At 32.5% G+C, this 57,671-nt stretch carries 50 protein-coding genes and 4 pseudogenes; 34 read left to right on the forward strand and 20 right to left on the reverse strand.

Annotated features, from left to right (window positions below):
* The 3 genes from Q5794_RS28640 (at nt 1) to Q5794_RS28650 (ending at nt 4,220) form a co-directional block, all read left to right on the forward strand.
* Nucleotides 1-1,383, forward strand: a complete 1,383-nt coding sequence (locus tag Q5794_RS28640) for a replication initiation protein (protein WP_214986403.1) — start codon at nt 1-3, stop codon at nt 1,381-1,383.
* A gap of 184 nt (nt 1,384-1,567) precedes the next feature.
* Nucleotides 1,568-2,500: a tyrosine-type recombinase/integrase gene (locus tag Q5794_RS28645; RefSeq protein ID WP_214986401.1), complete on the forward strand. Its 933-nt coding sequence runs from the start codon at nt 1,568-1,570 to the stop codon at nt 2,498-2,500.
* 1,144 nt (nt 2,501-3,644) lie between these two features.
* Nucleotides 3,645-4,220, forward strand: a complete 576-nt coding sequence (locus tag Q5794_RS28650) for a MerR family transcriptional regulator (protein ID WP_374989431.1) — start codon at nt 3,645-3,647, stop codon at nt 4,218-4,220.
* 597 nt (nt 4,221-4,817) lie between these two features.
* Here Q5794_RS28650 and Q5794_RS28655 read toward each other — a convergent pair.
* The gene (locus Q5794_RS28655; RefSeq protein WP_214986421.1) at nt 4,818-5,102 is read right to left on the reverse strand and encodes a hypothetical protein; all 285 of its coding nucleotides are present in this window, start codon (nt 5,100-5,102) and stop codon (nt 4,818-4,820) included.
* 1,008 nt (nt 5,103-6,110) lie between these two features.
* On the opposite strand from Q5794_RS28655, the gene Q5794_RS28660 reads away from it, so the two are divergent.
* The 5 genes from Q5794_RS28660 (at nt 6,111) to Q5794_RS28680 (ending at nt 9,597) form a co-directional block, all read left to right on the forward strand.
* Nucleotides 6,111-6,329, forward strand: coding sequence for a hypothetical protein (locus Q5794_RS28660; protein ID WP_374989432.1), 219 nt, complete (start codon nt 6,111-6,113; stop codon nt 6,327-6,329).
* An 871-nt stretch (nt 6,330-7,200) separates the two neighbouring features.
* Complete coding sequence (locus tag Q5794_RS28665; protein WP_374989459.1) at nt 7,201-7,284, forward strand: hypothetical protein; 84 nt, start codon at nt 7,201-7,203, stop codon at nt 7,282-7,284.
* A 473-nt stretch (nt 7,285-7,757) separates the two neighbouring features.
* Nucleotides 7,758-8,057, forward strand: a complete 300-nt coding sequence (locus Q5794_RS28670; protein ID WP_374989433.1) for a hypothetical protein — start codon at nt 7,758-7,760, stop codon at nt 8,055-8,057.
* 674 nt (nt 8,058-8,731) lie between these two features.
* Complete coding sequence (locus tag Q5794_RS28675) at nt 8,732-9,061, forward strand: carboxypeptidase-like regulatory domain-containing protein (RefSeq protein ID WP_374989434.1); 330 nt, start codon at nt 8,732-8,734, stop codon at nt 9,059-9,061.
* 26 nt (nt 9,062-9,087) lie between these two features.
* Nucleotides 9,088-9,597, forward strand: a complete 510-nt coding sequence (locus Q5794_RS28680) for a spore coat protein (RefSeq protein WP_374989435.1) — start codon at nt 9,088-9,090, stop codon at nt 9,595-9,597.
* A gap of 238 nt (nt 9,598-9,835) precedes the next feature.
* Here the strand turns inward: Q5794_RS28680 and Q5794_RS28685 are convergent, their stop codons facing one another.
* From Q5794_RS28685 to Q5794_RS28700, 4 genes and pseudogenes are all read right to left on the reverse strand, one after another.
* On the reverse strand, nt 9,836-10,699 hold the full coding sequence (locus tag Q5794_RS28685) for a sulfite exporter TauE/SafE family protein (protein WP_374989436.1): 864 nt from the start codon (nt 10,697-10,699) through the stop codon (nt 9,836-9,838).
* Nucleotides 10,700-11,020: 321 nt separating this feature from the next.
* A pseudogene (gene cysC / locus Q5794_RS28690) lies at nt 11,021-11,581 on the reverse strand (adenylyl-sulfate kinase).
* Nucleotides 11,582-11,626: 45 nt separating this feature from the next.
* A pseudogene (gene sat, locus Q5794_RS28695) lies at nt 11,627-12,087 on the reverse strand (sulfate adenylyltransferase); the annotation flags it as partial.
* Nucleotides 12,078-12,794, reverse strand: coding sequence for a sulfotransferase family 2 domain-containing protein (locus Q5794_RS28700; protein ID WP_374989437.1), 717 nt, complete (start codon nt 12,792-12,794; stop codon nt 12,078-12,080). The pseudogene sat and the gene Q5794_RS28700, both read right to left, overlap by 10 nt.
* Nucleotides 12,795-13,022: 228 nt before the next feature.
* Between Q5794_RS28700 and Q5794_RS28705 the strand changes: the two genes are divergently transcribed.
* From Q5794_RS28705 to Q5794_RS28725, 5 genes are all read left to right on the forward strand, one after another.
* Nucleotides 13,023-13,703, forward strand: coding sequence for a DUF1796 family putative cysteine peptidase (locus Q5794_RS28705; protein WP_374989438.1), 681 nt, complete (start codon nt 13,023-13,025; stop codon nt 13,701-13,703).
* 256 nt (nt 13,704-13,959) lie between these two features.
* Nucleotides 13,960-14,646, forward strand: a complete 687-nt coding sequence (locus tag Q5794_RS28710; protein WP_374989439.1) for a DUF1796 family putative cysteine peptidase — start codon at nt 13,960-13,962, stop codon at nt 14,644-14,646.
* A 422-nt stretch (nt 14,647-15,068) separates the two neighbouring features.
* Complete coding sequence (gene wecB / locus Q5794_RS28715) at nt 15,069-16,160, forward strand: non-hydrolyzing UDP-N-acetylglucosamine 2-epimerase (RefSeq protein ID WP_268578189.1); 1,092 nt, start codon at nt 15,069-15,071, stop codon at nt 16,158-16,160.
* Nucleotides 16,153-17,139, forward strand: a complete 987-nt coding sequence (locus tag Q5794_RS28720) for a polysaccharide biosynthesis protein (RefSeq protein WP_207372624.1) — start codon at nt 16,153-16,155, stop codon at nt 17,137-17,139. Before wecB ends, Q5794_RS28720 begins: the two co-directional genes overlap by 8 nt.
* A complete protein-coding gene (locus tag Q5794_RS28725; RefSeq protein ID WP_374989440.1) occupies nt 17,140-17,964 on the forward strand; it encodes a dTDP-4-dehydrorhamnose reductase family protein in 825 nt (274 codons plus the stop codon).
* A gap of 239 nt (nt 17,965-18,203) precedes the next feature.
* On the opposite strand, the gene Q5794_RS28730 is transcribed toward Q5794_RS28725, so the two are convergent.
* The 4 genes from Q5794_RS28730 to Q5794_RS28745 all read right to left on the reverse strand — a co-directional run bounded on the left by Q5794_RS28730 (nt 18,204) and on the right by Q5794_RS28745 (nt 21,894).
* The gene (locus Q5794_RS28730; protein WP_374989441.1) at nt 18,204-18,401 is read right to left on the reverse strand and encodes a hypothetical protein; all 198 of its coding nucleotides are present in this window, start codon (nt 18,399-18,401) and stop codon (nt 18,204-18,206) included.
* A 407-nt stretch (nt 18,402-18,808) separates the two neighbouring features.
* Nucleotides 18,809-19,432 (reverse strand): DUF1796 family putative cysteine peptidase, encoded by a 624-nt coding sequence (locus Q5794_RS28735; RefSeq protein WP_374989442.1) that lies wholly within the window; start codon nt 19,430-19,432, stop codon nt 18,809-18,811.
* A 195-nt stretch (nt 19,433-19,627) separates the two neighbouring features.
* Entirely contained in the window at nt 19,628-20,545 is a 918-nt protein-coding gene (locus Q5794_RS28740) for an NAD-dependent epimerase/dehydratase family protein (RefSeq protein ID WP_374989443.1), read from the reverse strand.
* A 131-nt stretch (nt 20,546-20,676) separates the two neighbouring features.
* Complete coding sequence (locus Q5794_RS28745) at nt 20,677-21,894, reverse strand: glycosyltransferase family 4 protein (RefSeq protein WP_374989444.1); 1,218 nt, start codon at nt 21,892-21,894, stop codon at nt 20,677-20,679.
* A 228-nt stretch (nt 21,895-22,122) separates the two neighbouring features.
* Between Q5794_RS28745 and Q5794_RS28750 the strand changes: the two genes are divergently transcribed.
* The 3 genes from Q5794_RS28750 (at nt 22,123) to Q5794_RS28760 (ending at nt 25,997) form a co-directional block, all read left to right on the forward strand.
* Nucleotides 22,123-23,025, forward strand: a complete 903-nt coding sequence (locus tag Q5794_RS28750; RefSeq protein ID WP_374989445.1) for an NAD-dependent epimerase/dehydratase family protein — start codon at nt 22,123-22,125, stop codon at nt 23,023-23,025.
* Between the two features lie 388 nt (nt 23,026-23,413).
* Nucleotides 23,414-24,124, forward strand: a complete 711-nt coding sequence (locus Q5794_RS28755) for a glycosyltransferase (protein ID WP_374989446.1) — start codon at nt 23,414-23,416, stop codon at nt 24,122-24,124.
* Between the two features lie 631 nt (nt 24,125-24,755).
* Entirely contained in the window at nt 24,756-25,997 is a 1,242-nt protein-coding gene (locus tag Q5794_RS28760; RefSeq protein WP_374989447.1) for a glycosyltransferase family 4 protein, read from the forward strand.
* 46 nt (nt 25,998-26,043) lie between these two features.
* On the opposite strand, the gene Q5794_RS28765 is transcribed toward Q5794_RS28760, so the two are convergent.
* A complete protein-coding gene (locus Q5794_RS28765) occupies nt 26,044-27,114 on the reverse strand; it encodes a glycosyltransferase family 4 protein (protein ID WP_374989448.1) in 1,071 nt (356 codons plus the stop codon).
* A gap of 295 nt (nt 27,115-27,409) precedes the next feature.
* Here Q5794_RS28765 and Q5794_RS28770 point away from each other — a divergent pair, with 295 nt between their 5' ends.
* From Q5794_RS28770 to Q5794_RS28780, 3 genes are all read left to right on the forward strand, one after another.
* The gene (locus tag Q5794_RS28770) at nt 27,410-28,129 is read left to right on the forward strand and encodes a glycosyltransferase family A protein (protein ID WP_374989449.1); all 720 of its coding nucleotides are present in this window, start codon (nt 27,410-27,412) and stop codon (nt 28,127-28,129) included.
* Nucleotides 28,130-28,414: 285 nt separating this feature from the next.
* On the forward strand, nt 28,415-28,894 hold the full coding sequence (locus Q5794_RS28775; RefSeq protein WP_374989450.1) for a DUF2642 domain-containing protein: 480 nt from the start codon (nt 28,415-28,417) through the stop codon (nt 28,892-28,894).
* Between the two features lie 15 nt (nt 28,895-28,909).
* Nucleotides 28,910-29,128, forward strand: coding sequence for a hypothetical protein (locus tag Q5794_RS28780; RefSeq protein ID WP_214986369.1), 219 nt, complete (start codon nt 28,910-28,912; stop codon nt 29,126-29,128).
* On the opposite strand, the gene Q5794_RS28785 is transcribed toward Q5794_RS28780, so the two are convergent.
* Together Q5794_RS28785 and Q5794_RS28790 are read right to left on the reverse strand one after the other, a co-directional pair.
* Nucleotides 29,125-30,411, reverse strand: coding sequence for a glycosyltransferase family 2 protein (locus tag Q5794_RS28785; RefSeq protein ID WP_374989451.1), 1,287 nt, complete (start codon nt 30,409-30,411; stop codon nt 29,125-29,127). The two genes, Q5794_RS28780 and Q5794_RS28785, sit on opposite strands and share 4 nt — an antisense overlap.
* A gap of 393 nt (nt 30,412-30,804) precedes the next feature.
* A complete protein-coding gene (locus tag Q5794_RS28790) occupies nt 30,805-31,986 on the reverse strand; it encodes an IS256-like element ISBame1 family transposase (RefSeq protein WP_374989452.1) in 1,182 nt (393 codons plus the stop codon).
* Between the two features lie 161 nt (nt 31,987-32,147).
* Here Q5794_RS28790 and Q5794_RS28795 point away from each other — a divergent pair, with 161 nt between their 5' ends.
* The gene (locus Q5794_RS28795) at nt 32,148-32,582 is read left to right on the forward strand and encodes a hypothetical protein (protein WP_374989460.1); all 435 of its coding nucleotides are present in this window, start codon (nt 32,148-32,150) and stop codon (nt 32,580-32,582) included.
* Between the two features lie 141 nt (nt 32,583-32,723).
* Nucleotides 32,724-33,905: pseudogene (locus Q5794_RS28800) on the forward strand (IS256 family transposase).
* A gap of 411 nt (nt 33,906-34,316) precedes the next feature.
* On the opposite strand, the gene Q5794_RS28805 reads toward Q5794_RS28800, so the two are convergent.
* From Q5794_RS28805 to Q5794_RS28815, 3 genes are all read right to left on the reverse strand, one after another.
* On the reverse strand, nt 34,317-34,745 hold the full coding sequence (locus Q5794_RS28805) for a spore coat protein (protein WP_214986361.1): 429 nt from the start codon (nt 34,743-34,745) through the stop codon (nt 34,317-34,319).
* A gap of 37 nt (nt 34,746-34,782) precedes the next feature.
* Nucleotides 34,783-35,316 carry a spore coat protein gene (locus tag Q5794_RS28810; RefSeq protein WP_214986359.1) on the reverse strand — a complete coding sequence of 178 codons (534 nt, stop codon included), beginning with the start codon at nt 35,314-35,316 and terminating at the stop codon, nt 34,783-34,785.
* A 136-nt stretch (nt 35,317-35,452) separates the two neighbouring features.
* The gene (locus tag Q5794_RS28815) at nt 35,453-35,677 is read right to left on the reverse strand and encodes a hypothetical protein (protein WP_251034025.1); all 225 of its coding nucleotides are present in this window, start codon (nt 35,675-35,677) and stop codon (nt 35,453-35,455) included.
* A 292-nt stretch (nt 35,678-35,969) separates the two neighbouring features.
* Between Q5794_RS28815 and Q5794_RS28820 the strand changes: the two genes are divergently transcribed.
* From Q5794_RS28820 to Q5794_RS28850, 7 genes and pseudogenes are all read left to right on the forward strand, one after another.
* Nucleotides 35,970-36,788 carry a YncE family protein gene (locus tag Q5794_RS28820; RefSeq protein ID WP_268587753.1) on the forward strand — a complete coding sequence of 273 codons (819 nt, stop codon included), beginning with the start codon at nt 35,970-35,972 and terminating at the stop codon, nt 36,786-36,788.
* A 385-nt stretch (nt 36,789-37,173) separates the two neighbouring features.
* A protein-coding gene (locus Q5794_RS28825; protein WP_328261356.1) for an IS3 family transposase occupies nt 37,174-38,330 on the forward strand; the annotation gives its coding sequence in 2 pieces (ribosomal slippage) (nt 37,174-37,444 and nt 37,444-38,330; 1,158 coding nt in all).
* A gap of 373 nt (nt 38,331-38,703) precedes the next feature.
* Nucleotides 38,704-39,360, forward strand: coding sequence for a PIG-L deacetylase family protein (locus Q5794_RS28830; protein WP_268578206.1), 657 nt, complete (start codon nt 38,704-38,706; stop codon nt 39,358-39,360).
* The gene (locus Q5794_RS28835; RefSeq protein ID WP_374989453.1) at nt 39,357-40,643 is read left to right on the forward strand and encodes a glycosyltransferase family 4 protein; all 1,287 of its coding nucleotides are present in this window, start codon (nt 39,357-39,359) and stop codon (nt 40,641-40,643) included. Before Q5794_RS28830 ends, Q5794_RS28835 begins: the two co-directional genes overlap by 4 nt.
* A 15-nt stretch (nt 40,644-40,658) precedes the next feature.
* Complete coding sequence (locus Q5794_RS28840) at nt 40,659-41,834, forward strand: carbamoyl-phosphate synthase (RefSeq protein WP_374989454.1); 1,176 nt, start codon at nt 40,659-40,661, stop codon at nt 41,832-41,834.
* A gap of 5 nt (nt 41,835-41,839) precedes the next feature.
* Nucleotides 41,840-42,897: pseudogene (locus tag Q5794_RS28845) on the forward strand (phosphotransferase).
* Between the two features lie 173 nt (nt 42,898-43,070).
* Entirely contained in the window at nt 43,071-43,355 is a 285-nt protein-coding gene (locus Q5794_RS28850; protein WP_374989455.1) for a hypothetical protein, read from the forward strand.
* A 690-nt stretch (nt 43,356-44,045) separates the two neighbouring features.
* Here the strand turns inward: Q5794_RS28850 and Q5794_RS28855 are convergent.
* Nucleotides 44,046-44,177, reverse strand: a complete 132-nt coding sequence (locus Q5794_RS28855) for a hypothetical protein (RefSeq protein ID WP_374989456.1) — start codon at nt 44,175-44,177, stop codon at nt 44,046-44,048.
* A gap of 520 nt (nt 44,178-44,697) precedes the next feature.
* Here Q5794_RS28855 and Q5794_RS28860 point away from each other — a divergent pair.
* Nucleotides 44,698-45,267, forward strand: coding sequence for a kinase (locus Q5794_RS28860; protein WP_097812329.1), 570 nt, complete (start codon nt 44,698-44,700; stop codon nt 45,265-45,267).
* A gap of 94 nt (nt 45,268-45,361) precedes the next feature.
* Here Q5794_RS28860 and Q5794_RS28865 read toward each other — a convergent pair whose 3' ends face one another.
* The 3 genes from Q5794_RS28865 to Q5794_RS28875 form a co-directional block, all read right to left on the reverse strand.
* Entirely contained in the window at nt 45,362-45,859 is a 498-nt protein-coding gene (locus Q5794_RS28865) for a hypothetical protein (protein ID WP_097812328.1), read from the reverse strand.
* Between the two features lie 351 nt (nt 45,860-46,210).
* The gene (locus Q5794_RS28870) at nt 46,211-46,696 is read right to left on the reverse strand and encodes a hypothetical protein (protein ID WP_374989457.1); all 486 of its coding nucleotides are present in this window, start codon (nt 46,694-46,696) and stop codon (nt 46,211-46,213) included.
* Between the two features lie 450 nt (nt 46,697-47,146).
* Nucleotides 47,147-47,623 carry a hypothetical protein gene (locus Q5794_RS28875; protein WP_214986342.1) on the reverse strand — a complete coding sequence of 159 codons (477 nt, stop codon included), beginning with the start codon at nt 47,621-47,623 and terminating at the stop codon, nt 47,147-47,149.
* 1,399 nt (nt 47,624-49,022) lie between these two features.
* Between Q5794_RS28875 and Q5794_RS28880 the strand changes: the two genes are divergently transcribed.
* On the forward strand, nt 49,023-49,523 hold the full coding sequence (locus Q5794_RS28880; RefSeq protein WP_214986340.1) for a hypothetical protein: 501 nt from the start codon (nt 49,023-49,025) through the stop codon (nt 49,521-49,523).
* Nucleotides 49,524-50,522: 999 nt separating this feature from the next.
* Here the strand turns inward: Q5794_RS28880 and Q5794_RS28885 are convergent.
* Entirely contained in the window at nt 50,523-51,443 is a 921-nt protein-coding gene (locus Q5794_RS28885) for a beta-propeller fold lactonase family protein (protein ID WP_374989458.1), read from the reverse strand.
* 1,145 nt (nt 51,444-52,588) lie between these two features.
* On the opposite strand from Q5794_RS28885, the gene Q5794_RS28890 reads away from it, so the two are divergent.
* The 4 genes from Q5794_RS28890 (at nt 52,589) to Q5794_RS28905 (ending at nt 57,245) form a co-directional block, all read left to right on the forward strand.
* Nucleotides 52,589-53,152 carry a methyltransferase domain-containing protein gene (locus Q5794_RS28890; RefSeq protein ID WP_214986336.1) on the forward strand — a complete coding sequence of 188 codons (564 nt, stop codon included), beginning with the start codon at nt 52,589-52,591 and terminating at the stop codon, nt 53,150-53,152.
* Nucleotides 53,153-53,694: 542 nt separating this feature from the next.
* The gene (locus tag Q5794_RS28895; RefSeq protein ID WP_214986335.1) at nt 53,695-55,038 is read left to right on the forward strand and encodes an FAD-binding oxidoreductase; all 1,344 of its coding nucleotides are present in this window, start codon (nt 53,695-53,697) and stop codon (nt 55,036-55,038) included.
* Between the two features lie 1,458 nt (nt 55,039-56,496).
* Entirely contained in the window at nt 56,497-56,754 is a 258-nt protein-coding gene (locus Q5794_RS28900) for a hypothetical protein (RefSeq protein ID WP_374989414.1), read from the forward strand.
* Nucleotides 56,754-57,245: a hypothetical protein gene (locus tag Q5794_RS28905; protein WP_374989415.1), complete on the forward strand. Its 492-nt coding sequence runs from the start codon at nt 56,754-56,756 to the stop codon at nt 57,243-57,245. The genes Q5794_RS28900 and Q5794_RS28905 overlap by 1 nt, the downstream gene beginning before the upstream one ends.
* The last annotated feature ends 426 nt before the right edge of the window (nt 57,246-57,671 follow it).

A 57,671-nucleotide genomic window follows, 5' to 3' on the forward strand; every position in this document is an offset into this window, starting at 1 on the left:
ATGAAGAAATCAAATGTAGTTCAACCATATGATCTGGAAAGCATAAACATAAAAAACTGGGTAACTAAGTCAAACATTTTAATTGAGAGTACATATAAATTATCCTTGCAGGAACAAAGGATTTTGTTGATTATGGCATCTAAAGTTCAACCTAATGACGAAACGTTAAAGACATATAGATTCCGAGCTAAAGATTTTATAGAAATAGTGGGAAATAAGAAAGGAACAGGGTTCTACTCATACTTAAAAGAAATTGTGAATGGTCTTCAAACAAAAATTCTTACCATAAAGGAAAAAGGCCGACAAAGAAACTATAACTGGGTTATTACCTCGATCTACGAAGAAAATGAAGGGTATATAACATTACAATTTCATCCTAGTCTAAAATATTTATTTTTAGAGCTTAAGGAAAAATTTACTTCGTACCAGTTAGAAAATGTTGTGAGGCTTAATTCGGTTTATTCGATTCGTATTTATGAACTTCTTAAGCAATACGAGCGTTTGAGAAAAAGAGAACTAACTCTTGAAGAATTACGTCATTTTTTAGCTATTGAGCCTACTAAATACAAACAGTATGGCCATTTTAAGAGCAAAGTATTAGCAGTGGCTCAAAAAGAAATAAATAATAAAACAGATATTCACTTTGAATTTGTTGAAATAAAAACAGGCAGAAAAGTAACTTCTATAGAGTTTATCATTACTAGTTCGCCTGCTTTGAATGGTACTAATCCTTCCGAAGTGAAGAAACTTAAATCAACTCAATCTTCATTAGATTTATTAGATAACGAAAAAGAAAATGGATTGCATCATGACTTAGTGAGTTTAGGAGTTAAGCCTGAAAAAATCGAGTGGGTTTTATCAGAATTTACAAAAGAACAAGTCGAACGAAATGTAAAATACACGCAGGGTCGTTTAGTTATTGGAGATATTACTCATCCGCATTCTTACGTAATAAAAGCCATTCAAAAAGACTATGCGAAAGTATCACAAGAATCAAAGGTTGCTACACCTAAAAAGTCTACTAGAAAAGAGTTAGTTCCAGATTTTATGATAGAAGCTGAAGATAAACAAAGGGCTTTTGAAAACCTTACATTAAAGGAAAAGCAGGAATTATTTTATGAGGAAAATGGAAATCAAATAGAATTTGAAAAAAGGCTTTTACAATTTCAAGAATTAAGAAAAATGTTAGTTTTAAATTCCGAGGAGCCAAACCAGGAAGAATTAAAAAAAGCCCAAGAAGCAGCAGTACAAGAAGTACTTCGAAATATGAACGAGGACTTAAAAAAACGTGAAGAAGTAGGCCTTAAGCCAAGGTTGGTAAATGACTTCAAAAATAAAGAATTAAGGGAAATATATCGAACCTTCTTGCATAAACAAGTTTAATAAAAAATAGTGTTGTTAGCACGCCTTCATGGGCGTGTTTTTATGTTTTTAAACGGCAGATTTTTTTGTATGAAAGGTAAATTTAATATACAATATAATAGTATTTTGAGCTAGTTGGCGTTTCTTTTGTTTTTTTATATTTATTCATAGTATATTAAATTTACCATAATTGGAGGTGTTTTATATGGATATTCCTCTGTTTGTTCAACGTTTCCTTATTCATTTACACCAAACAGGAAAAAAACATTCTACAGTTTCTATGTATAAACATGATTTGATGGCGTTCTTCAACTGGTTAAATCAACACTACCCCAATATAACGCCAGAAATCTTGCCAGAAGAGAAAAGTTGTTACGAAGAATACCTTACCTACCTGAAAGATAAAAACTTATCAGAGGCCAATTTAAGGCGTGTGGCTTCCCATCTGAACAGATTGTTAGAATATCATAATTTAACGGATCAATTTGGAGCACTTAAAGCTACAACTAAAAAGCAGAGGGATTTAGTTGACAGTGATTTTATAACTGAAAAGGATACCTTTTCGCTTTTAAGCTCTGTTGTCGGCAAAAAAAATCTGACAGAAACTCAATTACAAATACATAAATATATAGCTCCGCGTAATCATTCAATTTTGATTCTAATGCTTCATTACGGTCTTACACTTAATGAAGTAGTATCTTTAAATATAAAGGATATTAACTTTAGTCAAAATGAATTAACTATTATAACTAACAAAGGAAAACGTATCTTAGACCTTTCTAAAGATGATAAAAAAATAATATATAATTACTTTTCAGACATACCCGCCCTATTTAAACCTAAAGATTATACAGACGACCCTTTGTTTCTTTCTTTTCATCCTCAAAAATTGGTTTATTGGTACGATTACAATTTAAACAAACCTAAAAGAATTAGTCTAATTGGTGTAAAGCGTATGATTGAGAAGGAAGTTGAACGTTCAGGTATACAAGCTAAGGTAAGATCTACACAGTTTCGAAACAGTTGTATACTAAATAAAATCTGTGAAGGCTATTCAAATGAAAGTCTTATCTCCTACTTTGGTTTGTCTAGCCGTCATGCTTTGTATCGATATAAGAAATACCTAAAAACAAAATAAGCAAAGTTCTTATTTTGCTTCATAATACATCTTTTTTCATTAAGTTCAACTTATTTTTGTTGTAAAAATGAGTAATTACAATAATTGTAGATAACAAGTTCAACTTATACTTTTTACATTTTATCTAACTATAATAAAAAACCAACAAGTTTAACTTAAGATAAACTTGTTGGTTTGGAATAAAGTCGGTCACTTTCATTAAATAGAAAGTTGTTAGTTAGATAGATTAATAATGAAGCATTAATCAAAGATATTTTAACAATATTATATATAAGTGGCTAAATGTAAATGGTTATCATTCTAGAATTTAAATAGAATTTTTATTCTTGATTTAAAGCTAGATAAAGTACATTCTAGAATCAATATCATGCCTTGTCTACCAAGGTATTAATCAATTCAAGATTTAGTTATTCAAAAATAAAAATCCTCGAAAAAGATCTAATAACGCAAATAGAAAACTTTTTGAAGAAGCTCAGCTTAACTATACATATGGCGAATGGAGTCAACATAGAAAAACTAGTTATCTGTTTAATTTGCAGTAAGGAATAATAACACTTTATCCCCGCACTAAAATATATGGTTTCAAGAATTTTTGTAGCAACTATTAATCTCGAATAAAAACTAGTATAAGTACATTCTAGAATCATTAAAACTCCTTTTGTATCAAGATTTTCAGCAACTCTAGATTTTCTATAGTGGGAAACAATATTCAAGAAGAACTCTCCTATACATAAAGGTTTTAACAATTTCTGTACCTTATTTACTCTTTTACATAAAATTAACCAGAATACAGAATTAACTAATAAGGTTGAACTTCTATTCTTTACTACTATAAAAATTGTACAAAAGAGATCCCTAGTTGAATATAGACATTTTATTAATATTAAAAATAAATGCCTTATCTCTTGAAAAGTTCATATTTTTATCTAGAATTAAAAAGAGGAGGGTATAAACGGTATTTCAAAAAATTAGAATGTCGATAAATAAAAAAAAGGAATCTTTTACTTTTATCTAGAATTAAACCAGAAACGCAAACCTTGAGTAATATCTTGTGCATCTAGGTTCTAGATTTGTAAATAATCCTTTTATATCAATGTTATATACCATCTAGATTTTTTTATTTAGAAAGGGGAAGTCTAGAGAAATGTCTGAAAACTTAGATGAAGAAGTTGTTTACACCTTAAAAGATACCGTCAAATTAACTGGGTTAAGTATCGATTTAGTTAGGTTGTATGAAAAAGAATTTAATCTCCAGATTCAACGGACAGAGGGGGGCCACCGAAGATATAATAAGTCCAATATTGATTTACTAATTGAAATTAAGAAAAGAATACAAGAGCAAAACTGGAGTTATAAAATGATTAACCAATGGCTTCAGGGAGAAATCATACCAGAATCTATCGATGTTCAATCAAAGCTCGAAAAAAAGGTAGAATCTCTTGAAGATAAAGTTCAAGAATTACTTGATCGCTCTGAAAAAGGCGAGCAGTTTCAATTTGCACTTATTCAACATTTAGATGAACAAAGTCAGCTTATAAAACAGCTTACAGAAAAGTTAACGTCTCAAGATAAATATATTGAAAATAATCTAGAAAAAAGGGACGAGAAATTAACTAATGCTATTCGAGAAATTAGTGATACAAAGAAACTAATCGCAGCTGCTCAGGAAAACCTAGAATCAAAACCAAAAAGCTTTTGGCATAGGATTTTCCGTGGTTGAAAGCTCTATGGGTATAGAATTTAGCCATATTCCTATAAACGGCCAAGTTGCAAAAAAGAACGCACTACAATGTAATGAAATATAAAAAGGTTCTAGGCTACTAAATAATAGGATGTAATGTAAGTGGAGGTAACTAAAAAGACCCTTATCCTCTGGGAGGTAAGGGTCTTTTTTATGTTTACTCTGTATACCTTTAGTTCATGTAAACTTACGGGAAATAAGAAAAAGTAAATAGATACTTTTGCTATAAAGAAGTGAGCTTTTCAAATACAACTTGGTTATGTATTCCATAATACCTCTGAGTCTCCTTACAAGGGAGAGCTGTAAGAAATCCTTTATTCTCAAAAGTTAATGCTCTTCGTACTGAGCAAACTGAGCAAAAATTTCTTGAATTAAAAAATAAAATTTTGTCCAAACACCTTAATTAGTTATGTATAAAATAATCAAACATATAAAACTCTAATTCTACTAACTAGGTAGTAGACTAATATATCCCAAGATCCTTTTCTTAGTAAAAGAAAAAAACTACCGACTTAAAATACAGTAGTTTTTTTAGTTTTCTAATCTTATTGCAAATTTGTACACAGCCCGTCCCAACTACATTGTTCCAGATACTCTACTGATGCTAATAGTATCTAAGCTAGTTGAAGTAATATTGCCGTCTTCATTCACCCAGACTAAAAATCCATCGCGTATACGGATAAATGTACCAACTCCGTTAAGTTGATTTCCAGCAGAAAAAACTTCAATTCTATCACCTTGTCTTAATCCATCTAAACGAAAACCATTTGAAGATGTACCACGGTTACTTGAAGAAGTACGGCGGTTATCAGAAGTACGGCGTGAGCTACGGCGCTCGTCAGAAGTACGATTTTTTGGCATGCAATCACCTCCTAATAGAGATAATACATGATATGAAAAAAAATGAAATCTGTATAAGCAAAAAGCTCAATTAATAATTGATTTTAATAAAAATGGTTAAATAATCTAGTTTTAACTTAAAATTTTCTTTCTAATATCAATACTTGTTCAAACACTTGTAATTATGTTATTTCCTATAAAATATGTAATTCCAAAAGCTCCAAAGTCTTTGTTTATTATAGAATAATATAAAATAAATAGAACAAGAGGGAGGAAAATACGTGTGTGTTATACTGAATATCCCCCTCAACACAATAATTACTGCCTAAGAAAATTATCTAATTATGTGAAAAAGTGAGAATCAAAATTAAATTTCCAATGCTGTTACAATAAACAAGGTGGTTGCAATGAATTTTCCCCCTAAACTGAAATCTTTTTAATTAACCTAATGTAATTTATATGTCTCTCCAAGCAAATCATAAAAACATAATTTTCTTCCGTGTTTTTACTCTAAGATTTATTTTTTCATAAACTAATTTAAAAAGTTCACAACCCTAATTTACTAAAAATAGCCCAGGCAAACTCGATAATTTTTTCTATAATAGTCAATGTAGCATCATTATAAATATAAAGAGGGGGATTAGCCATGAAAAAAGCAAGAAAATCTGTGGGTAATAAAACGAAAATTTTCTTAACATTAACATCAAATAATTCAGGCAAAATTGCCAAGAAGCGTTGAGACATTTATCCATCAACCAAATTTTATAAGTAGAAAACAGCTGTCTTCGTTTGAGGATAGTTGTTTTTATTGATTTATCCACTCCTTAAGGCTCATTATTTTCACAAACCGAGGTCTGCAGAACTGTAATCAAAGAATTCAATAATACATTGCTTACAAATATTTTTTTATACATATTTTACCTAAATCCATAAATCCAATTAAAGTTTACATAAGTAATACGTTTGTCCAATCCTTTCTAACGGAACATGAATAGTCTATAAGTAACCCGTTCTTTAGGAGGGAAATAAGTGCTAAATTGGCTTGTTATTATCTCATCTGTATTCGTTATTATACTGTTATTTTATACTGTGAAATATATAGTGACACTCTTACAACTGGAGCCTTGGGAATTTACTAAGAACAATCAAATAACTGTTAACTTTAAAGAAAGCATCCCTAAAAAATTTAAGGCTGATCCTCAAATAATCGTCAAGTTTAAAGAAGAATATGTAAAGAAACACAGCTAGACATTCAATGTAAGAATGAATGTCTTATTCTACATCACAGCAAGGATCTTAACTTTCCAGTTTTCCATTCCTAGAATAATTAAATTTCCTCTCGTATCAAAGTTTATAACAAATCTAGATTTATCTAGGATGACAAAAAAAAGTTGAATTTCTATCCTTAAAATCTATAAAAACTACATAAAAGAGATTCCTAATTGAATATATAAAATTTTTTAACATCTAAAATAAATTCCTTATCTTTTGAAAATTTCATATTTTTATCTAGAATTAAACCAGAAACAAAAATCTCGAATAATATCTTGAGTACCTAGGTTCTAGAATCACTAATAATCCTTTTATAACAATGTTATATACCATCTAGATTTTTTATTTAGAAAGGAAAAGTCTAGAGAAAGTTCTGAAAACTCAGATTAAGGAATTGTTTACACCTTAAAAGATACTGTTAATTTACCTGGGTTAAGTATTGACTTAGTTAGGTTATATGAAAAATTTTTCATCTTCAGGTTCAACATACAGAAGGGGGCCACCGAAGATATAGCAAGCAGAAATATTGATTTACTAATTGAAGAAGAGAATACAAAAGCAAAACTGGAACTATAAGATGTAACCAATGGCTTTAGGGAGAAATCGTAACAGAATCTCTTGAAGCTTAATTAAATCTCGAAAAGAAAGTAGAATCGTTTGAAAATAAAATTCAACAATTACTTGATCCCTCTGAAAAAGATAAGCATTTTCAATTTGCACTTATTCAATGTTTAGATGAACAAAGCCAGCTTATAAAACAACTCACAAAACGGTTATCCTCCAAAATAAATATAATGAAAACAATCTAGAAAAGCGAGACGAGAAGTTAACTAATGCTATTCGAGAAATTAGTGGTGCAAAGAAACTTATCGCAGCCGTTCAAGCAAATCTAGAGCAAAAATCAAAAGAGTTCTGGAATGAACTTTTTTGAAAATAGAAAGGTTTGTAAAGAAAAAGTTACTTTCATTTCCTTAAATATAATTCACAAATAATATTTAAGAAAAAGCGAACACTTAAAAATTGAATCTAGAGAAGTGCTTGTTTTTTAGTTTAATCTTGAACTATAAGAATACAAATATTCCACTTAAGCCTTAACAAAAGAGTTGTAGTATACTAACTAAATTTCTGATTTACTCTTCCGTAAATACTTCTATTTTATGGCTATCTCTCTGCCCCTACTGTACTCACTAAATAATGACGCTATATAAAAGTTAAATATCCCCTTATATTGTAAATCACATAAAGAATACGCATTTTAATATTTAGAAAATATGTAAATAACTTAAATTTAAAAGGTTATAAAACTAAATATGGACTTCCTTTAAGGTAAAAACACAACTTTATCCATAAGAAAATAGTGCCTAATTTTTGTGTTAAACATACAAAATGGAGGTTTAAACAAGCATGGCTTTTCCTAGCAATAATCAATTCACACCTTTTATTATAAATGGTTCTCATGTGTTTGATGTATTAGGTGATGAATCACCTACAGATACCAACCTTGTAGGGAATTCATCTTTTCCTGCTGTTTTTTTTGCGTATGATGGGACTAATATATATTTTAGATTAAGGCTAAATTCGGATCCAAGAAACTGTAAACTAACAGCCTTTGACAATTTTGCATGGGGGGTACTTATCAATACTAGGGTACGCCAGGCACTTATGATTGGCTATTTAATGTTAACGGGTTGTAAAATAATATAAATTTAATACAAAATACCACTAAGTTAGTGAACTCTTGGAATGATTCTGATGAAGGATTAGGGGGTAAACACCAAATTTTACTAAAGCTGTTACTAATTTTGACTTCGCCAGGGTTACTGTTGCTGATTCAACCTTTGGAGGAAACTCAGATTATTTTCTAGATTGGTTCTTACCGACTTCTACCCTTTTCAGTGTATTAGGGATTAATGAAAACTCTTCCATTCGGGTTTTAGTTTTCACTTCCACAAATGCTAATAACTACAATAAGGATTCTTTGCAAACAAGTGAAGGCTTTTCGTTTGCAGACGCATTGGGTGCCCCTACTGCTATAAGTGCAGCTGATATCCGTGCAAAGTTAGCAACTACAAAAAACTTATCATCACGCCCTATAACTATTACATTGGGTCAGCAGGCTGACTGGATCTATTACAGTTTCTAATACCGGAAAATCCACAGCTACATCGATTTCATTACAAGATATTGTAGGCCTTGATAACATAACGTACGTCTTTTATCGTCAATTCAACTACTCAAAACCTTTCCCTTCCCCCCTTACCAAGTATAGTTTCTGGAACAGTGATCACAAGTTCAGGAACTGCTGTGCCCAATGCTCAAATTGCAATAACTAATAATTAATTCAGGGCTTCCAGTGGGAACACTTACCGTGGCAGCGAGTGCAGCTGACTTTGGCACCGGTATTCAAACGGTTACTCTTACCAGCTTCTCTCTCAGGGACCGTCACCGATGCGCAAACCGGCAGTCCAATCGCGGGAACCTTAGTTCAAGTGTTTGTCATAGGTATGACGGTTCCAATTAAATCGACCTTAACGGATGATAACGGGCAATATAGAATAACGGATCTTCCCTCGGCCACATATACTATCATTGTCTTTGCTCGGAACTTTACTACTCAATCTTTAAACGTTACACTAATGAATGGAAAAGAAAGAAAAGTCGATATTCAACATAATCTGTTACAGATTTCAGTGGCAAATATAAGTTAACGGGATTGCCAACCGGGACAATTATTGTGAAGGCTCGCTCTAAAAGCTTTATTCTGCAGTCCCAAGTGGTTACGCTAAAAGCTAATGAAACTAAAACTGTAAACTTTATACTTGTAAGAAGAGAAGGGGTACCTGCAGAAATAGTTGTGAACCTTCAGCAAGAGGACTTTATCTATGAAATCTTAGATCAATTAATGTCTATCAGTACAAAAAGAACTTTTATTTGGATAATAGATTCTCATAATGTACGTGTTCACCCCGCTAACGACCAATCCTTAGTCTCCTTGCAAATAAATTTGCAAGGAGCAATTGCTACAGTAGCCAGTATTATATTTAATGAACCAATTATTACTAATAAACCTAGAGTACAAAATAGAAGACAACGATCTAGAAAAAATCAAATAAATAATAAAAGAATTATTATATCTAATTCTCAAAATATTGAAATATCCAATGATGATATTGACCTTATATCTAATATTGAAGTTTTATTTCAAGTTCTTGAAACTCTGCTCATGCAATTAGATATTGTATAATCCTCGAAACTAAAACTCTAGATTAAGTATCATTAAAAGATCAATAAATGGAACAAAAATAAAAAGCTAACGATATTTGTTAGCTTTTTATTTTTGTTTTAACGCTTTAGTGAGTATTTCTTGGAGTTCATCCTATGAAAAAGCAAATAATATCTGGTAGATTATATGAGTACAGGGGATTAAGCTTTATAAATATAAACCCATAGAATTAACGAACTCTGTTTACTACAACTGATTTCTAATTATTTTTTCTATTGTTTTTTATCGTAAAGATAATAGCTACTATCCAGCAAGTAACGATCCCTATATAAGTGAAAATTTCTCCTATATTATTTATAGGCCAAACCTTAAATAATGTCCAAACATTGGTTAAAATAATAAAACCACCTACCAATACACCTAACAGAAAAGAAGGCATTATTTTCACTAACCATGCGGCGATAGGAGCTGCTATAATCCCTCCTAGCATAAGAGCTATTACCCAGAGCCAATTAACATCTTGCCACCCTAACGAAATAAGAAACCCGAGAGTAGCAGAGATAGCAATAGCAAACTCACTTGTATCAACTGTACCTATTACTTTTCTAGCTGAATTACTATTCTTAGACAATAGTATAGGAGTGGTAAGAGGGCCCCATCCACCGCCACCAGTGGCATCAGCAAATCCCGCTATTAATCCTAATGGTATAGCCTGTTTTGTAGATAAATTAAGATTTTTCTTATCACTACTCTTTTTATCCTTAAATACAAAACGGATAACAACATAAATACCCAGCATTAATAAAAATAAAGAAATATATGGTTTAACTATATCTCCTGGCACATTGCTTAAAAAACAGGCTCCTATAAAGGCTCCTATAGAACCTGGAATTATTAACTTAAAAAGGGCTTGGCGATCCACGTTTCCAAACTTCATATGGGAAATTCCTGAAGCTGCGGTGGTTACTACTTCTGATAAGTGTATAGAAGCTGAGGCTATTGCAGGAGCCATTCCAAACGTTAATAAGAGGGATGATGAGGTAACGCCATAAGCCATTCCTAAGGAACCATCAATTAATTGGGCTAAAAAGCCAATAATAGCAAAGATAAATAATTTTTTCATGTGTGTCCTCCTGTAAACACTTTAATTTATCTTCAAAAGCGACACAGTATATTTTCTTGCAAGGGATTAAGTTATATGAGAAATAGAATAGGCGGAATACCAAGTTTCATAAATTTTAAAGAGCAAAGAGGAGAGAGACCGTAGAAGATGTAAATTCAAATTATTTAGTTAGATTATTAAGAATTATCTTTTTACGACTTTCATACAATACCTGTTATTAGCGGCAAGAAAAATAAGGGTTAATTGATAAACAATTAGAGACATGAAAAAGCTCTTTAATTAAAATTCAAGGGATCTATCTATCATATATAACGTATCTCTTTAAATTAGTTTTATTGCTTGTAGATATATTATTATTTTATTTACACAGTCTTCTATTGAGTCTAAATCCGTCTCAATAACTAATTCAAGATTAACAGGTTCTTCGTAGGGAGAATCAATTTCTGTAAAATCTTGTATCTCTCCTGTCCTAGCTTTTTGCTAGAGCTTCTCAAGATCCCTCTTTTTGCATTCATCTAGTGAGCACCTTACATATATTTCAATAAACTCTTTGGGCTCTACAGGTTGTCGTACTTGATCTCTATGTTCTTGAAAAGGTGAAATAAAAGCTGTAAGAATAACCAGACCACTATCTACAAATAAATTAGATACTTCACCAATTCGCCGAATATTTTCGGCTCTCTTTTTTTCTGAAAAACCTAAATCTCTGTTAAGCCCATATCTAATGTTATCACCATCTAAAACATAATTATTGATTTTGCGTAAAAATAATGTCTTAGCCAAAACATTTGTAATTACAGACTTTCCCGCCCCTGACAAACCAGTGAACTATATAATAAAACTTTGATGTCTATTTTGATCTCTTCTTTGCTTTTTTGTAATTAAGGAATCATGCCAAGTAAATCCGTTTCATATGTCAATATTCCCCTAATTTTCAATATTTACTTGTTGACTTTGAAGACCTTTTATTAATAATTCTGCAACTTCTTTCCGAGTGAATGCGATTGGGGCAATTCTCCATTACGTAACTGTGTTCTAACTTTTGTACCTGAAAAGGTAACATGATGTTCTTCATCAGGTGTGCATGTTTTAGTTGTAGCCATTGCATCACATTTTTTACAATAAAAGCTGTGTTCAAAAAATAGTAATGTGATTCCAATTTTTTCATCTGTAAAATTGCTAAATATTTTTTTGGAGTCATATGTTTCATAATAATTATCAAGTAATACTTTCTACCTTTCCATCCGAATTTCTGCTGAAATATCATCATCCTTGGTTTCCCTAACAAGTGGAATTAAAAATAGTCCATCTGCAATCTCTAAAGCAGACTTTCGGATGTACTCATGAGCACGATGAATCGGATTTCGTGTTTGAAAACCTACAACTGTGTTCCGTACGGTTTACTTTGTTTCACGTTCTCTTCATAGCTAAGTTGTTTAATTAAATTAGATTTCACAAATTCATAAAGTTCAATATCCAATTGATTATTTTTCTCTATTTTCTTAATAATGTTATCAGGAATGTCCTGTAACTTAGGACGTGATTTAGTAATGTTTTTTTTCTCATATTCGATGTTACTCCAACCAAACTTTTCTGCCAATAAAGATAAAGATTCGTTAAACATTTCCGTTATCCCTACCATCCCAAAGTCATTCAGCCTCTCTTTAGCCTTTTCTATACTCACTTCAGAATGTAAATGTGTACCACAAATTTGAAGAGTTTGTCCGTTATTAGCTTGAGGATCCCATTCAATGTATTCTTCAAAAGACATATCTTTCATCTTTTCTTTATAATAACCTGGGTAATCTTTCAAAAAGTAATATAACGAAACCACACGTTCAATAGGCTCACGTATCATTGTAAAGTAGATAAAAGGTTTAGAAGTAAATTCATGTACTCCATAGAAATGGTGTCCTGATATTGCCTTTATCGCTTCTTTTTCCTTTTGCTTCAATTGATTAAAGTCTTCCTTCATCCTTTCTATGGGTATATGATCATAAATCTCATTTTGTCTATACGACTTGGTGAAAATCTCATTCAAAGTGGTTCCGCCTGTTTTAGGAATATGCATAAAAATAATAAGTTTATCTTTCATGTTTCAAGTCCCCCTAAATCTTAGTGTTTCTATATCTTATTCTTGTAGTTAGTGAATGTTTCAGGTGTCTGTATTTAAACTTAAACACAAGGCAGAACGGATAATAACTAACTGAATCTAGGATTAAACTTGGCAGAAATCACTTCAATACACAATTAAGTTGTCCAAGCATATATCGTAAATAGAGCATTCTATATAGTAACCCTTCAAAAGAAAGGAGTGATTACTATGAACTTACAAGATATAAAAGGATCTTATGACTTAATAGTTAGTTTAGGTAGTGCCTGTAACCCCACACTTCAGTTAAAACGACTCAATTTAAGGAACTTTACTTCAAGCCCACTCGATTGGAGTTATTCTCCTTTCCTTGTAGATGTAAATAGATTATTGAAAAATAAATTTGATGGCTTTATGGAACTAGAAAACATGCGTTTAATAGATGATAGTGGAAAGTATGCATATTTTAATGATAAACCTCTTAAACTTCCTCACCAAATTATCTATGTGCCTACAGCATCTTACGTAATACAAGATATACATTATAATATTTTTTCAGCTCATGACTTTCCTATTGTTCCAAACAAGCACTGGACTACTACTTATCCTAAATTCAAAAGGACTTTAAATTATAAAATAAATCGATTTATGAAGAGGCTCATAAATAGTAAATCGATTTTATTTATCAGGTGGGGAGCTAATTATAGTGAAACAGTGGAATTACGATTAATTCTATCCCAAATAACGAGCGCAAATTTTAAAATACTCATTATAAATCCAACAGAGGGATTAGAAGCTCCAAGTGAATTAGAGTGGGGCATAGAGAAAGTATGCACTGTAAATGCACCTATAGATCCAAATAGCATTTCAACATGGGATTATGTCCTAAATGGCGTAACGTTGAATCACTAAGTTAAGAACTCTCCCGTTGAAATATGTTAGACGCTCCCTTTTTATAAGACTAACAATGAACAAGAGTCTCTAAAGTCTTGATTAAAAATACTTTATCTCGTATAAAGCAATTTCAGAAATTAGGGGGATTAAAAATCAAAAAAGTGGGGGCGTGGTCGATTAGGTTTACTCAAACGTTTAGGTATTTTGTCCAAGCAAATATCCATAATTAAGCATTTACTATAATAGAACCGTTAAAAGTAAAGGGATGATTATATTGAATTTACAAGATATTAGAGGATCTTATGATTTAATGTTAGGGTTAGGCAGCTGGTGTGGTCCCTCCCTTAATTTAAGAAGGCATAATTGGAGAAGATTTTCATTTCCTTTAGATTGGATGATATCTAATTCAATTTCTGATGTGAGTAGATTGTTAAGAAATAGGTTTACCGGGTTTATGGAGTTTCAGAACTTACAACGAACTGACGGTTATGCTCATTTTCTTGATGATGGGGTAGCAATCTTTCCTGAAGAAGGAGGAACTGAACCAGTTAATGCTCACTTCATTCATGATACTTATTACAATATCATTTCTGTCCATGATTTCCCTATCATTCCAAACGTAGATTGGACTGTAATGTATCCTTCCTATAAAGAAAAACTCAATCTGCGAATAGCTAGATTTTTAGAAAAAGTCGAAAATAGTCCTTCCATTTTATTTATTAGATGGGGAGAAGCTAGTCCGGAAGAAGCTATAGAATTAAAATCTGTATTGTCAGGGCTGACAAAAGGGGCGTTTAATATATTACTTCTTCAACCGGCAGAAGGACTTAAAAACGTTATTGATATGCATTGGACAATTGACGGAGTCTGTTCTGTTCAAGTACCTATGGATGAACCAAATAATGAATTAGTATGGGATTATGTTTTAAATGGGATAAGTTTAAGTAATTATTGGGGTTAACTTTTAAGATAGAGAATCTCTTTTTTGACCCCAATGATAATAAAGCTAAAAAGAAAGGGTCATTATAAAGAAAGGCAATAGAACTTTCTGAAAAGCTTCTGTTGTCTTTCTTTATAATGATTAAATGTGACTAAATATACTTATTAAATTTATTCACAAGTTCCATAGGTAAACCTACGGAATGATTCTTCCAAAATTTAACTAAATGATAATAATGTTTAAGAAAAGTCATATATCTATATCGTCTTCTTCCCACTCCAATTATAAAGCTTTATAAGTTGGGTGGGAAAGTTTTTATTGGGAAGATTAATAGATTAGCCTATAGCAAGAAACAATGGTGAGCATATTTTAATAAATAAGGGGGCGAATACGAAATAGAGCAGGTATTTATGCTCGAATAACATGAATAGGGTGTGTATACAATGAAAGTTATGACTATTTTGGGTACAAGACCCGAAATTATACGTTTAAGCCTCATTATCAGAAAACTGGATGATTACGCTACAGAACACATTTTAGTGCATACAGGGCAAAATTTTACCGCTTCATTAAGCGAAGTATTTTTTCAAGAATTAAATGTTCGCCAGCCAGATTATATATTGGCTAACCAACAACTTACCCTAGGGGAACAGTTATCAAAAATGTACAAAGAGCTAGAAGGTATATTTTTAAAAGAAAAACCGGACAAAATTTTAGTATTAGGTGATACTAATAGTGGTCTAAGTGCGATTTTAGCTGAAAGAATGAGTATACCAGTTATTCATATGGAAGCTGGAAATCGTTGCTTTGACTTAGAAGTACCTGAAGAAAAGAATCGACGAATTATTGATTCCATTTCAAGTTTCAACCTTCCTTATACTCCCCAAAGTAAAGAAAACTTACTTAGAGAAGGTATCCCCTCCAATCGAATTATTGTTTCTGGAAACCCAATTAATGAAGTTTTAACGTATTACGAATCTAGAATAGAAGATAGTAAGATTCTTAACAAATTGTCCTTAAAAGAAGGAGACTACTTTTTAGTTACAGCCCACCGTGCTGAAAATGTTGATCATGAGGATCGTTTACTAGAAATTATTAAAGGGATTAATATGGTGGCCGAATATTATCAAAAAAGAGTCATATGTAGCATACATCCTCGTACGAAGTCTCGAATAGAACATAGTTCACTTGTTAACATTCATTCATTAGTAGAATTCCATAATCCATTTGGCTTTTTTGATTTTGTAAAACTTGAAAAGAACGCTTACTGTGTCTTAACAGATAGCGGTACAGTACAAGAAGAATGCTGTTTATTTCACGTTCCTACTGTAACCATTCGTAAAACAACCGAAAGACCAGAAACAATTGAATGTGGAAGTAACATGCTTTCAGGAATAAGTGCTAATCAAATTTTAAACTGTGTTCATGTAATGGTTAATCAATTAAAAAACTGGTCCTATCCCGAAGGATACGGTCATCTAAACGTTTCAGATAAAGTGATTAAAGTAGTATTAGGAGGAATAAAAGGTGTTTGATAATAAAACTATTTTAGTGACAGGCGGTACAGGTTCATGGGGGTATGAATTAGTTAAACAGCTATTAACACATAACCCTAAAGAAATCCGTGTTTTTTCAAGAAATGAGTCCAACCAATTCACGATGAAGCAAGAGTTTGACAACCATCCTAAATTGAGCTTCATAATTGGTGATATTAAAGAAAGAGAAGCATTAATGGAATCCTGTCAAGATGTGAATTATGTTTTTCACCTAGCTGCTTTAAAGCATGTTCCAGTATGTGAAGATCAGCCAATTGAGGCACTGAAAACAAATGTACATGGAACACAAAATGTAATAGACGCAGCTATAAGTTGCAATGTAGATAGAGTTGTCTATATTTCTACTGATAAAGCCTCAAACCCCGCCAACTTCTATGGTTTATCAAAGGCGATGGGAGAAAGACTAATTATTCACGCTAACACATTAAATACTAAAACTAAATTTGTTTGTATACGTGGTGGTAATGTGTTAGGCACAAATGGAAGTGTTATTCATGTATTCAAAAAGCAAATTCAGGAGAAGGGGAAAATCGGCATTACGCATCCAAATATGACCCGCTTCTTTCTAACTTTGGAAGATGCAATAAAACTTGTTTTTAAGGCAACATTTGAAAGTCTGGGCGGAGAAATTTTTGTTATGAAAATGCCTACTTGCAAAATTATTGACCTAGCTAATGTATTGATAGAGGCTTCTGGAAAAGAAACGATTGAAATTGAAACATTAGGTATACGACCTGGAGAGAAAATACATGAATTACTTTTATCTGAATATGAGAGCACGACCACTGTCACCTATGATGATGAATATTTCGTTATTTTACCTCCAATTCATATTGAAGGCTTAAAAGAATATTACGCACCATACACCCTTGTAAACCTAGAAAAATATGATTCAAGTAAAGAAACGATTAGCAAAGAGGCAATTAGAGAAATGTTGCTGAAAGGCGGTTTTATTTAAATGAAATTACTGATTCTTGGTGGAAAAGGAATGGCAGGGCATGTAATCACAAGGTATTTCATGCTAAATTCAAATTATGATGTATCCTATACATCAAGGGATCCTAAGGATAAAAATGGCATTTATTTGGATATAACAAATTTTAAAAAGCTCGAGGAAATCATTGACTCTATAAAGCCTGATATTATTATTAATTGTATTGGAGTCTTAAATGAACACGCAAGTAATAATCCTATGCGTGCTTTTCAAATAAATAGCTTACTACCACATCAATTAGCTAAATTAATCGAACGTTATCAAGGTAAGTTAATTCACATTAGTACGGATTGCGTCTTTTTAGGGTCAAAAGGGGATTACACAGAAAACGATTCTCCAGATGGCACATCGGTATATGCTCAATCTAAACAACTTGGTGAAATTGTTGATAATAAGCACCTAACAATCCGTACATCAATAATAGGTCCTGAACTGAAAGAAGATGGAATTGGCTTATTTCTATGGTTTATGAAACAGCAGGGAATAATAAAAGGTTATAAAAAAGTATTTTGGAACGGAGTAACAACCTTAGAGTTAGCTAAAGCCATTGAATTCCTCATAGAAAATAATGTTACGGGATTATATCATTTGCATTCAAAACAAAAGTTATCAAAATTAACATTGTTAGAATTATTTAAAGAAGTTTTTGAGAAAGATGATATCGAAATAATTCCTGATGAGGAAGTAGTATTAGATCGCACTATTATTAATACTCGGACAGATTTTTGCTACACGCCCCCAGGTTACAGAGAGATGTTAAATGAATTAAAAGAATGGATGTCTAAATAATTTCTCCTGACCAATTGAATTGATAAAGGAAGCTACACTAAAAATGATATCTTTTTTTATCCCGACATATTATTTAAAGTTTTGTTATTCATATAAAACATCCATTTTTTTATAATTAAATCAAAGGATCAATAGACAGCCAATTATTTCAAAGGGAATCAAATTAGCTGTCTCTTTTTATAATGCCTTATCTTTGGTATAACCATTATAATCATAAAAGCTAACTTAGCGTAGCCAATTCAAAGGGATGGACTAGATCTTTTAACTTGTTCAGGAATTACATACACGGTTAAACCATAACGCTCTTTTATTTCAGTTGCAATTTGATCTGCTGTTACTTTATCGTTAAATGCTCCTGTTATTACGCGGTAACGTTGTTTTTGAGTGAAGTTAATATCATTGCTATTATGGGCCTCTTGAAAGTGATTGTTATCCATAATACACCCCTCCTTATTTGCTTTCTATGTTATAACTAAAAATAAGTTAATTTAAATATTTAGTTACAAACAGATTTATCAGTTGCTCTTTACCTTAGTAAGGGCACCCCTAAAAAGCACCCCAATATCCTTAGAAGAGATGCCTTAAATGAAATTAAATAAAGATTCGTTTCAACATGTCCAATAATCTTCATGTTAATTATATTTATAGAAAACAATTTATAGGATATAACTGACTTAGAGCAAAATAAAGGACAAAATAAAGAATAAATTCTATGTATTTACACTAATACTTCAGCACATACCCACCCTTTAAATTTAATAATTGCTCTTACTAACAGCAAAACTTCATAATTATATAAAAATACCCCCTTTATAATTAGGTAAGAGAAGGCTCCCTCATATAATTATAAAAGGGTAATATCAGCTAGTATCATTTTCCAATAATGAATGTTTGCATTCCATTTATCATGATTGGGCAGTTCAATAGCACAGACTCTTTGCAGAGACCAGCTTTTTTCAACTAAATGGTCTACATCCGTATGATTAATAACAAGAATTCTAAAATCATTGGCAATCATTCCAGATAAGATAGCTTCAAGCTCAGCAACTTCTTCAAAACTTGCTTCAGTTCTTATAAACAGAATCCGTTGACTTGTAGACAACTTCTCTAAAAAACGCTGAATTCTTCTATCATATTTTTCTTTGACCTCAGCATAGCCACCTAAATGGGTAAGTGTATTTTTATCTGTTTTAAAATCATGATTAAATCCTATATTGTAAACTTCATCCCACACTAATAAGTCCCATTGTGATATATATTTTATAATTCTAAGGTTCTTTAGATTTAAAAAATCAGCAAACCGATTCTGTAAGAGAATATTAACATTCTTTAAAGAAGGAGACGAGACCCAATCTAAGATTCCAGAAAATGTTCTTAAGTTGTTTTCTTTAAGTTGAAGCGAAGTCAAACACAAATCCCCTAAACTGAAAATGGCGTCATAGTGCCCTTTTATACCTTCTAAATTCATACTATTTTCCCCTTAAAATAAAATTTGTACAAGTTTATATATTATATTAAATGCACAAATCTAAAAAAAGGAAGGGCTAGTAACTACTAATCTAATAAAATAAGCATTCACACAAAGGAATATGTGTGGGTCATGGCGAGGCTTTAAATCAAGTGAATAAATCGATTAACTATTAAACACTCATATCTATAAATATTATTTATTATTTTTTAGAAATGTGTATGTTTCTGTTAAGCCATTAAAGATAGAAACTTGAGAATTCCACTCTAATAGCTTATGCGCTTTTTCACTATCGAGACAGCTATGTTTAATATCTCCAGGGCGTCCTTCCGTATGGTTTATATTAATTTTAGAACCATGAATTTTCTCAAGCTCCTTTAATAAACGATTCACAGAAGTTCTCTGTGTAGTACTGGCATGAATGATCTCCTGATGGCCTTTGTCAATAGCAGCTATATTTGCCTGAACAATATCTTTTACGTAAATAAAATCACGTGTTTGTTCGCCGTCACCATGAATATTTAGCATAGTTCCTTTATCTAGTCTATCTAAAAATACTGCAACTACCCCTCCTTCACCCTTTGGGGTCTGCCTAGGTCCGTATACATTTCCATAACGAAGGATTGTATAAGATAGTCCATATAAACGGGAAAATAGACGTATATATGACTCAGCTGTCAGCTTAGATAAACCATAGTAAGAAATGGGTACTGTAGGGTCCATCTCGGTAATTAAATCTTTTTGTAACTCTCCATAAACAGCTGAAGTGGATGCAAATATAATTTTATCCACGGAAGCATCTCGACAAGCCTCAAGTATATTAATAGTCCCCTTTATATTTACATCAGCATCATGCTGGGGATCATTGATGGATCTTGAAACATCCGCTTGAGCAGCCAGATGAAATACTATATTGGGCTTTTCTTGGAGAATAATTTGTTTAGCCTGTTTACTACATATATCTTCAACATGAAGAGTAGCAAGAGGATGTATATTCTCTTGCTTTCCTGAGATCATGCTATCAATTATATGAACTTCAAATCCTTTTATAATAAGTTCTTCTACAAGATGGGAACCAATAAAACCTGCCCCTCCAGTTACTATAGCCTTCATATACTATTCTCTCCCTCTTTAAGTTTCAATAGTATATGCCATCAAAAAGATCACTGTGTAAGCTCCCTACCCAATACTTCATTAAAAAGAAGAATTAATTTACCTTTGCCATACTACTAAAAGCTATAAGTTTACTTCCGATGTGAGAGAACCTTTTCGTAAACGTTTAATACCTTATCAACTGCTTTTTTTTGCGACCAATGATTTAAGGCCCATTCTTGGGCTTTAGTCCCTAAGCTCTCCCTGTATTCTGGATTTATTAATAAGTTATAAATATTTTCACATAATGAGTTTGGGTCTCCTGCAGGCGAAATTATTCCTGTTGAACCGTGTTGAACCATTTCCGGTAGTCCCCCTGCATCACTTACTATTACGGGTTTTCCAGCAAGTTGCGCTTCAATTACAGATAGGGGTTGATTTTCTATAAGGCTGGGAAGTACAAAGATATTAGCAAGAGATAGTAAGGAAGGGACATCATTTCTGTTGCCTAAAAAGACAACTCTTCTTCCTAATCCTAATGCCCTGCTCTGAGCCTTTAGCTCAGCTTTTTTATCCCCATCCCCGACTATCCAACATACCCATCCTTTTTTTAACTTTTTTAGTTCACTGAGAGCAGATAATAAATGATGAACTCCCTTAAGCTCAACCAACCTTCCCGTATAAATAATTACTTGGTGACCAACGCGTGAACGAAGAGTTGATGGGGTCTGCATCCGCTGAAGAAAAGAATTAATATCATATCCATAATGAAATACTGTAAGTTTTTCCTCTTGAACCTGAAATTCCTTTATTAAAATATTCTTAAGCCAGTTATTTGCGACCACTGTACAGTCAGCGGACATAGCACCTGTATGTTCAAGCTCATTAAAATACTTACAAGCTATATCAGCAGTAGAGGATTTCAAAGTATTTTTAACGTAGTGATTTAACTCGTGAGCCACACAACCATGTATAGTCGCTACTAAAGCTGTCTTTTCAGGTTTTAGTGGACTAATACAGGCAGTTGATACTACATCTTGTGTATGAATTATATCGTATTGATCTATACCTAGATAAGTAACTCCTTCTATATAACCAAGACGCTGCTTTTCATAAAATTTAACTACTTCGTCTTTATATAGAAGGGGGTGATTTTCTTCTTTTTGAGCTAACTTTGCGACCAATGAGAATTCATCTTTAATGAATTCTTGGTTTTTATTAACAATATGAACTGATTTATTCCCTGCACCATGACCAAGTAAGTCTACTTCATGTCCTAATGCTTCAAGTTCTTCTTTTAACTGTTGCATATAATTCCAAACTCCACCTACATGAGGGACTTCCCAAAATGTAGCAAGTAATATTTTCATAAATTTCTCTCCTCTTTTCACAACATCAACGCTCTCAAATCCCCCTTACATATATAGGTATTCATGTAGCTAATTAATGTTATAAACTACCACTTTTATTTTAAAAACAACATTTTGAAACAGTAGCATAAAGGCTCTAAATGAAAGATTTATTTTTTTTAGCATACATCTAATAATAAGCTTAGTTTAATGGGGAATTTTAAATACATTAGGTGGGATGTGAAACTGATGAACACAAAAGATAAATTATTAATTACCGGGGCGAGCGGCTTTACTGGATACCATGCGTGTGAGTATTTTTCAAAATTAGAATTGGATATTATAGCCATAACTAAAAAGAGAAACTTTTGTTATAAAAAAGTTAAAACAAAACAATGCGATTTATTTAATAAAGAGGAAGTAAAAAACCTTATTAAACAAATAAAACCTGATTATGTCCTCCATTTAGCAGGGCAAAATGCGGTAGGTCGTTCATGGGAAGACCCTCTTGACTCCCTAGAAGTGAATGCAATGGGTACAGCATATCTTATTGAGGCTCTCCGACAAGAAGCCCCAGCTTGTAAGACTGTTATTGTGAGTTCAGCTCTCCAATTTAATCCAACATCTATCTCCACTTTTAACCATCCCTATGGCTTGAGCAAAACAATACAATCTGTTTTTTCCCAATTTTGGGCTTTTTTATATAACATGCATATTGTCATTGCTAAACCATCAAACTTAATAGGACCGGGATTCTCTACAGGAGTCTGTTCAATTTTCGCTCAAAGGATTGTAAACATGGAAAGAGAAAAAGAAGAAAAATTCTTAAACGTTAGTAATTTAAATAATCGCCTTGATTTTTTAGATGTACGAGATGCGGTGAGAGCTTATGATTTTCTTCTCACAAAGGGAAATTCTGGTGACATATATGACGTTTCTTCTGGTAAGAGCCGTTCCCTAGAAGAGATTATAAACATATTTAGGAAAACAACGGCCATTCAATTCCAAACAAAAGTAAATGATCAGAGCCCTTTAATTAATCATGTTGATTTATATCCTTTATCTTTAATTGAATTAGGATGGCAGCCAACAATTCCTCTGGAAACTACTATAAAAGACATTGTTGATTTTTATCGTCAACAAGTAGATTAACTTAACAACTAGAAAATAAAAATTCCCTACTTTATTAATTATTCCTTTTACTTATCCTTATAAAATCTCTTGCATGGAATTAATTAAGATTTTCTTTAATTGAACGTTTTGTCTTATTTCCAGTATAGGTTGGTATATGAAAGGTATTTTTTAGAGAGGTTTCATAGCATTTAAGAAGTTTTTTGCATATTCTAATTAAGGAATCGTATAAGGGAATTCCAGAATTAATGGGTCCCTGAACATTCCAACAAGTATATAACTTATACTTTCCATTGCTTAAATTAAAGCTTTCATTTCATAAGGTTTTGGCTTAAGTATGGATATAATAAACAAGTGAGATACCCTGCCATTCGCAGTGGAACACAATTTATTTTTTGGAGGGTAAATAATGAATCCAAAAGTATCAATAATTATTCCTTTTTATAACTGTCCTTATGTAGATCAGGCGATTAAAAGTGCCTTAAATCAGACATATGAAAATATAGAGGTGGTTGTAATAGACGATGGTTCTACAAGCTATACGGAAAAAATAGATCCATTTAGAGACAAGATTATTTATACAAGGAAAGAAAACGGTGGAACTGCTACTGCACTTAACACTGGCTTATTTGTTGCTACAGGCGAGTATATTGCATGGTTAAGTTCAGATGATTATTTTGTTCCTGAGAAAATTTCTAAACAGATAGAATTCATGACTGAAAAGAAAATAGACGCTAGTTTTACAAATTTTGATTATATTGACAAAGATAATCACGTTTTAATTCCTTGGTGTACTAAACGCTTTACCAATCTTGAAGATGTATATAAAGCTTTTTTAACTTATAATGCTATTAATGGCTGTACGATCCTTATGAAAAAGAAAATATTTGATAAAATAGGGGTTTTTTCCCCAGACTTTCGTTATACACATGATTATGAGATGTGGTTCCGCATGCTTGTAAATGGCTATGAAATTCATTACTTTGATGAATGCCTTACAAAATTTCGCTCACATGAAAATTCAGGAACACGTAAATTTCAATCCGAAATGCAAGAAGAAATGAAAATTATTGAACATCATTACCGTCCCCTTTTAAAGGAATATATAAAGTCACTATAGTCAGATCCGTCGTAATCTTTGATAAGTTTATAATTCTCTATATTCACACATACCTACCTCAATCTCATCTATTAATCCCCATCCTGTCTTTTATTTTATATTTAATTAGTTACTCCACTACTTGTTCGCATTTAGAATTCCCCTCAAATGACTAAAATCCCTCCCTTTACAAGTAGTGATACTCTTTATTCTTCCTATCCTTATACCTATATATGTAATTCTTGTTACATACCTCTCTAATAGAAATACTAAAAGAATAAGCCCCTTTCATGTCAATTAAAAATTCCTGACATATTATACATTAATGAAAACCTATATAACTAAGATATATTTATTTAATTTCATATAGATGGACCTAATCGGGCGTTATTTTTGGCCTAGTTTATTAAGAAAGAAGGGAATTAATAAAAAATGAAAGACGAGACTATTTCATCATTTGATAAAAATCTTACTGATTTCTTAGATGAGATACAAACCAAACTGCATCCAGACTATAAAATTCCTGATCCTCAGATTATAAATATAATCCTTAAATACACTCAGTAAGCTTGTTTGGATTCCTACAAGGTTCTTATAAGCTTACACACTCAACACCAAAATATATGCAAAACAATTAAGGGATGATTATATAATGAAGATTTTATTGGTTTCCTACTATCCACTCCCCTATACCGGAGGAGTTTGGACATTTGTGTCATTGCTTAAAAAATCTCTTGAAGGTTTGGGACATTCTGTCGATGTACTCAGCCATACTCCTGATACAACCAAATATCGAATTATAGGGCAAGAACCAGAAATAGAAATTGATGATGTTTCTCCTTATATTAATGAAATGATCGTAACAGAGATGCCCTCATTACCTGTAAACAGTTGGATATATAATGTGGAGATATTTCGTTATAGCTTAGAGCTATCGGCAGCATATTACAATCTCCAACAATACGACATTATTCATGCGCTTGACGTAACAGCAGCGCGGGCTATGAGTAGAGTTAAACCTCCTCACCTTCCCCTTGTTACGAGTGCACTAGGTAACCTATCAAGGGATATTTTCTTTACCCTTAAGACCATGCATCGTAAAAAAACTGATCAACAACTGCAAGATACATTTGAATATCAGTATCATAAAACCCTTGAGCTCCTAGGATATCAATCTAGTAATTTAATTCATAGTCCTACGCTTTGGATGCGTAATAATATTATAGATAACTTTTCTATTTCTCCGGATAAAATAATGACTTTTTCATACGGATTAGATATTGAAAATTTTCATAAAAATTCTATGAAACATCCTATTGTTGGACCAAAAATGGGAAAGAAAATTATCCTGTTTATGGGAAGGCTCGTTTACTTAAAGGGTGTTCATCATCTACTTGATGCTCTTGCGCTTTTAAAAGAGAATAGAGAAGATTGGGAATGCTGGATACTTGGAAAAGGAGAATTACAAAAGGAGTTGGAAGAACAATGCCAAAAATTAGAGCTTAGTAATCACGTTAGATTTTTAGGAAATTCTAATGATGTGGCTCACTTTCTCAGAGAGGCAGATATTTTTGTTCATCCTAGTATACATGATACCCAACCTTATTCTGTCATGGAAGCCCAACTCACAGGTTTACCGGTTCTTGTAAGTAATACAGCAGGTTTACCTGAAATGGTTGAAGTCGGCAGAAGCGGGTTAGTTTCCTCTGTTGGAAACATCCATGAACTATATGACCAGTTAAGATATTTACTTGAAAATGATATTCTTCGCAAGCAACTGTCTGTCTGTACTAAAGAATGGGCGAAAGAGCGGTGGTCTCTTGATACTATGGTTAATAATATTCTGTCACTGTATAAACAGGCTCGAGGCTTAGAAACAGAAAATCCATCTTAAATAAAATACCAGAGCCTTTACATGCTCTGGTATTTTATTTACTGTATTATATTCCAATGGATTTAATCATAGCAATAAAATTTGTACCGTATAATTCCGGGCTAAAGTTTATCTTTACATGTTGAAGAGCATTTGTACGTATGTATTCTCTTAATTGAGAATCCGTCATCAACTCTTTTGCTTCTTTAACAGCTTCATCAACATTACCTAACGTATAATATTTCCCTGTGTGATTATGAATGATTGAACTCCTTACACCATCAGAGTCTGTCGTTAAGACAGGACACTTACAGCTCATTGCTTCAAGAAGTGAATAAGGTGCTCCCTCCACTTTTGAAGTAGAGCATAAAAAGCCACCGGAGTCACCGATCAGTGAAAAGTAATTTGTCATTTCATTATTAGGGACATTTGCATGAAGCAGAAGTTTTGTTTCTAAATTTAATTCTTTAATTAAATTTTCAAATTCAGCTCTTTCTTTTGGTTCACTTATAGTAGGGTCTTCAAACATATGTAATTGTATGTCTGAATTATAATTATGAACTAATTCACTGCCTATTTTCAAAAATTCTCTCCAATTCTTATTATCTTCGATTCGTCCAATCCATGCAATATGTGGAGTATGACTTATAGCTACGGGTCGGTATGAAAACTGATTAGTATCAAAACAATTGTTAAAACTAAAAACAGGGAATGAAGGATAAAGTTCATCTAATAGTTGCATAATATGTGGAGTTTTAGGATTAAGAAAACCTGAAGCATATTTAGTTACAAGAGGTACAGCATTTGTAAGAGCAGCCCTTGCCGTGCTTTTCGGACCATATCCTTGTATTTCTATAATCATCTTTCCTTGGTAACCTAACGACCTAAATCTAGATAAAGCTTGGAAATCTGAAACGATCACAATGAGACTGTAATTTCCATCATCTAATATCTTTTTTATCTCGCTGTCTTCATTTGTTACAAATGTTTGAGTACCATGGTCATTTATTGTCTTTTTTCTATTTTCATAATAGAGACAGTGGGCATTAATATTATATTTCTTAAGAGCCTTACATCTTTGACGATTTAAAGTCTCTACACCGCCACTTGGGACATAGAATACAAACAATATATTCATTTCTTACCCCCATTTTATAATTAATAAAAACAAGATTTATAAAACTTCACCTTAGACTCACTAATTTTAAGAATTACCTTTTGCCCATAGTCCATATAAAGAGGCATAAATATTTCATTGGAATTATTGTCTATAAAACATCTATAATCACAACAATTTAATCAATATTTATTTCATATATAAGACACCTTACATATGTTAATAAAGATGAAATTATTTTATAGCTCATTAAATACACATGAGCAAGCAAGTATATTAGGAGTGGACTTACTACTTCCTGAAAGGAGAATTAATTATGTCAAGAGTTTCTATTATTGTACCGTTCTTTAACTGTCCATACATTCATTATGCATTAGACAGCTTACTAAACCAGACGTATAATAACATTGAAATTATAGTGGTAAATGACGGATCAACTCAATATAAAGAAAAAATTGTTCCATATTTAGATAAAATTATATATATAGAAAAAGAGAATGGTGGAACAGCAAGCGCTTTGAATATGGGTATTCAGCAGGCTACAGGAGATTATATATGCTGGCTCAGCTCAGATGATGTTTATTATCCTCAAAAGATCGCTCTACAATTAGAATTTATGCAACTTCACAATTCCTTTTTTAGCCATACAAATTACTATGCCATTAATACAAAAGGTAATCTTATAACCCCTCCTATAGGATTTCACCCTTCAAGTAAGCTTGAAATACTAAAACAAATGAGCAAGGGAAACATTATTAACGGCTGTTCTACAATGATAAATAAAAATGTTTTTACTTACGTAGGTCTTTTTGATGAAACACTCCTTTATACTCATGACTATGAATTATGGGTGCGAATCATTCAAAAATTTGAGCTTCATTATCTTTCTGAACCACTCCTATTATCTAGAATCCACGAAAATATGGGAACTAAAAAATATGCTCCCCTTATCAAAGAAGAAAATAAACTTGTCATTAATCGCCATAAGGACACAATGAATCGCCTTATTTTAGAATATAAAGCAAAAGAAAAATAATACCTGATATCCATTTGGAAGAAATTAATCTTTAAGACAAGAAACTTCTGTATTTTCCTTTTTAGATCCATTTACTGCTCTTTTCTTTTGATACTAAGATGCTACGTTAGATAACTTCGAGATTTCCTACAATATCCTTCTTTTATTGATTGCTTCATTCCCCTTATCCACCATATAAAAATCAACGAATCTCTACCTAAAATAGTTAAAACGCTGAGCACCTAAAAAATCGGATAAGCATATTATAAAACATAGATAATAATGCAAAAAAGCAATTAAGAAAGGATGATTATATTGGCACTATCACATGAAGCTAGAGCGAGATTGCTAAACCTACTCGGATCCTTACAAACTTTACCTACCGCTACTACTACTTCAACTACTGATACAACTAATCTTATTAACAACTTATTAAACACCAATACAATTTCAACTGCTCTTCCAACTGATGTTATTAATAGTGTGTTAAATACTCCTACATCAACCACTACTGTTCCTTTAAATACGACTACTAGTACTGCAGCCACAAACCTTTTAAATAATATTCTTGCCGACTTTCTAGTCCTAAGATTTCGACCTAGCTTACGTGCTCTTCGAAACGATTTGTTAAATCGGCTTAATCAAACAGTTCAATTGTCAACATCGTATGAGACACTTACAGGAACTTTAATTGCTGTTGAATCGGATTACGTTGTTCTAGTTGAAAGTGACGGATCGATGAATTTTGTAAATCTTACTACAATTGAAACAGTAGCATCACTTTAAGGAGGGAGTTATCATATGTTTAAAAGTTTTTTATCAGCAGAATTAGCAAACCATGTTGGTACATCAGTTGAAATTACTTTGTCTGATGGCTTTGTTGAAGGGATTATCACCTCAGTAACAGGCAACCTCCTAACAATTCTTCAGACTATTGGATATGGTTATGGTTCCACTACTGTTACATTAACTATCTTTATTCCAGCTATTAATTCTATTAAAATTCTCTCAGTTGTTTAATTCAGTAACTTTAAAAAATCGCTCCAACTGGAGGGATTTTTTTTGGTAATGCTTGATTCATGTTCCCTCACATTATAAACAGTAAAATCTTTATATAGTAAACGATTTTTTTTAACTAAATCATTCAATATACTGACGTCTTCATACATACGACCATCTTCAAAGTCTACAATCGGAAACCCCTTGTTCTCTTTTAAAGAGAATGTACGATAAATACGGGGACCTAGCGGAAATGTATACGAAAGCAATTCCTGTTGATTAAGGACTTGGCTTCCTTTTCTAATACCTTTGTATTTTACTTTCTCGGGACTCACCTGTTTCCAAGCTCTTAAATTACCGTAGAGAACAGCAACATCGTCCGCTAGGCTCCTTAAATAATCTCTGATAACAAAAATTGCATCAGGATCTAGCCAATCATCAGCGTCTAATTCAACTATAAAATCTGTCTCAATGTATGAGAGTAATTCATTCAAGGCCCTGGCCTTTCCACCATTCTTTTTAGTTAAAAGTTTAAATCGAGGATGGTAAATCCATTTTTCTAAAATCTTATAAGACTCATCAGTCGAGCCATCATCAACTACTAATACCTGTTCTGGTGGACTGTTTTGTAGGAAACATGAATTAATAGCAGTTCCTACATAGTTAGCCATATTATAATTTGATACCATTACTGCTACGGAGGGTTGTGCTATTTGGTTAGGCACTTTTGACTGATATTTTTCTATAAATTTTATTTTTTCAACATTACTTGTAGAAGCATCTTTAGATAACTGACTAATAACGCCCCTATTCTCTAGTGCAAGGTGATAATGATCAATCAAAAATAGCCATGAAGGTAATATGGCTTCCTTAAAAGGAACTTCGTTATCCTGAAAAAATATATTTTGTTTTAAGAAATACGTCTTTGCAAAAAAAGGCCGTTGAATTGTTATATTTTTGATTGTGCTTTGATAAGTCATCACTTGTTTTTCATTGTTTAACTCTAATTGTATCTCTGTTATGTTTGAATTTAAATAATCCTGGTCGTAGAGAAATAAAACATATTCACAAGATAGCTCTTTAATATAATTATTTAATACCTTTCCCAAATTATTGTTGTCTAGTTTCACATATTCGGTTTTCGCTTGCGTCGCAAAAGAATCAGCTACCTTTAACAAAAATTCAGGTATATCTATAACCATGACCCCTTTTACTCGATTGATAATAAGATTTAAAGATGTTAAGGCTTGCTTCAGTGCGCTTGAATTAGAGTAACTCAGTAAAATGACTTGAATATCTTTCATGATATAAATTAACCTCCATTATACAAGGTACTGATTATAAATATTCCAATAATGGAGTTATTGATACTTTTATAAGCTTATTATCACTAATAAGGTGGCACTCTAATTTAATTTCTGTTTAGAAAATACCTTAGCTTATGAAGTTCCCTTATAATATTTGCAGCTCAACTTAAAGGCAATTATTTATAGAGTTACTCATACGTACTTTAACTTCTTCATGGTATTAAATAACGTATGTAGATTTTATTCTAAAGAAGGATAACTAATTAAATTCTATTCCGTTAGTTAAGATTTGAACTTGAACTCGTCCTTAAACTAATTAGTTTGTCCAAGCATGGGACCGTCAATAATTTTGTGTAAATACGAATTTCCTTTTCTTATAGACGTTACTCACTAGTTTGTTTTAAACATCATTTGTAGCTCTGCGCGAGCTTGATCAAAACCAATGTGACATCTTGTGGCAAAGCGCTGATTATACTGGTCAAATTGAGAAACGAGGAAGCGTTCAAGTGACTCTTCGTTTGGGAATTGTTCCTTACGCTTACTATATTTCTTGATTTGTTTATTAAAAGATTCAATGAGATTGGTCGAATAAATACTGCGCCAAATAGACTTAGGAAAGCGATAAAACGTGAACAAATAAGGGTTATTGAGCAATGGTTTTGTCACTTTTGGATACTTAGATTTCCACTTTTCAATAAACGAATGCAGGGCCTGTTGGCCCATTTTAAGGCTTTCTGCACGGTACACAGATTTAAAGTCTTCACAGATTTCAGCTCGATCGGATACACGAACTTTATGAGCAATCGTCCGTGAAAGATGGACGCAGCATGTTTGATAAGAAGAAGCTGGATAGATAGAAAAAACACTGTCTGAGATTCCTTTTAACCCGTCGGAAATAAACAACAGAATCTCCTCTACGCCACGAGATTTGATGTCTTCTAAAAGTTCTTTCCAGACAAAGGCGGATTCGTTAGGAGCGATTGTATAGCCAAGCACTTCTTTTGAACCGTCTTCGCGAATGCCAACGGCAATATAGACAGCTTCTTTAGACACTGTATCCCGTTTTAAAGCAATATATGTAGCGTCTAAATAAACGCACGCATAGCGTGCACACAACGTTCGATCTCGGAATGCTTCTACCTGTTCAGACATCACCTTTGTCATATTTGAAATGGTTTGAGGTGTGTAATGGTGACCATACATGCGCTCCATCAAATGGGCAATTTCAGCAGTCGTTACGCCCTTTTGGAACATATGAATAACAAACGCTTCAAGCGTATCATTGGCTCTTTTATAAGGAGCCACCGTCTGTTGCTTAAAGTCGCTATTCCGATCACGAGGAATAACGAGATGAAGTTCTCCAAACTCTGTGTGCAGTGTGCGTTCGTACGAACCATTTCGTGAATTCCCGGTATTAAATCCAATACGGTCATATTTTTCGTAGTCCAAAAAAGCTGTCAATTCGCTCGCTAAGAGCGTATTAACCGCATTTTCTAAGTGAGAACGGAAAATTTCCGTCACATCTTCTTTTTGGACTAGAGCTTGAACAAGATCTGTTGTAAACTGATTCATAGGAAGACCTTCTTTCTTTGAATTGGTTGTGGTGACTTAATTCTACAAGAAAAGGTCTTCCTTTTTGTATTTATTCATTTACACAAGATATTTTACGCTCTCCCAAGCATCAAAACTTACTTATCATATAATAATAAATAATATAGAAAGGAGGTTATTACATAACTAGATTATTAGATGCTAGAACATCTCAAAATGCTAGTATTGCTAACTCTATTTCTATTCCTGTTTCTATTCTCTCCCAACCAGGATTATTTGGACAAATTGGGCTTAATGTTTCAGGAGCCACAGGTCCTATTCGTACTCAATTAAGCGGGACAGTTGCTTGCCAATTACCTCTTCTACCTGCAGCAACAATTATTACTCTTACAATAGTCAGAGGAACTGCCCTTACTGATCCTGTTGTTTATTCCTCTTCAGAATCCTTAAATATAAATCTATTAGGCCCCCAACTTTTTACCTTCACAGCTTCTGATTTTAACATCCCTGTTCCGGCTTCTGGCCTTTTAGTCTATACCGCATTTATCGGCTCAAATCTACTAGGAACCGTGAGAGTGGGACCAGAGAGTTTTAATGGTATTGCTTACTCAGACTAATACTAAATAAAAATCTTGTCACTTTTCCCCTCAAAATGGGAGAGCGTAAAATATCTTGTGTAAATGAATAAATACAAAAAGGAAGACCTTTTCTTGTAGAATTAAGTCACCACAACCAATTCAAAGAAAAAAGGTCTTCCTATGAATCAGTTTACAACAGATCTTGTTCAAGCTCTAGTCCAAAAAGAAGATGTGACGGAAATTTTCCGTTCTCACTTATAAAATGCGGTTAATACGCTCTTAGCGAGTGAATTGACGGCTTTTTTGGACTACGAAAAATATGATCGTATTGGATTTAATACGGGGAACTCACGAAATGGTTCTTACGAACGGACGCTGCACACAGAGTTTGGAGAACTTCGTCTCGTTATTCCTCGTGATCGGAATGGCGACTTTAAGCAACAGACGGTGGCTCCTTATAAACGAGCCAATGATACGCTTGAAGCGTTTGTCATTCATATGTTCCAAAAGGGTGTAACGACAGCTGAAATTGCCCATCTAATGGAGCGCATGTATGGTCATCACTACACGCCTCAAACCATTTCAAATATGACAAAGGTGATGTCTGAACAGGTAGAAGCCTTTCGTGATCGAACCTTGTGCGCACGTTATGCGTGCGTTTATTTAGATGCTACGTACATTGCCTTGAAACAGGATACGGTGTCAAAAGAAGCTGTCTATATTGCAGTTGGCATTCGCGAAGACGGTTCAAAAGAAGTACTTGGTTATACAATCGCCCCTAACGAATCCGCCTTTGTCTGGAAAGAACTTTTAGAAGACATCAAATCTCGTGGCGTAGAGAAGATTCTGTTGTTTATTTCCGACGGGTTAAAAGGCATCTTGGACAGTGTCTTCTCTGTCTATCCAGCTTCTTCTTATCAAACATGCTGCGTCCATCTTTCACGGACGATTGCTCATAAAGTTCGTGTATCCGACCGAGCTGAAATCTGTGAAGACTTCAAATCTGTGTACCGTGCAGAAAGCCTTGAAATGGGCCAACAGGCCCTGCATTCGTTTGTTAAAAAGTGGAAGTACAAGTATCCAAAAGTGACAAATCCATTGCTCAATAACCCTTATTTATTCACGTTTTATAGCTTTCCTAAGTCTATTTGGCGTAGTATTTATTCTACCAATCTCATTGAGTCGTTTAATAAACAAATCAAGAAATATAGTAAACGTAAAGAACAATTCCTTAACGAAGAGTCACTTGAACGGTTCCTCGTTTCTCAGTTTGACCAGTATAATCAGCGCTTTGCGACAAGATGTCATATTGGTTTCGATCAAGCTCGCGCAGAGTTACAAATGATGTTTAAAACAAACTAGTGAATAACGTCTATAAGAAAAAGAAATTCGTATTTACACAAAATTATTGACGGTCCCTCAAATGGTGAACCTAAATAATATAATTGTTTAATTCCCTTATCCATTTAATTACGTTAATTTCATCTATAAAATATAAAAAGCACTTTCCCCAAGAAAAGTGCTTTTTCCCTATTTTCAGGAAAGTAAATAACGAATAAATTTAGCTAAATATATCCATGAGTTTAAATAAGACGTAATAATCTTTAGAACTCTATATAATTCGAGTGTACTCTAAAACTATTAACTCAAGGAACCGTTTTTTAGACTATCCCTCTCTTTTCCTGCTAGTAACCTCTTAGTAGATAAAAAAATCCAAGATTATTACGATTATCTCTTTGTTTTAGTTTGTAGCGTTAAAAAAATAACTCATAATTATGAGCTAAGTAGAGAAACAAATATTGCGATTAACACTTGAATTGCTACTTGAATATTTAAAGCAACATCTGCATCTGTTGTATTGACTTTTACATTTATTGATCCTTCGATAACTGTTTTTTGACTATTTCGTTGTTTAGTCCCCAATAGTGCTGTCATTTCTTCAGCTACAATTTCACCCTGATTGACATTACTTGTGAGAATGGCTACAACGGCTGCAATAGCTACCTGAATAGCAACTTGTAGTTGCACCGCTACTTGTGCATCTGTTGTGTTTACTTCAACACATTCAGAATCTTTAACAATAATCCATTCAAAGGATCCTTGTTCAATTGAACTTACTGCATCTGCTTCCTGATCGATAACTGCCCCATTATGTGTTCCAGTTTTACAATGGTCCAGTGCTCTCCATTTTTGTTCACCCATACTATTTCACCTCTTTAAATTTTTAATTAAATAAGAATTAAGAACTAAGGACAGAAACAAATACTGCAATTAGTGCTTGAATTGCAGCCTGAATGTTTACAGCGACATCTGCATCAGTTGTTGTAATTTTGACATCTTTTGAATTTACAATGACAATTTTTTGTTTGTTAGTTTGCTCAATATTAGCGTGCGCCAGTAAGTCTTGAGCTATAACCTCAGAGTTCGCAACATTACTGGAAAGAATAGAAATTACTACTCCAAGGGCTACTTGGATAGCAACTTGAAGCTGCACAGCTACCTGAGTATCTGTTGTAGTAACTTCAATGTCGCATGAATCTTTAATCCAAATTAATTCAGTAGATTCTTGATCTACAAATGAAAATGCATCTGCTTCTTGCTCAATAACTGCATCCTCTTTACTCTCGTCCTCAAAATGATTATCGCTTTCAAATAAATGGGAAAAATGATCATCCTCTTCTAATTCGAAACGACTTTTGTGATCATGATCAGAATATTTCTTTTTACTTCTTTTCTTTACTTCACGAGACTCATAACGTTTATGAGTTGGCATGATTAACACTCCTTTCCTTATATTAAATAATATATGATTTTTGAAATGAATAGGATTGGGCTAAACCCTAAGAGTTTATGTCCAATTTTAAAATAGAAAAAACGCCTAAAAAAGGCGCTTTTAAGGGGAATCAGAATTACTTTGGTTTTGTTTTTGGAGAAGTGGCCTTGGCTCTATCAGCAAGTGCATTGGATTGCTGTTTTAATTCTTCTAACAAATCGAAGATTAGTTGCTTTTGTTCATCGGTTACTTGCCCTTTAACATTCTCTTTTGTAATACCGTGTTTTTGAAGAATGTTTAGCATCATTAATTCCATAAGTCTGTTAGGGGTTTCCCCAGGTTTTTGATTTGAATTATTCAAGTTACCTGCTCCTTTCATGATATTTGCCATAATAATATATGTATTTACTGCACAAAAGGAAACTCCTGAGTTCGACCTTTATTCTCAAATATTATAAGTTTTAAAATGATGCCAGGGGTATATCATATCCAATATAGGGGTAAAAGTATATGTGGAGAAATTTATCTTATAATAAGGTCAAGTTATTTTTTTGAATAATAAAAAAATAATAATATCATATATTTATACATAAGATATTTCCCTTATGTTTTCAACAATTTTCTTACAGTAATTATGAAAAGAGTTGGTGAAAATGGCGAAGAAAGCAAAAAAAATAAATGTTAATTTTAGCGATAGTGGAGCTTCTAACGATCAGCTATATGTAATAGATGAGAATAATAACGTAATTTCTGTCGTTAATGCAACAACAAATAATGTAGTTTCTACTATTCCTGTAGGCCATCAGCCAGTTAGCCTAAATGGGAATCCAAATAACAATCGGATTTATGTAACAAATGGAGGGAGCCAGACGGTTTCTGTAATTGACGGGGCAACAAATACTGTAATTGCTATCATTCCAGTAGGAATTCAACCGGCCGGTGTAGGGATCAACCCATATATCAATCGAATTTATATATCAAATAGGGGAAGTAATACCATTTCTGTAATTGATGGATTAACTAATACTGTAATTTCTACGATTTCGGTAGAAACTTACCCAACTGATATAAATGTCCATCCATATATCAATCGAATTTATGTAACAAATGAATTTAGTAATACCGTTTCTGTAATTGATGGGTTAACTAATACTGTAATTTCCGCGATCTCAGTGGAATCTCAACCGTCTGGTATAGGTATAAATTCGGCCACTAATCGAATTTATATATCAAATAGGGGAAGTAATACTGTTTCTGTAATTGATGCAGTAACAAATACTGTAATGGCTATTATTCCTGTAGGAAATCAGCCTACCAGTATAGAGGTTAATTCATCCAATAATCAGATTTATGTGACACACGAAGTAGAAAATACAATTTCTGTAATTGATGGACTAACTAATATTGTAGTTGCTACTGTTCCAGTAACATCTCCTATGGCTAACATCGATGAGGACCTTTCTTTAGAATAATCTAACCTTATAAAATTTATAAGGAGTAACAATTTAATGATTAGACAAAAATATATATAATTGAGCATGTTATTATAAGTATATTGATAATATTTGTATTAAAATACCATTTAATTTGGTATCACAAAATTCCTTTTTAAGCGGCGTATCTCCGGATATAGTGAGTAAATAAGGGTTAACTACTATACTATAAGATTCGTGCCAAAATTAAATTTAATTCGAATTTCCTTTGTCACATTCAATTAAATTTAATTTTTATGTAAGTGGATTAAAAAGCCATAGGTTTGAAGGGGACTGACCCCATAGAGTGAGACAAATAAAAAAAACACCTTTAAGTAAAAAACGGGTATGTAGTACCTAACAATAACTTGGAGGTGTTTTTTCTATGGGAAGAAGAGTTAGCTATCCAGTAGAAGTGAAATTAAAAGCAATTGAAATGAGATTGGCAGGAGTACCAATTAAAGAAGTTATGGAAACTTTACAGATCCGCAACTATACACAGCTCAAAACATGGATGAGGTGGCATAGAAATGGAGAATCCTATCGCCTGGCACAGCCCGTTGGGCAAACATACACCCCTCGAAAAGGGGCTCATTCTCAAGATACTCCATCAAAGTTAGAAGCTGAAAATCGATATTTAAAACAACAGATTGAAGTCTTAAAAAAGTACAAAGAGTTGGAAAGGGAGTGGTACCAGAAGTTGTATTGAACTTAGTAGAAGAATTAAAAGAGAAACTGCCTATCTCTCAAATCTGTCAGTGTCTGGGTATTCCTCGATCAACTTATTATCGTTGGCAGAAAAATGAGCAAGGAGAAGAAACAAAGAGAAAGAAATGGATAGAAGGAAAAGTTGGTGAACAGTGCCGTAAACATAAATTTCGATATGGCTATCGAAAAATTACAGCGTTACTCAATCAAACCATGCATATCAACCATAAAACAGTGCAGCGTGTCATGCAGAAATACGGTTGGCAATGCCGAGTTAAAAGGAAGAAACGGAAACAAACAGGACAACCTTATCAGGTTGCAGAAAACGTGTTAAACCGTAATTTCCGAGCAGAGCGCCCTCTTCAAAAGCTGGTTACCGATATTACCTACTTGCCTTTTGGACCTAAACAGTTGTACCTTTCAAGTATTCAAGATTTATTTAATGGCGAAATCATTGCGTATTCAGTGAGTGATTGTCAAAACGTAGAGTTTGTTTTAGATACATTAAGTCAACTCCCTTCTTTACCTCAGGGATGTACGTTGCATAGCGACCAAGGTTCGGTTTACACATCATATGCGTATCAACGAAAAGTCAAAGAAAGAGGCATCATCATGAGTATGTCCCGCAAAGGGACACCTGCAGATAATGCCTCCATTGAATCGTTTCATTCCAGCCTAAAGTCTGAAACGTTTTACCTCGACGAGTTAACATGTACTACGACTGCCATCGTAGAACAAACTGTCGAAAGCTACATTACTTATTATAACCATATCCGTATTCAAACGAAACTAAACAACCAGTCACCGGTACAATACCGACAACTGGCTGTTTAAAAGGTGTTTTGATCCCTGTCTCGAAATCAGGGGTCAGTCCCGAAGAGCCTTGGCTTTTTTTGTATGCTCCTAGACTAATTAAGGGATAACCAAGAAAAATTACATATTCTCGCGTTAATTTAGTTCTTATAAAAAAGCACCTATATATATCACTTAAACCATTGTTTAAGAACAAACGCTTTTCAATTCCCTCCCCTTTTCCACTCATAAGTAATTATTTGTTAGGTGAAAATTTTAAAATATACAATCGTTCTAAGTTACTGTCATCAAGGAAATTGAAAAATTTATAACTATTAGTTCTCCGCCAATGACAGTTTCTAAAAGTACAAGTACTTCATATATTAAATATAATACGGAACCAGGAGGAAAGAAAATGAGAGATTGTATATTAGTAATTGGAGCTCATCCTGATGATGAACTATTAGGAACAGCAGGAACCTTAAAAAGATTTGTAGATGAAGGTCATCAAGTAATTTCAATCGTTGTGGCTTTAGGAAGAAAAGAAGAAGCACACCACATTCAAGAATTAGGAAAGCTTGCAAACAAGCAGCTTGGTATTGATGAAGTGATATTCCTTGGGCATCCCAATTTAGAGTTAGAATCAATTCCCCTTCATTTATTAACGAAAGAAATTGAAAAATTGATTGAAAAATATAAACCTAGTAAAATATTTACCCATCATTATGGTGATCTAAATATTGATCATCAAATTACATTTAAAGCAGTATTAACAGCAACTAGACCTCTCCCTAATAAGGAACCAATAGAGTTAATTACATTTGAAACTGTATCCTCTAGTGAATGGAATGCCTCAACTTCCGATAACCTATTTAAACCGAATTATTTTGTTGATATCACAAGTAATATTGATGCTAAAATTAGTGCACTTAAATATTATGACGTTGAAATGCGAAATTTCCCTCACCCCCGTTCCTACGAAGGAGTTAAACATCTAGGCAGAGTTCGAGGCATGACTATTGGTGTGCCTTATGCGGAAGCTTTTGAAGTGATAAGAAGGGTTTGGAAATGATAAGAGATCTTATTTTCCCTTACCCTTATATCATTGAAAAAATGGATGAATACTATAAACCTAACCTCCCGTCAGTGAAAATTAGAGAAGACTATAGAACAAATAAAAGCCCTCAAAAACGGCCCTCAAAAAAGAAACTCACTATACTAATCGCTACATTTTGGGACTACCCTCATATAGGAGGATTGTCCAATTATATTACAGAACTCAGTAAAGGTTTAAGAAAACAAGGCCACAAAGTTGATGTTATCTCCCCTAATCTATTCCCCAGTGCAACAGTAAAAAATTTACGAGAGGATATTACCCCTAAATTAAAGGAATTCTTCCTTAGACGATATGGAAGTTATGATAAAAAAATCTTATCTAATAGTCGTCTCTTATATGTATATGAACGGATGCTTCAAAAAATAGATCTAGAGAAATACGATATCTTTCATGCACAGGATATATTTACAGCAAATATTCTAGGAAGATTTAATGCAAATTACAACAAGCCTTTATTTTTCACCCCTCACGGAATGTTTACTTTCAAGAGATTAAAATTCAATTTAATGGAAAAGGGTTCTATTGAAGAAACCTATTATAAAGAGCTAGAGAGGAAAGCAATAGAGTTTGCTAGTCAGCTCATTATTCTTAGTGACTCATTCCGTGATTCATTAACAGAATTAGGAGCAAAACACGAAAAAATGACAACAGTAATAACAGGTATTAATTATCCAGAAAAATACTACAAAAAAAAGCTGGGGCCCCAAGAAAAACTTGTAATTACATGTGTCGCTAGATTAGGACCAAGAAAAGGGCATAACTATTTACTTAGTGCATTATCAAATATTAGGCAATATACAAATAATGTTGAAGTATTAATAGTTGGCGATGGTGAAATGCGAGAAACTTTAGAGAAACAAGTGCATTCCTTAGATTTATCTATAGTGAATTTTTTAGGTTCAAGAGACGATGTACCTTATATTTTAAGCAAAACAGACATTTTTGTACTTCCAACAATTAACGATAGCTTACCAATTGCGATTATTGAGGCTATGCATAGTGGGACGGCAATAATTTCAACAAATTGCGGTGGTATTCCGGAAATTGTTAAACATGGTAAAACAGGAATCGTTATTGAACCTGGGGATACAGAAGAACTAGCACAAGCATTAAGATTTTTCATTGTTAATAAACAAGCTCGAGATAAAGCTAGTACTAATGCATTCAATTTTGCCAAAACACACTTAACCACAGATGGAATGATAAGAAAAATAGAAAGTATATATAATAAATTTTAAAGGTGGCTAAACCTTATGAAACATGAACATTGTGCAGTTGTACTTGATTTGAGTGCAAACGGGGTTGGAATAATACGAAGTTTATCTAAAAAAGGGATAAAAGTATACGCTTTTGATACAGAGAGAGCTTATAAGATAGGAAAATCCCGTTTAGCGACTTGTGATATATGTCCCAATCCTTTAACCGAAGAAAATGAATTGCTCACTTTTTTAATCAATCTTTCTCAAAGTATAGGAAAAAAACCTGTATTGTATGCAGGTTCTGATGATTATATTGTTTTCATTTCAAAAAACCGCAAAGAATTGTCTAAATACTTTTTGTTCTTACTTCCGGATCACTCCTTAATTGAAGAAGTTTTGGACAAAGAGAAGGCATATGAATTGGCTTTAAAGCATAATATCGCATGTCCTAAAACATATATCGTGGAAAATGAAGACCACTTTGAAGAAGCGATTGCTAATCTTGATTTTCCTTGTATCCTCAAGCCAGTTCTTGGCCATGAATTCAGAAAAAATATTAACAAAAAAGCTATATTAATAAATGATTTAGATCAATTAAAAGCTGATTACCAGATCTATAGGGAATATGGAAAGCTACTCATTCAAGAAATTATTCCTGGAGATGATAATTGCTTTTATAAAGTCGCTACTTTCTACGATGACAATATGAAATTAATGGCATTATTCTCCTTACAAAAAAATCACCAATTTCCTGCAGAGTTTGGAACGGGTGCACATATTATAAGTAAGCGAGTTCCAGAGCTTTTCGATATATGTTTACCCTTTTTTGAAGAAATTGAACTTAAAGGCATTGGTATGGCTGAATTCAAAAAGGATCCGCGAGATGGTGTTTACAAATTCATTGAAATAAATCCACGTTTCTGGCTAACACACAGCTTAACAGAACCTTCTGGTATTAATTTTGTCTATATGTATTATTTATATTTAACTAAACAAAATCCCGAGCCCATCTTCTATCAAATAGACGGGGTTAAATGGATATATCTAGTGAGATATTATCTGACTTTTCTTCAAAAAAGAAAAAGAAAAGAAATGAGTTTTATTGATTTTTATAAAGGTTTTCAAGGAAAAAAAGAGTTCGCCCTATTTGCATGGAATGACCCAATGCCATTTATTAGAAGTACATGTTCCCACTTAGTTAACGCTTGGAAACAACAAAGGAAGGAATGAAAATTGTGTATGAACCTAAATTATTATACAAACTATTTACGAAATTAAAGATTTCCGAAAAGCTTTCTTATTCCATGGGCGAAAAAGTTATCATTGATCCTACTAAAATCGAGTGCCTGAAATCAACCAAAAGAAGCAGCATATATAAATTATTACTTCGAAAAAAAGTGGTTACTATCCAATTATTTTTAAGGTCTATAGTTCAACAACTCAAAAAAATGAAGTTGAAATTAATATATATAAGAAACTCCACCCACTGTTGAAAGAATTTTTACCTCAAATTTACCTCATAGAAAGGAATTTAAATGAGGATTGGGTATTTATGGAATTCGTTAATCAAATACGCGGTCAATTAAAATTTACTCCAAAACATTTAGACTACATTATTCCCACGGTTGCTAAACTTCATGCTCGCACATTTGAAGACAAATTCAAAAAATACAATGCTGCTTGGAGTTCTTGGCTTCCAACTTATGATTCCTCATCAGCAAGAAAGGAACGAGAAAAACACATTGAAAAAACGGTCGTTTTTCTCGATGAGGCAGTTAGCGATGACAGAACAAAAGATTTAATAAAACCTTATTATAAATCCTTAATAAAACTATATAGTAAAGGTCCGGATTTTTTCCCTGAAATACTGGAAAGTGGTTCTGCTCTTACACATGGAGATCTTCATATGCAAAATATATGTAGTAAAGATGTTACCAAAGATGATCCCTGGAATATTCAGTTCATTGATTGGGAGTCAGCAAGATATGCTCCAACATGGTTTGATATGGTAGTTTTAGTAGAAATATTATTAGGATTCAGAGCAGATTGGCAAAAATACGCCGAAGAAATTCGAAATCATTGTATAGTAACTTACGTTAACGAAATGAAAAAGCATGGAATTAAATTTAAAACTGATCCAAGAGATCTTTACAAAATGGCTTATTTACAAAGAACATTAGAAAAAGGATTGCACACCCAATTACGAAGAATATTTGATAACCGTGGAGGCGAGTTACTAGGTTATCATCTAGAAAAAGTAGCAATTTGGGGTAGGGAATTAGGAATAGATTGATATATAAAAAGTAAGTTATCAATCTCTATAAATAACAATTTTTCCGGAGAGACATTTAAAAATGACTCTCCGGAAAAATTAAAAAATAGGCTGTAATATTGAATATTTTTCCGTATAGTACAAGCAATTTTACTGTAGAAAAATAGAATATAATATGAAAGGAGGAAAGCAATATGAGTAAATCTTATAAAAACAAAAAAGAAGGCCAGCATTACGATTTAAAAGTCATCCATGACGCTAGCAAAGACAAACATGACTGTAAGTGCAAAAAAGATAAATATGAAGAAAAAGACGAGTACAAGTACAAGTACAAAAAAGACAAATACGAGTCTAAGGACAAAAAAGATAAATGTAAAGAAAAAGACGAGTACAAGCACAAAAAAGACAAATACGAGTCTAAGGACAAAAAAGATAAATGTAAATATAAAAGCACAGATTACGATACAATGTATCCGTAAATAATCCTTTTTTAATTATCAAATAAAATTCAATTAAATTTCTAAATAAATATCCCTTTTTAATCACAATTCATGATTAATAAAGGGATATTTTCCACCTAAGTATTATACATATTCATTCTCCCAGATGTTTGACTCACCTAATTTGTCTCAAAAATGTAAAGAAGCAATCTTTATAGCTTCAATAAGTTAGCAGCAATACCACATAACGTTTCCTAAAAATAGTCTTATGAAACTTTACTAATTCCTCTAGTAACATAGCAGTTTGTAAAATAGACCCTAAGTATGTATGTCTTTAATTACAGTAATGTTTTGTGCTTTGGTAAGTTATGTAGGAATCTTTATTAGAAAATCAGTTTGTGTATAGTTAGTATAATAGGATTACACCTAACCTTTTTATTTAAGTCGATTAAAAGAGTGATTAGTTACTCATAATATGTCTCTTGGTTTCTAAACTTTTCTTTAGTATTCGTGAGAATCCAAACCTTAAGGATTTAATATTTTAACAATCAGTAGTATCTTTAAGTTTTAAAGTAATTCCTACTGTTTTATTACTTTTTGTAAATAACACCCTTTATTATTAAATATATTCCAGATAAAATTACATAACCATTCCTTCATTAGGCTTGAAAGAATGGTTATGTAGCTTCTATTAATAGTTACATAAAAAAAGACATATGAATGTGAATATTATCCTTTTTTCCACAAACTAATAATTCTTACCGTTGCACCAGAATCTTTGTGCTCACTTTTCTTTTTTTTCTTTTTAGAAGAAAATTCTTCTGTATTCTTTTCATCGTCCCAGTATTCTTTGTAACCCATAATAATAGCACCTCTCTTCCAATTTTAATAATATTATATGTAAAAACAAGCAATCGGAAAGGGTACTTGTACCATATTTTCAAAAAAATTTCTGATTTAAAATAACATTTAAAAAATAAATGTTTAGGAATTTCTTTAATAACACCAAATAACAAATTATAAGTCAACAGATTATCAAGACAATTAACATCAGCTAGAATTATTAATTTACAATACAAAATATATTTTCTAATTAACGGACAAGAATCCAAGCATCTTATTAATCCAAGAATAAGATATAAAATATGAAAAAATAACAAAATTCACTTCTCCCTCGAGGAATACATCCTGAAGTTCAATAGAAAAAGAGTCATAAGATACTCGTCTAAATGCTAACTTAAGTAAATTAATGAATCTTTTATACATTTATAAGTAGAAGGTTCAAGTCATTAACATTTAAGTTACCTAATAGTAATAACAATGAAGAAATCACCAGCTCAGATTTTGAAAACATGATTCTTCATTTTTAGGAGGAATAGATTTGAAAGATTTTTCACCAACAATCAATCATAAACACAATAAGGTTATTCGAAAGGAAGACTTAAAAGAATATGAAATAATCGGGGACGGAGCAGATGGTATAGTTTATCAACTAACATCTGATCGGTGTATTAAATTTTTTTTTAAAGAAGAAACACAACAAAGAGAATTGGAAGCACTGCGAAGAGGCCAATCATCTCCAGTAATGCCACGTCTTTATCAATATGGTGCAAACTTTATAGTTATGGAGTATATAAAAGGATTCTCACTCGCACGATACCTAAAAAAGCATGGACAGTTAACGAAGCCTCTAGTTGAGAAGATTTTAAACATGTTGGATGAACTAAAAAAATTAGGGTTCACTAGATATGATGCAGAAATACGCCATGTGTTAATCAACGAGTTAGGGGATTTAAAAGTTATCGATCATAAAAGGGCTTTTACTTCTGACCAACCTGTACCTGTTAAATTATTGAAAGGATTTAAAAAACTAGGATTAACAGATGAGTTTTTGAAATTTGTAAGAGAAATTCGTCCATCCGTCTATGATGAATGGAAAAAATATAAGTAAAGATATTATTATTTCATTATGCAGGTAGTAGTGAAAGGATAATTCATAAAAACAAAAGCTAATATTAATCTTTTAATTTTATAGGATATCCTTTTCACTTTAATGTAAAGTCCCCATAATCAATAAAGACAATTTTCCCTTTCTTTGTTAAGGCTAAATTAGGTCTTACTAAATCTTTAGGTCTTACTCCATATTGTCTAAACCTCTTTTTTAAATACTTTAATTGGTTATCGTAATCTTCAGTTCTAGGTACGGGGATTGTCATTTTTTTCATTATGATCCACCCATATCCCACTTCCTTAATTGGACACAGATGTTCTTTTAACTTAGCATGACAGTACTTATATATTATGAATTCATTTTTATTACTTTTAAGTCCTAACTCTGACGTGGCAACCTTTAATACATATCCATTTTGAAGATCATAAGTGACCCGTTCGTATCCATATCCAATTACTTTATAATCTAATTTTAGGGTTCTCACAGCTGCTTTAGTCATCCACCCTGTATTTTTTGTTTTATACTGCTTCATCTTCGTTATCCACAAATTAATGGACTTTATATCTTTATCACGCAAAATAGCACTTACCACTTTTCCTCCTCTTTTCTCTAAAGGTTCGATTATAATAATATATTTAAAAGAAATTTTCCTATTAATTCAATAAAAATATTAATACATCTGTGTTGAGTTCTAAATAGGTTTTGAAATTGAACTTTCTCGTTTATTATGAGTTATTAAGAAAGGGTTTAATAACTTACAAGGCAATCGTATAAGGGGGTAAAGATAAAATTAACAAGCTGAAGAAGTTCAAAGGAATGTGTAAGTAATAGAGAAACTGTTCTATTCATCAATTTAAAGACATTTTTATATAGGGGAAAGAAGGCTTACTTAGAGATAATAATAGTTTAGATGAAATTAAGCTTAAACTAACATTCATATTGCTTAGGGAAATACTTTTACTGCTGAAAAGCTGGTACTCCCATCCGCTTGTATCATGCCAGCAACGCTACTTCTCATCCCTACTACAACCTGATCTCCCGCATTTAACCAAAAGGTTTCACTTGCTGTTATAATTCCTGGTCTTTTTGCTGCAAAAGCTTCATTATCTCTCCCTTCAGTTTCTCCCTTGTTGGTTATGAGAAAAACTATATCTAAGTTATATGGGCTACTATTAAAAGGTTTAAATTTAACTGAGGATGAAAGGGAATATACTCCACTTTCTCTCGGGACAAAAGTAGAGGTATTTAGATCATATTCATTTGCCAAATCATATTGTTCAGTTTGAAAACGAACCTTGCTAGCACTGTTAGCTTGGAGAGGAATATCTACATTATTAATAGCTCTAAAAGCAGAAGCTCCTGCTCTTACATCGTTAACATACGGTCTATATACCCCCTCATAATTATGAGGAATATAATAATTTTTCATTTCATCAACCCCGTTTCCTGTATTTTTATATAGTTTATTCCTTTATAGAAAAAGGGTTAGTATTCTTAGCCTACTATAGGCAAAAATACTAATTTGATACTCTTTTCTTAGCATTCTCTGCAATAGCAAACCCATCAAGCTATGATAAAAGTTGTTACCGATATCAATTGTTAAATGTAAAAGATAAATCTCAATTGGATTCCTTCTAATTTATTATATATACAAAATTCCTTTCTTTTTGTGCTTGTCCAGTTACGCCAAATTTCTGTGAATTCAATAAATAACTTATTTTTTAATTCACTAAGTAAGAAAAAAAGTATGTTCTGCTTTCGAAATTCTTCTATATCTTCATAAACACTTATCTTATCTTATCTTATAAGGAATAAATCTGTTCCTCCACTTTACTCGAGCAAGAGGGTCTGCATATGCAAAAACCCTCTTACATTATTGTTATACATTATGTTTACGTTCTTTTATCATCTGAAAAATAAACTCTTTGTTATTTTCTAAGAGCTCTTTGGTAGTTGTATTATGGTTCTTGGCATGACGAGCGAAGTTAGTTTTACTGTACCATTGGTGGCATAAAGGACAAGGTAGTTCATTTTCAACTTCATAATGAGCTGACGTCCAGCGACTAGAAAAAGAAGAAGAGCTATTTGTAATTTTTTTTATATACGGTGTATTCTCATCTTGTATAGATTTTTGTATTCGTCCTGTAGTTGCAGCAACTTCGTTTGTAGTCGTTGTGTATAGATTCTCTTCTAACTCTTCTCTGATGAGTAAATATCCAGCTTCCGACATTGATAGCCCTAACTCATCACAACGCTCCCGGAATTGCTCATATATACTTTCTGGCAAGCGAATTGGTAACACTTTACTTGCTTCTTTTGATCTTGATTGACGAGCATACTTATCTAGCTTTCCCACCTTATCACCTCGTGTATACAATTTGTATACATATTCAGCACTTGGTCCTCATGTTCCTGCCATCTATTCAAATACATTTTGTATACGTTCTGTGTTCGTAGATGATTTTCCAATAACTATTAATATGATAATAGAAACCAATAGATAGTTTTTCAAGAAATCATATTAAATACTATTTTATCAATTAATAAAAATTAACAATTAACTTTTATTAAGATATATTTATAATCTTTTTATTTTTATATAGATATTATAAAAAATACTTTGTATAAATTAATTTTAATTATTACTTTATTTGTAGAAAAATCTCCTATTTGTCGTCACTTAGAGTAAATGATAAAACTATTAATTTTTTATAGATATTTTATCATTTACTTATTAAAAATTAATGTTTTTTAAATTGTTTTTGATGACATATATTAAGTTAAAAACATTTATATATTAATGTAAATTTAAAAAAACTTAGAATTGATAAGTTTTTTATTATTTTATTGGTGCATTTTATAGGTAGTTATAAAGTGATCCAAGAAAAATAAAATATAATCTAGAAACAAAATTCTGTGTTTTACTGGCCCCCCCCAATTACCTAGGAATCGTTTTTTAACGACTAAGTAATTATAAAATGCTTTTAAGGAAATAATGTGTAACTACAGATAATATCCTATTTTTTTATTAGTACTATTTTCTTGGGCTAACATGTTTATAAAAGGTGCACTTTTTTATACATCCTTTATTCAAACGCCCTTAGAATACTATCGAATCTACGATAGATAAAAAGCTGCGTATTTGAGAGGAAACACCTTTTCAAAAACCAGAAATTTAATGGCGACAAATCAGAAAGATGTGCATTGTTGGGTTCAACGTTTTGAATACCAAATCTAGAAGAACGCTTAACAGATAGCAAACTCTTTATGAGAATGATGGTATTGAGTCCCTAAAACCCAAGGAAGCGTCCATCCATAAACAAAAGAAAAAAGTCACTGAACCTAGTCAGTGGCTTTTTTCTTTCAATGAAACGTAATTGTCTGATGATGCTCGAAAACGCCTTTAGAAGTTTTTCTAACTTCAAAATGAACACTTTCATCCCTTGTACATATTTTAAAGGTATAAACATATAGGAGTGAAAACACATGATTTTTCGTAGATGGTGGCGCTGGCAATGGTTACGGTGGTGGAGATCATGGTCGCGAAGATGATGACAGTAATGTTAATAAACGAAAGAAACAAATCCTTAGTAAACAAAGACCTATTCGTATATGGAAAAAGCTATTAAAAATAATTTCAACAGCTTCTCTCTTGAGAACAAAAAATTATGTAGAGTATTCTAGACAGGCATACAAGCAAAATTAATATATTTTTAATATAGCTATAGTACGAGTTAAATAAAGGGGGGAGTTTTTTGTCTTCATGTCGAAAAAAACACTGTTATTGTTGCTCCAATTGCACTTCGAACTCCTGTTATTGCACAACATCAAGACCTTCAGGATCAAGTGTATTACCCGCTTTTGGTTCTTTACGTAAAGAATCTGGACAAGTTATAGATGTTGATGGAACAAAAGTTGATTACGACTTCGTGGGTCCTTCTGCTAATGTAACATTAAGTATAGTTAATGATACAATAACAATTAATGAATCGGGGGTTTACGAAATTTCTATGAGTTTAACTCTTGGAATTAATCCAACAGACCTTGCTAGAGGGTTTCTTTTTGTTAATGATGTTCCATTAAATTTTTCTGCGGTAAGTTTAACTGTAACGAGTAATACACTAGCTTTAGCCACTGTAAGTAAAACTATTCAATTAGATCTTTTAGCTAATGATGTAATTGATGTTCGAATTCATAAAGTTGGTGATTCAGTTATTGTGGGTAGTTCTTCTCTTACTATAAATCGGATTGGTTAATGAAAATTTCAAATATCTAAATTATATTTACAATAATGTATTTTAAAATTAGCAATTAAATTGACATATCAAGAGCTAGTTTAATAACTAGTTCTTTTTTAGATAGACTACTCCTAATGGATTTTAAGTTATATTAAAAGACATATAATAAATCGTTAGATAGTTGCCTATTTTTTATAAAATTTTATTAGTTGGCTGATACTAAAAGCCCCCTTTTTTACTCTATGCTTTTAGTGTTAGCTAATTTTATTGTAACTTATACAATGTCCTTACTGGTTAAAGAGGGATATATTTTACGAGTGGAATAAGCCCGTGTTTTGTAGACACAAGGGGATTGATAATCATAGCTGTGGTTGTAGACACTATAGAGGTAATGAGCATGGTTCCGGTTATAGAAAATAATCCAAAATATTTCTTGTTAACTAAATTTACATATAATAACTAAGAAAGCTACTGAACCCATTCAGTGGCTCGTTTTTATTTTTGAACGGGAATCCTGAAGAGGTTTCCAATTCAGTGGGAAAGCCAATGGGTTTTAAATCCTTCTTTTAGGGAGGAGGGGATTATGTACAGCTTAACCAAGCCAGTCTCGAATACAGGAATCCTCGCTGGGGAATAGTTCTTAGTTAACCTTTTACCTCTTTTATTAACAACGATTACGTAAATTAGAAAAGACTAGAGGATACATTACTGTACAAGGAAAATGACCATTTTTAAATTAGCTTTTTCTTTCTTCACTTATTTTCACCTCCATGATTGAAGCCTTGCACAGTTATTATTATTCTAAATAGAGGAATCATATTTGTTTAATCCTTTCATATGGATACAAAAAAGACACCGGTACTGTATCAGCCAATGCCTTTTTAAGATAAAAGTTTTTTCGTCAATATATTATGTTTAATATTGTTTTCTGGTTATTTCTAATAAAGTTCATTATGTTAATTAATTTTTGTGGCTAATAAATTATATGAAATAAATGTTCCTCCTCTAATAAATTCATTACATACAATTTTTAATTAATATTCTAATGGGAAAAGAGTTACTTTTAATATCAATCGTAGAGGTCACTGTATTCGTAGCGGTATTAATAACCGATACATTGTCATTGAACTCATTTGTAACATAGACATGGGTTCCATCCGGTGTAATAGCTATTCCAGATGGGGCATCCCCAACGAAAACAGTAGCTGTTACCGTATTTGTAGCGGTAGTAATAACCGATATATTATTACTACCCACGTTTGTAACATAAGCATGGTTCCCGTCTGGTGTAATGGCTATTCCAGATGGTTTATAACCAACGAAAATAGTAGAAATCACCTTATTTATAGCGGTATTAATAACTGATACATTGTCACTGAACTTATTTGTAACATAAGCATAGTTCCCGTCTGGTGTAATAGCTAATCCAGATGGTTTATAGCCAACGGAAATAGTAGAAACTACTGTATTTGTATTTGTATTAATGACCGATACATTATCGCTACCTGAATTTGTAACATAAGTGTATTTCCCATCTGGTGTAATAGCCAGCTCATTAGGGTTGGTGCCAACATAAACTGTGGAAATTACTGTATTTGCAGCAATATCAATTACCGAAATCGTGGTATTATCCTCATTTGTAACATAAATACGTGTGCCATCTGGTGTAATAGCCAGTCCAGATGGATTATCTCCAGTGAAAATAGTAGCAGTCTCTGCATTAGCGATCGTATCAATCACTGAGATTGTAAGATCCCCATAATTTGCAACATAAATTCGCATTCCATCTGGTGTAATAGCCAGTCTGTATGGGATACTTCTAACTAAAATGTTATAAATCATTAAATTAGTTTCTGTATCAATTATTGAAACTGTGTTATTTCCAGGGTTTGCAACATAAGCAAGAACACTATAAATAATCGGAGGTGGTGTTATCAATTGAATTCTCCCTTTTTCATTAATAAAAAATCATATAGCTTTATGTCCAAATTTTCGTGAAAACCTTTTATATTATAAATTAAAGTTAATTATGAAATAGTCCATATACTATTATTTTTTTTGATATTTCGAGATTGACTTTTACTGTCTTAAGTTCATATACTCTTTCAAAATCTTTTTGTTTTTCAAAATCATCTATCGCTTTGTTAATGTTAATAAGTGCCTTGTTAACATAACCTAATACTTCATGTAAATTTTCGTTATCGGGATGTATGATGATTATTCCCTCCCTTTTTGCGTCCTTATTATATAAAATGATCAATTAATTAAAAGTGATTGGACAACTTAGAAAGATAATTATTTTTCATGTAATAAATTTACTAAATTAAGTCTAGAGGAATATTATTGCTTTCATGAAACGAGCAGTGGGTTTCCCTTTTTATCACTCCCATAAAACCGAGATAACTAAAAATGAATAAACTATACAGCCTAAAACAAAAAACTCCTCCTCCTGAACAGTGTTTATTTCTGTTTAGACGCAAATTTATACAGAGTAATAATGTGAACCATCTTGAGTGCTTTTCTCCAATAATAGAAAATATTCAGCTTAGGCAAGTTACCTGATTGAGAATGAAAACATATAGTGTATTAAGAAGAGTTTATTTTGGTGATGGAATCATTAACTTTTAACGTTCATATTTTTGCATCATTCTGATCTTTATAAATTCAAAATTCCCTAGAACAAACATTTCTAAGGGATTTTTTTGATGATTGTGATTATACGAAAAAAAACTATCTTATGAGAGAATTAAGGTAGTTTTTTCTTGAACGGACAGACATTCAAACCTTCTGTTAGAAAATTAGGAGGATACTGAAATAGAATTGCTTAATTTATAATATGTAAAGTAGTGAGAAGGGCGTGGACGAGTGCTGATTCCATGTAAGATGCCTATTTCCTGAAGAAGCCATTATGTAGTGTTACAATAAAAGATTTTGATTTTATCAATTAATTATTTTTATTACTTTTAAGTGACATTCTATTAAACTGAGACTAGCTCCTGTTGTAACTTCCACAAGAGTAACGTTTATAAAGAAAAATAGACAATTCTTAAAAAGGCACTCACTTAAAAAAGGGGGAAATATTAATGAAAGAAAAACTTCATCTGGGTTGTGGGAAAACTATTCTAAAAGAGTGGATAAATCTAGATATCATGAAAGGACAAGGAGTGGACATTGTAGCTGACCTAGAAATGTGCTCAGAAATCCCTCTTCCTTTTGAAGACAATAGCATAGATGAATTTTATGCAAGTCATCTAATTGAACATATCCACTTTACACTCCCTCTAATGCAGGAACTTCACAGAATAGCAAAAAATGATTCAAAAGCGGTTTTTCGCCTTCAATATGGATTGAGTGATGATAAATATGTGGTGAAACCATACTTTATAGATTCTTTTGCTTGTTTTTCACAACCTTATTATTGGAGAGCCGATTATGGATACAAGGGTGATTGGAAAACGGAAAAAATCTCTTTATTTGTTAGTCAAGCAGTATATAAAAAAAAATCATTTCATGAAATATACGAGGACGTGATGAGAAAACGAAATGTTGTAAGTGAAATGGTTGTAGAATTACGGGCCATTAAACCTACAAGAGTAACGAGAAAAGAATTACAAACACGTCCTTTTATTGAATTTTTAATGGTTTAAAAGTAATAGTTTTCTATCCTATTCATTAAAAAGTAACTTTAAGTTGATTCTGATTGGGATCACTCTAGACTGAGGTAGCTTTTTATCAGGTTTCACACGTATAACAAGCAATGAAAAGATAACTTCGAATTAATGAAACCGTATTTTCCCCACCAAGACTACATTTTACCTTAGCTGCATATGTATAAAATGTGCGCTTTTTATACACCTTATTTTCATTCACTTGTAGAGAAATCATTGTTATATCAAGGCTGTGTAGAAAGCTGCATATTGGAAAAAGTGACACGCAGAGTACCTTTGGTATATCAAGGTTCTCTTTTTCGTAGACTTCCGTGTTAACTAAGTTTGTATATCATATACAGTCTAAAACAGAAAAAACTATGTATTTATTGATAACCCTAATTGCCTTGAGTAGTTTACTCAAAACATTAACTTTTATTAATATACCTTCCATTATCATCAAGTTAAATTGCATATTTTATTATTTATATTACATAAAATTTATAATTACATTTTTATTATTAAAATTAGGAGTTGAATAGATGGGATCAATACAGTTAACAGGACTAGTAATCTTCAAAGGAGACCCTGGCTATGAAGAAGCCATAAAGAATTGGAACCCTTATGTTGATGTCTCTCCCCTTGTCTTTGTTTTCGCACAGAATTCTCAAGATGTAAGCAACGCTATTAAATGGGCTCGTGAGAATGAAGTGCCCATGCGCGTCAGAAGTGGGCGCCATGCCCTAGATAAGAACCTTTCAGTAGTAAAAGGTGGTGTTGTTATTGATGTGAGTGAAATGCAAAAAGTTTCCTTAGATAGGAAAAATGCGATTGCAACGGTTCAAACAGGAATTCACGTCGGTCCACTTGTAAAAGGATTAGCTCGAGAAGGTTTTATGGCTCCGTTTGGAGATAGCCCAACCGTTGGAATTGGAGGAATAACAATGGGTGGTGGGTTTGGAGTACTGTCACGATCGATTGGTCTTGTAAGCGATAACCTTATTGGATTGAAAATGGTAGATGCAAAAGGTAAAATTATTCAAGCAGATCAATCTAGTAATGAGGATTTACTATGGGCCTCTAAAGGTGGCGGCGGTGGTAATTTTGGATATAATACAGAATACGCCTTTAAAGTTCATCAGGCCCCTAAGACAGCAACAGTCTTTAATATTATCTGGCCATGGGAACAACTAGAAACTGTATTTAGGGCTTGGCAACAATGGGCGCCGTTTGTAGATGAACGATTAGGGTGTTTACTTGAGATTTATAGCAAAGTAAATGGACTGTGCCATGCAGAGGGAATCTTCTTAGGTTCAGAAAGTGAGCTAACGAGATTATTAAAGCCTTTACTAAATGCTGGAACCCCAAAAGAAACAACTATAGAGACATTATCTTATCCAGATGCTATAGATTTCTTAGACCCTGACGAACCGATCCCTGGTAGATCTGATCAGAGTGTTAAATTCTCTTCGGCATGGGTATTGGATCTTTGGTCGAAAGAACCTATTTCAATAATGAAACAATTTTTGGAAGAGGCCACTGGGACAGAAGCCAATTTCTTTTTTATAAATTGGGGCGGTGCTCTAAGCAGAGTACCAAGCAACGAAACAGCCTTCTTTTGGCGCGATCCATTGTTTTATACGGAATGGACTGCTAGTTGGGAAAATAAATCACAAAAAGATGCGAATCTTGCATCAGTTGAAAAAGTACGCCAACAGTTGAAACCATATGTAACAGGCTCATATGTGAATGTTCCAGATCAAAACATCAAAAAATATGGAAAAGCATATTATGGCTCAAACTATGAAAGGCTACGAAAAATAAAGGCGAAATATGATCCTGAAAATGTATTCCGTTTTCCACAAAGCATACGACCTAAATTTTAAGTCTATCTTTTGTAATTGTAAGCTTCCACCTACTAAAGTAAAATATAGTAAAAGTTAAGAATTAGTAATATGCTAAAGAATAAATTTAATTGGGCTATTATTGAATACGTGAAGAAGAATGTTACAAAATCCCTCCCTCGACTCAGTGAAGTATCAACTGCATTAATAATGAAAATAGAAAGAAATAATGAGTTAGATATAGAGCTATTTGAATATATAAAATCTAATTTTATTAGGCAATTGAGAGATCTCTAAAAATAAATTCACATACATTTATTTGGATATGCAAGAATAAAAAACAAAAAAACTCCCCCGTAGGGAGTTTTTCTGCTACAAGAGTTATCACATAGCTTGATGTGTTGCTGCACCTTGAGTAGTTTGCTCTAAAAATCTAATTTTGTTTATTAAATTTAGATTTTTGTCTAATACAATATTATTTATAAAGCTTACATAATTAATGTATTACCACCTTTTCATTTTCCTTAGCCAAGTTCTTTTTTAAGAACATGGCCTGTTTATTTTCTAGAGTAGATATTATACCCTTTAAAGTAAAATTACAAGTAATGTTGCAAATTAAATACCCTGTCTGAAAGAAAGAGCATATAGGATTAGAGAAGGAAATTATCGCCTTACTTGTGATATTCTATAAGAGCTACATAAGGAGTTACGTTTTTTAGCTCATAAAAACAACACAAGCATTATGAAGTATGTGAAAGTGATTTCAGAAAAACATGTAAAGAAAAGTAAACAAAGAAAGGGTACTTCCTCTGGATAGGAAGTACCCCATGTAGAACTCGTAAGGACTTCTATTATAACATGAGTTGTCCTCCAAAAACAGGAGGGTCTTATCATGGATCAAAGTGAAAAACTTTTAATGGGATTGAACATATTTTACTTGTAGCGTCTGATTTAATTGATGAAGTTGCTCGACTAAAAGGTGTAGAAGAGAAATGTAAAGTTCTTAAAGGGAGAGTATTTCTTAATCAATTTACGTTTGTTGAACAGCAAGTTTTTGAGCTTACTTTAGATGGATATTCAGGACGAGAAATGCAGTTGATTCTGTCTAAAGAAGAAACCACAATTAAATCACAAGACAAAATATCATACGCAAATTAGGTGTATCCTCCATGAATGAATCCGTTAAAAACTTTCAATATTTAGAGTACGAATCACCCAGAAAATTTCTTCAATCTCGATAAACTGATGTGACCTTCAGAGGGACTTAACATCAACAGAATATACACAATAAGTCACCTGTAAAGGGGACTTTATATCCACACTATATCATCAGCAGGGAACCTTAAGGTGTTCACCTAAGCAAATTTCGTGGTATCACGGTGAAGCTAGGCTCTGCCTAGCCCCACACACCCTGTGGGGGCAAAAACCCCTTATGCTCTTCAAGATGTTTTTTATGTTATTTATATTGATGCAGTAAAAACACAGAAAAGGAGAATAAACATGGAGATTAAAGTGAGAAATGTATGTCCGGTTGCTGTGAGTAAATTAGATCGTTTAGCCAAAGAAAAAGGTCTTTCTAGACAAGCTTTTTTGAAAGAACAACTTGAAACATTATCAATTATAGAAGAAGTAGAAAAGAGAGAACAAGCTATTGATGATTTGTATGATCGAACCATAGAGGCAATGGAAAAATGTTCAGATTCAATGACAAATATGGATCGTACATTCCATAAACTCACGGGGGAGGGTGAAGAATAATGACAGCAAGCAAACACAAAAGAATGATTTCTTTAAGTGAAGAGGCTGATGAATATCTTCATAGACATATGAAGGAAAGAGGCTATCGTTTTCCTGGAGATGCTATTGCAGATATCATTCGAAGATATGAAAAATTAAAAAATAACGAATCCGATGAAACATTTTTAGACGCTGCTACGATTGATGCAATAGGTCAGGCTTATTTAAAAAGAGCCAGTGGATTTTATCAGTACTTAGACAATAAATTAAGTGAGGTAAAAGAAAGTACAAAGAATACACAGATAGACACTAGAGTATTAATGGAGCTAATTAATAACTTATATGATCACTTAAATATTCAGAATTTTAAGTCAACACAGTTTGATGAAACAGAAGCTACTAAAAAGGCCAAAAGAATAGTTCTACACCAGATTCAAGAGGAAAGAATGCAGTTCATGGAAAAAAGGAAACGAGAAGAAGCAGAAGAAATGGATCATTTGTTCGAGGATTAACCTTAAAGGTTATAAAAGAAGGCTTACGTTTGCTTTTCCTTTTAGGAAAATGATGTAGTTTAAGTGATATGTACGTATTATGGAGCAGAAGAAGAAAATGAAGGTGTAAATTGTTTTTTGTGGCATGGAATTAAATAAACGAAGACCCGCACTGAAAGAATCTTTGGTATATGATGACTGTGAGAAGGGCTTTTATGAATGGTTTTATGAATAAAAAGATGAACTAAACATATAAAGTAAAAGTAGAAGTAAATCAAATTATTATAAATATTATTATTGTTGTTTACCCCCGAGAATATAAAGAGGAAGTTGAAGAATTGATTAATGTAACCATTAATTTAATGAAAGTTATTCTGCATAGTACCATGAGAAAAAACTTAGTCTTTATGAATTATTACCTTAATTCAAGGGACATTTTGTTATCTA

The organism is Priestia megaterium, assembly GCF_041941685.1.
GTDB lineage: Bacteria > Bacillota > Bacilli > Bacillales > Bacillaceae_H > Priestia > Priestia megaterium_C.

What these genes read in the sequence shown, in the direction of transcription:
- Q5794_RS28640 (WP_214986403.1), top strand. Translation starts at nt 1, where the DNA reads ATGAAGAAATCAAATGTAGTTCAACCATATGATCTGGAAAGCATAAAC.
- Q5794_RS28645 (WP_214986401.1), top strand. Translation starts at nt 1,568, where the DNA reads ATGGATATTCCTCTGTTTGTTCAACGTTTCCTTATTCATTTACACCAA.
- Q5794_RS28650 (WP_374989431.1), top strand. Translation starts at nt 3,645, where the DNA reads ATGTCTGAAAACTTAGATGAAGAAGTTGTTTACACCTTAAAAGATACC.
- Q5794_RS28655 (WP_214986421.1), bottom strand. Translation starts at nt 5,102, where the DNA reads ATGCCAAAAAATCGTACTTCTGACGAGCGCCGTAGCTCACGCCGTACT.
- Q5794_RS28670 (WP_374989433.1), top strand. Translation starts at nt 7,758, where the DNA reads ATGGCTTTTCCTAGCAATAATCAATTCACACCTTTTATTATAAATGGT.
- Q5794_RS28685 (WP_374989436.1), bottom strand. Translation starts at nt 10,699, where the DNA reads ATGAAAAAATTATTTATCTTTGCTATTATTGGCTTTTTAGCCCAATTA.
- Q5794_RS28700 (WP_374989437.1), bottom strand. Translation starts at nt 12,794, where the DNA reads ATGAAAGATAAACTTATTATTTTTATGCATATTCCTAAAACAGGCGGA.
- Q5794_RS28705 (WP_374989438.1), top strand. Translation starts at nt 13,023, where the DNA reads ATGAACTTACAAGATATAAAAGGATCTTATGACTTAATAGTTAGTTTA.
- wecB (WP_268578189.1), top strand. Translation starts at nt 15,069, where the DNA reads ATGAAAGTTATGACTATTTTGGGTACAAGACCCGAAATTATACGTTTA.
- Q5794_RS28725 (WP_374989440.1), top strand. Translation starts at nt 17,140, where the DNA reads ATGAAATTACTGATTCTTGGTGGAAAAGGAATGGCAGGGCATGTAATC.
- Q5794_RS28730 (WP_374989441.1), bottom strand. Translation starts at nt 18,401, where the DNA reads ATGGATAACAATCACTTTCAAGAGGCCCATAATAGCAATGATATTAAC.
- Q5794_RS28735 (WP_374989442.1), bottom strand. Translation starts at nt 19,432, where the DNA reads ATGAATTTAGAAGGTATAAAAGGGCACTATGACGCCATTTTCAGTTTA.
- Q5794_RS28740 (WP_374989443.1), bottom strand. Translation starts at nt 20,545, where the DNA reads ATGAAGGCTATAGTAACTGGAGGGGCAGGTTTTATTGGTTCCCATCTT.
- Q5794_RS28745 (WP_374989444.1), bottom strand. Translation starts at nt 21,894, where the DNA reads ATGAAAATATTACTTGCTACATTTTGGGAAGTCCCTCATGTAGGTGGA.
- Q5794_RS28750 (WP_374989445.1), top strand. Translation starts at nt 22,123, where the DNA reads ATGAACACAAAAGATAAATTATTAATTACCGGGGCGAGCGGCTTTACT.
- Q5794_RS28755 (WP_374989446.1), top strand. Translation starts at nt 23,414, where the DNA reads ATGAATCCAAAAGTATCAATAATTATTCCTTTTTATAACTGTCCTTAT.
- Q5794_RS28760 (WP_374989447.1), top strand. Translation starts at nt 24,756, where the DNA reads ATGAAGATTTTATTGGTTTCCTACTATCCACTCCCCTATACCGGAGGA.
- Q5794_RS28765 (WP_374989448.1), bottom strand. Translation starts at nt 27,114, where the DNA reads ATGAATATATTGTTTGTATTCTATGTCCCAAGTGGCGGTGTAGAGACT.
- Q5794_RS28770 (WP_374989449.1), top strand. Translation starts at nt 27,410, where the DNA reads ATGTCAAGAGTTTCTATTATTGTACCGTTCTTTAACTGTCCATACATT.
- Q5794_RS28775 (WP_374989450.1), top strand. Translation starts at nt 28,415, where the DNA reads ATGATTATATTGGCACTATCACATGAAGCTAGAGCGAGATTGCTAAAC.
- Q5794_RS28780 (WP_214986369.1), top strand. Translation starts at nt 28,910, where the DNA reads ATGTTTAAAAGTTTTTTATCAGCAGAATTAGCAAACCATGTTGGTACA.
- Q5794_RS28785 (WP_374989451.1), bottom strand. Translation starts at nt 30,411, where the DNA reads ATGAAAGATATTCAAGTCATTTTACTGAGTTACTCTAATTCAAGCGCA.
- Q5794_RS28790 (WP_374989452.1), bottom strand. Translation starts at nt 31,986, where the DNA reads ATGAATCAGTTTACAACAGATCTTGTTCAAGCTCTAGTCCAAAAAGAA.
- Q5794_RS28805 (WP_214986361.1), bottom strand. Translation starts at nt 34,745, where the DNA reads ATGGGTGAACAAAAATGGAGAGCACTGGACCATTGTAAAACTGGAACA.
- Q5794_RS28810 (WP_214986359.1), bottom strand. Translation starts at nt 35,316, where the DNA reads ATGCCAACTCATAAACGTTATGAGTCTCGTGAAGTAAAGAAAAGAAGT.
- Q5794_RS28820 (WP_268587753.1), top strand. Translation starts at nt 35,970, where the DNA reads ATGGCGAAGAAAGCAAAAAAAATAAATGTTAATTTTAGCGATAGTGGA.
- Q5794_RS28830 (WP_268578206.1), top strand. Translation starts at nt 38,704, where the DNA reads ATGAGAGATTGTATATTAGTAATTGGAGCTCATCCTGATGATGAACTA.
- Q5794_RS28835 (WP_374989453.1), top strand. Translation starts at nt 39,357, where the DNA reads ATGATAAGAGATCTTATTTTCCCTTACCCTTATATCATTGAAAAAATG.
- Q5794_RS28840 (WP_374989454.1), top strand. Translation starts at nt 40,659, where the DNA reads ATGAAACATGAACATTGTGCAGTTGTACTTGATTTGAGTGCAAACGGG.
- Q5794_RS28850 (WP_374989455.1), top strand. Translation starts at nt 43,071, where the DNA reads ATGAGTAAATCTTATAAAAACAAAAAAGAAGGCCAGCATTACGATTTA.
- Q5794_RS28855 (WP_374989456.1), bottom strand. Translation starts at nt 44,177, where the DNA reads ATGGGTTACAAAGAATACTGGGACGATGAAAAGAATACAGAAGAATTT.
- Q5794_RS28870 (WP_374989457.1), bottom strand. Translation starts at nt 46,696, where the DNA reads ATGAAAAATTATTATATTCCTCATAATTATGAGGGGGTATATAGACCG.
- Q5794_RS28890 (WP_214986336.1), top strand. Translation starts at nt 52,589, where the DNA reads ATGAAAGAAAAACTTCATCTGGGTTGTGGGAAAACTATTCTAAAAGAG.
- Q5794_RS28895 (WP_214986335.1), top strand. Translation starts at nt 53,695, where the DNA reads ATGGGATCAATACAGTTAACAGGACTAGTAATCTTCAAAGGAGACCCT.
- Q5794_RS28900 (WP_374989414.1), top strand. Translation starts at nt 56,497, where the DNA reads ATGGAGATTAAAGTGAGAAATGTATGTCCGGTTGCTGTGAGTAAATTA.
- Q5794_RS28905 (WP_374989415.1), top strand. Translation starts at nt 56,754, where the DNA reads ATGACAGCAAGCAAACACAAAAGAATGATTTCTTTAAGTGAAGAGGCT.